The sequence below is a fragment of the Halomonas sp. SpR1 genome (genome assembly GCF_031010175.1).
In the GTDB taxonomy this organism is placed as follows: Bacteria; Pseudomonadota; Gammaproteobacteria; order Pseudomonadales; family Halomonadaceae; genus Vreelandella.
Genome location: NZ_JAUAMB010000014.1, coordinates 57,672 through 115,342, shown reverse-complemented (window position 1 = coordinate 115,342; position 57,671 = coordinate 57,672). Strand labels below are relative to the sequence as shown.

Sequence of the window (57,671 nt, the reverse complement as noted above, 5' to 3'; positions counted from 1 at the left end):
AGATCATAAGCCCACAGCGAGGTATTGCGTGCACCAATGGCGGCACTGCCAACGGCCTTGATAAGAATTTCATCAAACGAGAAGGCGGCGCCAAAGATCGGCATATCAACGCCGGAGCTCTCCCACTGCTTCATAAACGAGATACCCATCCCACCGGGCAGGAAGAAGAAAAGACTGTCGGCATCGCTATCACGAATCTGGGCAATTTCAGCGGCGTAGTCGGTTTGGCCCATTTGGGTATAAAGTTCGCCAACGACCTCACCTTCATAAAGGTGCTTGAAACCCGCTAATGCATCGGTGCCTGCGGGGTAGTTGGGCGCCATGATAATCGGCCGCTCGTAGCCCTGTTCACGCATGTACGCGCCCATGGCGCCGTGCAGATTGTCGTTTTGATACGCCACGTTGAAGTAGTTTTCATGGCACATGCGCCCGGCCAAATCGGAAGGGCCTGCATTGGGTGAGAGATAGAAGGTGCCCTGGCGCGTAACGGAGGGCACCACTGCCATGGCCAGGTTAGACCAGATGATGCCGGTCAGGATGTCCACCTCATCGCGCTGCATAAACTCATTGGCCAGGCTGCGGGCCAGATCCGGGCGGTTGGCATCGTCTTGAATCAGCACCTCCACATCGTCGCGGCCCGACTGCTCAAGGGCGAGCATAAAGCCATCGCGAACGTCCACACCGAGGTGCGAACCACCCCCTGACAGCGTAGTGATCATGCCAATTTTGACCTCTTCAGCATGTGCCGTCAGCACGCTTGAAGAGAGCAGTAAACCAAGGCCTAAGCGAGTAATCTGTTTCATAGCAAGTTCCTCATTATTTAATCGTTTTATTGCTAAGAGGGTTGTACGTTTTTTGATGTGGCACCAGAGCAAGCAGAGCCAGCGCTGGGATAATGCTCCTGGCTCAGCCTAAAACGCTGAACTTTACCCGTGGTTGTTTTTGGTAGCGCCTCGATAAAACGTATGGAGCGAGGGTACTTATAGGGCGCGATCGTCTGTTTGACGAAGTCCTGCAACATTTGCTGACACTCTTCATCTTGCTGAAAACCATCGTTTAGAACAACAAAAGCCTCGACAATTTGCCCACGCTCTTCACTGGGCGCGCCAATCACCGCACACTCTTTAACGGCGGGGTGAGCCAGCAGTGCTGCTTCAACTTCAGGGCCGGCAATGTTATAGCCTGCCGAGACAATCATGTCGTCATTGCGAGCAGCGAAGTGGAAGTAACCCTCTTCGTCCTGATAAAACGCATCGCCGGTGATATTCCAGCCCGCCTTTACATACTTTTGCTGGCGCATATCGGCTAGGTAGCGGCAGCCGGTGGGGCCGCGCACGGCAAGCTTACCCACCGTGCCGTGAGGTACATCATTCATCTCGTCATCAACGATTCGTGCTTCGTAACCGGTCACCGGTTTGCCGGTGCAGCTGGGGCGATGATCCTCCAGACGGTTAGAGATAAAGATATGCAGCATTTCAGTCGCGCCGATACCGTCGATGATGGGCGTACCGGTTTGCTTGATCCAGTCGTGATAAATCGGTGCTGGCAACGTTTCGCCAGCGGAAACCGCCACGCGCAGGCTGCTTAAATCTTCATGACGCGTAGGCGCTGAGAGCATGGCGCGATATGCCGTTGGGGCGGTAAACACCACCGTGGCCTGATATTCGCGAATAATATCCATCATATTGGGCGGGGAGGCGTGTTCGAGCAGCACGGCAGTGGCGCCGAAGCGCAGCGGAAAGATCGCCAGCCCACCCAGGCCAAAGGTAAACGCCAGTGGGGGCGAACCGACGAATACATCTTCCGGGGTTACCTGAAGCACTTCCTTGGCGTAGCCATCGGCAATCACCAGCAGATCGCGGTGAAAATGCATGGTGGCTTTGGGCGAGCCGGTAGTACCCGAGGTAAAACCAAGCAGCGCCACATCGTCGGCGGCGGTATCCACGGCATCAAAGGTGGTGGGTTTGCTGAGTGCCAAGCGGTCAAGTTCCGCATCATGATTGGCGGTGCCGTCAAAGCCGACAATACGCTTGAGTAGCGGGTTCTGCTCCTGGCACTCGGCAAGCTCATCGAGCAGTCGGGTATCGCAGAGGGCGAGGCTAATTTCCGCTTTATCAATCACCTGACAAAGCTCTTTGCTGCGCAGCATCGGCATGGTGTTGACGACCACAGCGCCTGCCTTGGTGGCGGCCAGCCAGCAGGCCACCATGGCCGGATTGTTGGCCGAACGAATCAGCACTCGCTGGCCAGGAATGACGCCCAGGTCTTCCACCAGCACATGGGCGAGGCGGTTGGTCCACTCGGTAAGTTCTTGGTACGTTCGCCGTCGGCCGTTGCCCGCTAGGGCAATACGTTCACCATGGCCCTGGTCGAGCAGCCGGTCGCAAAGCTCAACGCCCGCGTTAAGTCGCTCAGGGTAATCGTAGCCTGAAAGCAGAAACTCAGGCTGACTATCAATGGGTGGCAGGTTATCCCGCGCAAAAGTATCAGCATGAGCCGACTGGATGTACATGACCAACCTCCGTATTTAGAGTCGTTGTTTATTCCTGCCCGATACGCATAGGAGTCAGGTCTTCCACAGATGGCGAACTGCACCTCTTTGGTTTCGAGAGCAGGTTTCCGCGAGGGCGCTGTGAACCCATCCTTGGGCGCTACTTTTGTCATCCCTGACAAAAGACCCTCGCTACAACCTGCTCTCTTCTCCCGTTAACGGAGGTTTTCAAAGAAGTCATTTCCAACTGTGTTAGCCCTGGGGCAGGGATACGGTGTCTGGCGTTGTGTTTTATTGTTTTGGATACTACGGTACGGCTTTTTGCTATTTACCCCTCCGCAAGCATGCTGCGGGCGATGACTACTTTCTGAACGTCTGACGCGCCTTCGTAAATGCGCAGCGCGCGGATTTCGCGGTAGAGGCTCTCGATAATATGGCCTTTGCGCACGCCGTCACCGCCGTGCAGCTGCACTGCCTGATCAATCACCTGCTGGGCCTGATCGGTGGCAAACAGTTTGGCCATCGCTGCCTCGCGAGTGACCCGTTCAGCGCCTTGATCTTTCGTCCAGGCGGCGCGATACACCAGCAGGGCGGCGGCATCCACATTCAACGCCATATCGGCTAAGTGACCCTGCACCATTTGCAGATCGGAAAGAGTGGCGCCAAACAGCTCACGAGAGCGGCTGCGAGACAGCGACTCCTCCAGCGCCCGGCGGGCGAAGCCAAGTGCCGCGGCGCCTACCGTGGAGCGGAAAACGTCTAACACGGACATGGCAATCCGAAAGCCCTGGCCCGGCTGGCCGATCAAGGCGCTGGCAGGTAGCACCATATCGTTAAAGCCCAGCCGTGCTAGCGGGTGGGGCGCCACCGACTCCAAGCGTTCGCGAATTTCCAGCCCCGGTGTATCAGCAGGAACCAAAAAGGCCGACAGTCCTTTGGCACCTGGGCCTTCGCCGGTGCGGGCGAAGACTGTATAGATGTCGGCAATGCCGCCGTTAGAGATCCAGGTTTTCTCGCCATTCAAACGGTAGCTATCGCCGTCACGCTCGGCGGTGGTATCCAGTTGGGCCACATCGGAGCCAGAGCGAGGCTCGCTGAGGGCAAACGCCGAAAGCGCTTCACCGCTGCGAGTTTTGTCCAGCCACTGTTTCTGCTCGTCACTGCCGTATAGGCTGATCGCGCCGGTGCCCAGCCCCTGCATGGCAAAGGCGAAATCGGCCAGGCCGTCATGGCGGGCAAGGGTTTCACGAATCAGGCACAGGCTGCGCACGTCGATATGCTCACCGGCCGTGCCTTGTAAAAAGCCTGCCTTACCCAGATCGCGCACAAGCTGAATACAGGTGGCATCCACATCGCTGTGATCGCGGGGTAGCTCTGCGCGGCACCACGCCTCAAGTTGCTCGGAAAGTTCGCGATGCTGGGCCTCAAAAAAGGGCCATGCTAGAAAACTCTTGTCGCTCATCAGTCCCCCTTAAACTCAGGTTTTTGTTTGGCTACAAAGGCGTGGTAGGCGCGTGCAAAATCATTGGTTTGCATACAGATCGCCTGGGCCTGGGCCTCTGATTCGATGGCCTGTTCCAGGCTCATCGACCACTCCTGGTTTAACTGGGTTTTGGTAATGCTGTGGGCAAAGGTGGGGCCGTTAGCCAACCGGGTGGCGTAGGCGATGGCATCTTCTTCCAGGGCTTCAGGTTCGACCACTCGGTTGTAAAAGCCCCACTGCAGACCTTCCTCGGCACTCATGCTGCGACCGCTGTAGAGCAGGTCGGCTGCACGGCCTTGGCCGATAATGCGCGGCAGCATTGCACAGGCGCCCATATCACAGCCCGCCAAGCCCACCCGGGTGAATAGAAACGCCGTGCTGGCGCGGGGGGTGGCAAAGCGAATATCCGAGGACATGGCGATAATCGCCCCTGCGCCTACGCAGATGCCGTCGACGGCAGCAATAATCGGCTTGCCGCAGTTGAGCATGGCCTTGACCAGGTCCCCGGTCATGCGGGTGAATTCGAGTAGGCCTTTCATATCCTTGCCCACCAAGGGGCCGATAATTTCATGCACATCGCCGCCGGAGCAGAAGTTCTCGCCGTTGGAGGTAAACACCACCGCATGCACATCCGAGGCATACACCAGATCACGGAAGGTGTCGCGCAGCTCAGCGTAGCTCTCGAAGGTCAGCGGGTTTTTGCGCTCCGGGCGATTGAGCCGAATAACGGCGACTCCGCCTCTCATCTCCCAGATAAAGTGCTCGGGGGTTAAGCCAGCCATACTCTTCATATTATTGTTCTCGCCTGTCGGTGATTAATTGGCATCGTTAGGAGTAGCGGGTAAGCGGTGGAGCAACTCGCCGATATGGTGGGCGTCCTCTTCGCTCACCCCCTCGAATAGCGCATTGATCCAGCGTTCATGCTCAACGGCCATGCCTCTAAAGGTGTCTCTGCCAGCCACGGTCAGGCAGACCCGCGTAGCGCGTCGGTCGCCCTCAATGGCAATACGCTCCACGGCGCCATCCTCCACCAGACGATCAATAATGCCGGTGACGTTGCCGTTGGAAACCCGCAGCCGCTTGGAGAGCTCGTTCATTTTCAGGCCCTCCTCAGCGGCATATAGCGCAGCCATGACATCAAATCGGGGCAGTGTAGAGTCGTGCTCCGTTCGCAGGCGTTCGCGTAGTTCGGCCTCAACCTGACGGGTAACCCGCAGCATGCGCAGCCATAAGCGCAGTCGCTCCTTGCTTAAGCTATTTTTTCCTAGGCCTTCGGCTGTCATACCTCTCCTCCTGAGATTGAGATCGCCTGTCCATTTATCGCGCCGCTGTTAGGGCCGCATAACCAGAGTGCGGTGGCGGTGACTTCCGCAGGAGTGACTAAGCGCCCGGTGGGGTTGGTGGATTCGAAGTGGGAAGTGGCCTGTTCGGCCGATTGACCCGTTTTAGCCACAATATTGTCGACGCTAGCAGCGAGTAGCGGTGTGTCGGTAAACCCAGGGCAGAGCGCATTGACGGTGATATTGCGTGTGGCTGTTTCAGCCGCCAGCGAACGCACCAAGCCCACCACGCCATGTTTTGCCGCGCAGTAAGCACCTACATAGGCGTAGCCTTTTAGGCCTGCGGTGGAGGCCACGGCAATTAGTCGCCCACCGTCGTTCAACTGCTTTAAGCCTTCGCGCAGGGTTAGAAACACGCCGCTTAGATTAACGTTGAGCATTCGCTGCCACTGTTCAAACGAGGTTTTGGCAAACGGCGCGCTCTCTGCCGCTCCGGCATTGGCGATGACGATATCGACCCTGCCAATTTTTTCGAATAGCGCCACCATGGCGACTTCATCGGTCACATCGACCACGGCGAAGTCAACGCGACGGTGTTGATCTGCAATCGCTTGAAGGGCAACCTCTCTGCGGCCGGTAATCGTGACCTCGGCGCCTGCTTCGGCAAAGGCCAGGGCCATATCGGCACCAATGCCGCTGCCACCGCCGGTAATCACCACGCGCTTGTCTGTGAGCTGCGTCATACCCACCCCTCGCCACGTTCGGCCAACCGCTGTAGCTGATCGGCACCTGCCCGGTAGGGCGCAGGCCACTCGACCTCGCTATCACCCAAGCCTGCGGCAACGTGCAGCAGCCAGTAAGGGTCAGCCAGATGGGGGCGGGCGATGCAGACTAAGTCGGCGCGCCCGGCTATCAGAATCGAGTTCACATGGTCAGCCTGATAGATATTGCCCACCGCCATGGTGGCAATCGAGGCTTCGTTACGGATCCGGTCAGAGAAGGGCGTTTGGAACATACGTCCATACACCGGTTTGGCCTGGGTGGAGGTTTGCCCGGCAGAGACATCCACAATATCCACCTCTGCTTCCCGCAGCCGCTTGGCGATCTCTACCGCATCGTCGGGGGTAATGCCTTCATCGCCGCACCAGTCGTTGGCGGAAATACGCACTGAAAGCGGTTTATGGGCAGGCCAAACGCTGCGCACGGCGTTGATAACTTCAAGCGGGTACCGCAAGCGGTTGTCCAGCGAGCCTCCATACTCATCGTCACGGTGATTGGTTAGGGGGGTAATGAAGGATGAGAGCAGGTAGCCGTGGGCGGCGTGAATCTCAATCATATCGAAGCCCGCACGGACGGCCATCTGCGCCGCGCGAACGAACTCGTCGCGCACCCGCTCCATATCATCGCGATCCATCGCCTTGGGTACCTGGTTGCGTGCAGACCAAGGTTGAGCAGAGGCTGATAGTATTGGCCAGTTGCCCTCGGCAAGGGGGGCGTCCATCTCTTGCCAACCTAGTTGAGTCGAGCCTTTGGGGCCGGAGTGGCCAAGTTGGGCGCATAGCTTGGCGTTGGTTTCTGTATGCACAAAATCGCATAACCGCTTCCACGCTGCTTCGTGCTCTGGGGCGTACAGCCCTGGGCAGCCGGGAGTGATTCGCCCGGTGGGGCTGACACAGGTCATTTCGGTATACACCAAGCCTGCGCCGCCTTTGGCCCGCTCGGCGTAGTGGCTAAAGTGCCAATCGGTAGGGCAGCCATCCACGGCTTTGTACTGCGCCATAGGGGAGACCACCACGCGATTTGCCAGCGTCATATCGCGCAGTTGGTAGGGCGCAAACATGGGTGCCCGGGCGCTACCAGGATTACCCGCCTGGGTTTGAAACCAGCGCTCGGCGCTCTCCAGCCACTCTGGGTCGCGCACTCGCAGGTTCTCATGGCTGATGCGCTGGGAGCGGGTCAATAACGAGTAGTTGAACTGCACCGGGTCAAGATCCAGGTAGCGCTCCACCTGCTCAAACCACTCGGTGGAGTTGCGCGCGGCTGACTGTAGGCGCAGCACTTCAAAGCGGCGGTCTTCTTCGTAGCGAGCGACGGCAGCTTCCATGCTGCCTTCACTGTGTAAATAGGTTGCCAGCGCAATGGCGCTTTCCAGGGCGAGCTTGGAGCCCGAGCCAATCGAGAAGTGGGCAGTCGCTGCGGCATCGCCCATCAGCACGACATTCTCATAGCTCCAGCGCTCGCAGAGTACCCGTGGGAAGTTGATCCACGCCGAACCACGTATATGGTTAGCGTTTGTCATCAGTGCATGGCCATCGAGATGCTTGGCAAAGATGCGCTCGCAAACTGCGATTGATTCCTGCTGGCTCATTTCGCCAAAGCCAAACGCCTGCCAGGTGGCCTCGCTGCACTCGACGATAAAGGTCGCCGTATCCTTATCAAATTGATACGCGTGGGCCCACACCCAGCCATGTTCGGTATGTTCGAAAATAAACGTAAAGGCATCATTAAAGGTCTGGTGCGTGCCAAGCCAAACGAACTTACACGCACGGACATCAATATCGGGTTTGAAGTGTTCAGCATAGGTCTGACGGGTGCGGGAGTTAAGGCCGTCGGCGGCCAGTACCAGGTCATATTCTTGCCGGTACTGCTCAATGGAGGCTTCCGTTATATCGGTTTCAAAACGCATTTCAACGCCCAGCTCGCGAGCACGCTCTTGGAGCAGGATCAGCAGTTGGCGACGGCCAATGCCGCAAAAACCGTGGCCGGTAGAGACCGTTTTTACGCCTTTATGAACGACTGCAATGTCATCCCAGTAAGCGAAATGTTCACGAATGCGCTCTGCACTGATCGGGTCATTCGCTGCGAGGTTGTCCAGCGTTTCGTCTGACAGCACCACGCCCCACCCGAAGGTATCGTCCGCACGGTTGCGTTCGATCACCACAATGTCATGGGAAGGATCCTGCAGTTTCATACTGATCGCGAAATAGAGGCCGGCAGGCCCTCCACCCAGGCAGGCAATTCTCATTCTTCTTCTCCTCCACAGGAAAGCAGGCTCTTTTCTGAAGATAGGAGAGGGATTAATAAAATTCAAGTATAAACTTTTTAAGCTTAAACTATTTTTCTGGCAAGATTTTCCACCCTGTTTTTTCTAATGTATGGGCAAGCGTGTAACGAGCTGCATGCTGCTGCGCTCGCAATGGTGCCCCTAAGATGAGAGCATAAAAGAGGTAAAAATACGGCGACATCAGCCGCTTGAGAACGCTGGTCACCAGGCATAGATGAAAGCGTTATGGGCAGTGAACTTTTAGTACCATGGAAACCGTACTCGCTGGGATTGACAGAGGTAGTGAGAGGCGCGACTCTAAGCCTGTTCTCTGTTTTGAGCGGTTGATAGTCGTTATTAATAGCAGTTAATGGTGAGTTTAAGGAGAAAACCCCATGCTCGAAGATTGCAAAAATGCCCTGGAGCGCTGGGGTGGCGTGCACACGTTGATCGACCGCTGGCTGGATCAACGTCGTCAGCTATTAGTTAGCTTTATCGAGCTAAAGGAAGCGTGCGATGCTGAGCTGGAAGCAGTGAGCAAAGCGCCTATCGATACCTTCAGTGAAAAGTTAATGGACTACATCAGCGCGGGCCACTTTGAGATTTATCCTCAGCTGTCGGAAGAGGCGAAAGCCTTTGAGGATGAAAGCGCGCTGGCGATCGCTGCTAAACTGTTTGAGCGTTTAGAAATGTCCACCGAGATGGTCTTGGAGTTTGATACCGATTTTGGCTCCACGCTCAGCTGTGAACAAAATATTGCCCGGCTGCCTGCCTGGATCGACCGCTTAGCCCGCGGCCTTACCGAACGTTTCGCGCTGGAAGACCAGTTGATTGCGCGTCTACACGCTGCCCACAGCCCGCAGCACACCAAAGCCCCCGCTTAAGACCTTATGAAACAGGCGCCGCCAGACGGCGCTTTTGCCCGCTGATGATTACCCAAACCCCGGCACCGCTGCGGGTGCGCCTTAGGCGTACCACGCGCTACAAAACCCACCGATCCAGCTTTGTGCCCATCCCGTAGCGCGTGGTAACGAGAACGCGAGTTCAGCGAGCATTTGAGGCACCCGCGGGAGGCGTCGGAACGACGCCCGATGGCACCGCAGCCACCCCCGGCACCGCTTCGCGCTGCTCCCGCGGGTGCGCCTTAGGCTTACCACGCGCTACTAAATCACGTGTGCACATAAAACGGGGACGCCCAATAATCGATTCACCCTTCACCCCCTGCGACGTAACTTCCCGCCTATCACCAACATACAAGGCGTAAGCAGCAGCGTTAGTGCGGTGGCGAAGGTGAGCCCGCCGGCGATGGCGCTCGACATCTGTGTCCACCACTGGGCGGAGGGGGCATTAAAGCCAAGGGCAGGGGTGAACAGGTCAACATTGATTCCCAGTACCATCGGCATTAGCCCCAACACCGTGGTAATCGCTGTTAACAGCACCGGGCGAAGGCGCAAGCAGCCAGCTTCAAGCGCTGCTTCGCCGGGTGACATACCCTGGCCGCGCAGCTCGTTGTAGGTATCGATCAAAACAATATTGTTATTGACTACAATACCCGCCAGAGCAATCACGCCCATCCCCACCATCACAATGCCGAAAGCCTGACCGGTAATCAGTAGCCCCATCAAAACCCCCGCGGTGGAAAACACAATCGCGGAGAGCACCAGGCCCGCCTGATAGAAGCTATTAAACTGAGTGACCAGAATCAGCGCCATCAAGCCGATAGCAATCAAGAACGCACTGGCCAGGAACTGCATCGACTCCTGTTGATCCTCCTGCTCGCCCGCCACATTGACCATTAGCCCGTCAGGCAGGCTATCTTTGCTCGCATTCAGCAGGGCGCCCAGGCGCTCATCGGCGAGGTAGCCGGGGGCAAGGTCTGCATCAATGGTAATCGCCCGACGACCATCAATGCGGTTCAGCGTGCCCACTTTAGGGGCGGGTTCAAGCGTCACAAAATGGGAGATGGGCACCTGACCTCGCTGGGTATTGATGGTCAGCCGCTCAAGCTGATCCAGCGAGCGCCAGTTCTGCGGCAGGCGCACCCGGATATCCACTTCATCGCTTACTTCCGGCGGGCGATAGCTCGCCACCTGAAGCCCGGTGGTCAACAACTGCACCGCGCTACCAATGGTGGTGACATCCGTACCCATGCGCGCAGCGGCCTCACGATCCACGTTAACTCGCCACTCCACGCCCGGCAGGCTACGGTTATCCTGAATATCGGTAAAGCCGCCCAGCTCGCGCATTAATTGACTTAGCTGGTTAACCCCGGCATCGGCGACCTCGGGGTTGGTAGCGCTCACTTCAAGCACGATTGGTTTGCCGCCACCGGGGCCCATCTCCTGCTCCTGAAACTCCAGCGTAATACCGGGAATATCCCCGGCACGTTCGGCCATATCGTCCAGAATAGCCTGGGCAGGACGGCGCTCGTGCCAGTCGATAAACTGGAACTGCAGCATGCCAATCACATCGTTGCCCATCTGCTCGTTGGGCACCGCAAAGGAGCGCGCATACAGTGCTCGCACTTCGCTCATGCCGGACAGTTTGGCTTCTACTCGCTGCACGATGGCATCCGTTTCCACAGCGGAGAAATCGCCCCGGGCACGCACCAATACTTGAGCGCTATCGGGCTCCACGTTAGGGAAGAAGTCGACGCCGTGATTGAAACGGGCATAGCCGGTATACAGCAGTGCCATTAGCAGCACCGTCACCAGCAGTACCCAAGCCGGGTGCATAAGTAGCCTTGCCAGCAGATGGCGATAGCCGCGACCAAAGGCGGTCGTGGCGTCCTCATGACGGGCATTTGATTGTTTGGCATCGCTGCGGGTAAACAAGCGCCCCAGCGTGGGCAAAAACACCAGCGCCATGGCAAGCGATGCCAGCAGGCACAAAATGACCGTGGCAGGCAGGTACTTCATAAACTGGCCGACCACGCCGGGCCAGAACAGCAGAGGAATAAATACTGCCAGTGTAGTGGCTGTCGAGGCAATTACTGGCCAGCTCATGCGCGAAGCAGCGTTGAGCCACGCTTCGTGAGACGTTTGACCATCCCGTAAGTGACGATCGGCAAGTTCACTGACCACGATGGCGCCGTCAACCAGCATTCCTGCCACCAGAATCAGCGCGAACAACACCACAATATTGAGCGTAAAGCCAAATGCCCACACCAGCAGGATACCGGTTAAAAAGGCCCCAGGAATGGTGAGTCCCACCAGCAGCGCCATGCGCCAGCCCATCACTGCAACCACCACAATCAGCACCAGCACCACAGCGGTCAGTACGTTGTTGAGTAGCTCAGAGAGCATATTCTCAACGGTGGTCGACTCATCCAGAATGGTAGTGAAGCTGAGCTGCTCGGGAAGTAAATCATCTGCTTCGGCTAAACGGTCGCGGACGGCGCCAATGGTGGCGATGATATTGGCCCCGGCACGCTTTGAAACTTCCAGCACCACCGCTGGCTCGTCATCAATGCGGGCAAAGCCTTCCGGCTCTTTATAGGTGGGGTGAATCCACGCCACATCGCCGAAGGTGACCACGCGATCCTCATCGACCTTGACCGGCATATTCATGACGTCCTCAAGGGACTCAATTATGCCGGGGACTTTTAACGCCAGGCGCCCGGCGCCTGTATCCAGGCTGCCCGCTGCCACCAAGCGGTTATTGCGCGATACCTGATTAAACAAGGCGTCAAAATCGACCCCATAGCTCTCCAGCACCAGCGGATCAACGACAATCTCCAGCAGGTCTTCCCGCTCACCGGCAATGTCGACTTCCAGCACATCGGCGATGCCTTCGATCTCCTCCTGCAAGCGCCGGGCAATGGTCATGCGTTCGCGGGTATCCAATTGACCGGAGAGGCCAATCGTTAACACCGGAAATTCCGACACATTGACTTCAAAGACCCTCGGTTCATCGGCCTCGGAAGGCAGCTCGCTGCGGGCAATATCCACCCGGTCACGCACATCAGTCAGTGCGGTGTCGGGGTTAAAACCGGGATCGAACTCCAGCGTGATCGAGCCATGCCCCTCGCTGGATTGGGCGGTAAATTTACGTAGCCCCTCAATACCACGCAGCTCCTGCTCCATGGGGCGTATCAACAGCCGCTCGCCATCCTCGGGGCTTACCCCTTCCAACGACAGTGAGACATAAATCATCGGGATGGTGACGTCGGGGTTGGCCTCTTTTGGAATCATTTGCCAGGCAGCGATGCCTGCCAGTAAGAGACTCACCAACAGCAGTAACGTCGTACGGGTATGGGCTAGCGCCGCATTAATCAACTGGCGCATGAACGCTATCCTGTTCCGCCGGCTGCGAAATGATGGCTTCCTCAACAGGTACCGGTGTGACCGTTTCGCCGGTGTCTACCATGCCGGCACCCAGCGTAATCAAACGCAGCGGATCAGGCAGGCCAGTGACATAGGCGCGTTGGATATCGGCGCTGACGAGCTCAACAGCAGTCTGCTGTACCTGATCGTTGTCATCCAGATGCTTGACCGCCAGTTGGCCCTCGCTATTCAAGCTCAGCAGCGCGGGTGAAAGGGTGTGCACCTGGCGGGGCGGCAAGGTAATGGTCAATTCAGCGCTGCCGCCTGCCAAGCGTTTACCGTCTGGGTTATCCAGCGTAGCTTCTATATAGAAGCTACGCGTTGCCTCTTCGGCGCGGTGGCTGATAAAGGTCAGCTCACCCTCTAAATGATCGCCATTAAGTAGCCGGGCGGTCACCGGCAAACCCACGCTTAAATCGCCCACCTGTTGCTGAGAGACCCAGGCGGCACCTTTCAAACGTCGGTCATCCACCAACTGGCCCCACTCTTCGCCGGGCTGCAGCAGATCGCCTAGCTCCACCTGAACGCGGTTTAGTACGCCCTCAAATGGCGCGGTGGGGCGGCTGTCGTTCAGTTGCTTCTGCAGTCGTGCCACCGAAGCGGCGCTGGCGCTTAGCGCACTCTGCAAGCGCAGTAGCTCCGGCTGGGAGATCAGTTCCCGCTGGCGCAGATTGCGTGCCCCGGCATACTCCGCCTCGGCCACAGCCAGCTCATCGCGGGCCTGCTGCAACTGCTCGGGTAGGGCGTCGTTATCCAGTACCAGCAGCGTATCGCCAGCATCCACACGGCTGCCTTGGGCGACGGGTTTCTCTGCCACAAAGCCCGCTACGTTGGCGCGCAGGGTGGTTTCGCGTTCTGCCGTCAGTTGGCCCTGGACAATTTGCTGAGGAATAAACGGGGTGCTCTGCTGTACGACAATTTCTACCCGCGAACCCGCTTCGCTACGTGGCGGGGCGTCTGGGGGCGTCGTTTGAAAACGCTGAAAATTGCCAAAAGCGAGCCATATCACCAGCGCCAGCACCAGTAGGCTAGCCAAGGCATAAGAGAAAGGAATTTTTCGCATGGAGCGTCCATGTCCTTAGCAAAACAAAAAAAGGAGGGCATAAAACCGAAGATACCATAGCGCAACTCAGCCTTTTCAGCGAGTAGCAAGCCGATGCATCAATGTCCAGTAGGCTAAATGGGTACTAGTCGCATGTCTGATTGAGTTTTTGCCTGACTGGGCATACCATCTTTGCGTCTTGAGTTCTGTTAAACCACTCCTCAGGCGAGAACCATCCCTAGGCGAACCAATCAAGGAGCAATGATGAAAGATCCAGTACGTATTGCGATTACCGGCGGCGCCGGTCAGATCAGCTACTCTCTTATTTTCCGTATCGCCGCTGGCGACATGCTGGGGCCGGATCAACCTGTCATTCTCCAGTTGCTGGAAATTCCCCAGGCAATGGACGCCCTGAACGGCGTGGTGATGGAAGTTAACGACTGTGCCTTCCCGCTGGTACAAGAGATCGTTGCCACCGACGACCCGAACACTGCGTTCAAAGACGCTGATTACGCCCTGTTGGTCGGTGCGCGTCCGCGTGGCCCAGGTATGGAGCGTAAAGACCTGCTGGAAGCCAACGCAGCGATCTTCTCTGTACAAGGTAAGGCGCTGAACGATCATGCTAGCCGTGATGTGAAAGTGCTGGTGGTCGGTAACCCGGCTAACACCAACGCGCTGATTGCTTCCTGCAACGCGCCGGATCTGGACGCAGGTCAGTTCACTGCCATGACGCGTTTGGATCACAACCGCGCCTTGACACAGCTGGCTCAGAAAACCGGCAAGCACGTCACTGACGTTGAAAACATGATCATCTGGGGCAACCACAGTGCTACCCAGTATCCTGATCTGGCCCAGTGCAAAGTCGACGGCAAAGCAGCCTTTGATCTGGTTGAGCGCGACTGGTACGAAAACGACTTCATCCCCACCGTGCAGCAGCGCGGCGCGGCGATCATCAAAGCACGTGGCGCCTCTTCTGCCGCCTCTGCTGCCTCTTCCGCCATCGACCACATGCGCGATTGGGCGCTGGGTTCCAAAGGCATCGTCAGCATGGCGATTCCGTCAGACGGCAGCTACGGCATTGAAGAAGGCATCATCTACTCCTACCCGGTACGCTGCCAGGGTGGCAAGTATGAAATCGTTCAAGGTTTTGAGCTTGACGAATTCAGCCAAGAGAAGATGAAAGCTACCGAGAAAGAGCTGCGCGAAGAGCGTGCTGCAGTCGAGCACCTGCTCGGCTAAACGCGCCCACTGACGCTTTTAGATAAGCGCCAGCCAACGCCAAACCCCGCAAGTGATGCTTGCGGGGTTTTTTATTGCCCAGATTAGCTTGGGGCTTTGCAAGTGACGGTATGGCTGGGGGTTGCTATGCTTCTAGTCTCACAGGCAGAGGTAATTGAAGTGCCAACCTTGCTGAATGAAAAAGGCTTCAAGTTCTTTTTTTATGCCAATGAACACCCTCCACCCCATGTGCATGTGATGAAGTCAGATGGCTGGGCTAAAGTCGAGATTGAGACTGAAGTGGTGGTTTATTCATCATTAAAGAAGCAGGAGCTCAAGGAGTGCCTTGAGTTGATTAACTTGCATAAACAACAATTTTTGGAGACTTGGAATGACTGGTTTAGCAGGTAAAGAAGTTCATTTTGATGACCATTACCTCCATGTCGAACTGAGCGATGGTCGGCGTATTTCAACGCCTATGAACTGGTATCCCGAGCTTGAGCAGGCCTCTGTTAAGGTGCTGCGGCATTACCAGTTTATTTGTGACGCCACAGGCATAGAGTGGCCAGATATTGATTACCATTTGAGTATTGCCGCAATGTTGGAAACACGTGCACAAAAAGTAGCTTAAGCACGCAGTGTTGCCGGGGTTGGTGAGGTGCCACCGGGCGTCGTTCCGACGCCTCCCGCGGGTGCCTCAACCGCTCGCTGAACTCGCGTTCTCGTTACCACGCGTTACGGGATGTGCACGTAGTTGAATCGGTGGGTTTCGTAGCGCGTGGTAAGCGAAGCGCACCCGCGGAAGCAGCGCGAAGCGGTGCCGGGGTTGGTGCGGTGCCACCGGGCGTCGTTCCGACGCCTCCCGCGGGTGCCTCAAACGCTCGCTGAACTCGCGTTCTCGTTACCACGCGCTACAAGGTATGCACGTAGTTGAATCGGTGGGTTTCGTAGCGCGTGGTAAGCGAAGCGCACCCGCGGAAGCAGCGCGAAGCGGTGCCGGGTTTTGGCTGAGGTGCCACTGGGCGTCGTTCCGACGCCTCCCGCGGGTGCCTACAAAATGTGAATTGTAAATGGTGAATCGTTTCGTACTCTGCGTGATTCACGATTCACGATTCACGATTCACGATTCACGATTCACGATTCACCACAACCTAATCCCGCAAACTCATTATCCGCCACCGACGCTCTTCAGCGACTTGGCGCAGGGTGTCGTCGGGGTCGACGGCGACGGGGTTCTCGACTATTTCTAACAGCGGCAAATCATTGTGCGAGTCGCTGTAAAACCACGCGCCTTCCATAGTCAGGTCTTGATCTTCCAACCACTTTTCCAAACGAGTGACCTTGCCTTCGCGGTAGCTGGGAATGCCCGACACGCGCCCCGTATAGCGGCCATTTTTGACCTCCGGGTTCACCGCGATTAAATGATCCACCCCCAAGCGCTCGGCAATCGGTGCGGTAATAAAGCGGTTGGTGGCGGTAATAATCAGCAGTGTGTCGCCTTTGGTGCGGTGTCGCGCCAGTAGCTCTTCCGCCTTAGGGAGTATATTGGGCTCGATTTTGCTGACCATAAACTGCTGATGCCACGCAGAAAGCTGCTCAGGGGAGTTGTCGGCCAGTGGCTTAAGCGCCATTTCCAAAAAGGCGGCCATATCCAGGGTGCCCGCGTTGTAATCGGCCATAAAGCGCTCATTGGCTTCCCGGTAAGCGACCGGGTCGACGGCCCCTTGTTCGAGTAAAAACTCGCCCCAGGCATGATCGCTGTCGATGGATAGCAGCGTATTATCCAAATCGAAAATGGCCAGACTCACGGCGCTCCCCTTTTTTAGTCAGTGGTTAGTAGTGGTGTATCCGTCATGCGATAAAAGACGCTAGTAAGGCAAATAGCGGACGCGGATTATCGCAGAGTCGCCCGGCCATTCCCACCAGCACTCAGGCTAATACCAAGTAACCATTCATGACTTAGCGTTATATTGTATTGATACGCTTGTCACCCTTGTGGAAAAATGGGGACAACTGAAAATTTATAAGGTGAAGTCCGTGATCGACGCTGACGGCTTTCGCCCCAATGTTGGCATCATCATTGCCAATAGCCAGGGGCAACTGCTTTGGGCACGTCGGGTAGGACAAAATGCGTGGCAATTTCCCCAGGGGGGCATCAATGCAAGCGAGACGCCACAACAAGCACTTTTTCGTGAGCTTTACGAAGAGATCGGCCTGACCGCCGACGATGTTGATATTGTTGCCTGCACCCGGGGCTGGCTACGCTACCGTCTGCCACGACGTATGATTCGCACACATTCGCGTCCGGTCTGTATAGGCCAGAAGCAAAAGTGGTTTTTACTTAAAATCCGTTGCCAGGAAAGCCAAATCTGTATGACGGCAACCCCAACCCCCGAATTTGATGGGTGGCGGTGGGTGAGCTACTGGTACCCGCTAGGGCAGGTAGTGCCTTTCAAGCGAGAGGTCTATCGGCGCGCGCTGCGAGAGCTGTCTCCCCGCGTTCAGCGCCTGGCACAGGATGAAGATTAGGGCAACGCGCCGCTGTCCAACATAGGGCGGCGGCAGTTTGCCAGGAAATTCCTCAGCGAGGCAAATAATAGTGAAAAGTAAAACGTCCATGCTTGAGGTGCTGCGCCGGGTGATTCAGGAAGTGAATGGCGCGCGCAACCTCGACGCCGCGCTGGCCACGATGGTACGCCGAATTCGTAAAGCGATGCAGACCGATGTGTGCTCCTTCTACCTTTACGACAAGGAGCTTGAGTCGCTGGTGTTGATGGAGACCATTGGCCTGCGCACTCAAGCAGTAGGGCGCGTCGTACTGCCGTTAGGCGAAGGCCTGGTAGGCTTGGTGGCCAAGCGCAGCGAGCCGCTTAACCTCGAGGACGCCCAGACCCATCCGCAGTTCCGCTATTTTGAAGCGACCGGAGAAGAGCGCTACTCCAGTTTTCTGGGTGTGCCGATTATTCACCAGCGCCACATGCTGGGGGTATTGGTTGTTCAGCAAGCAGAAAAACGCCAGTACGACGACGAAGATGAAGCCTTCCTGGTTACTATGGCCGCACAGCTAGCAGGCGTCTTAGCCCACGCGTTAGCGACAGGCAACCTGCTGCGCCCGGCGCTTGCCGGTGGGCAAGCAATGTTTAAAGGCGTTGCTGCCTCGCCAGGTATGGCCATGGGGGAGGCGGTGGTGATTACCCCTCCCTCCGACCTTAATAGCGTGCCTGACCTCATTCCAAGCGATCAAGACTACGAGGTGGCGCGTTTAAAGGAGGCCATTGGAAAAACCCGCAGCGAAATTCGTGCGGCGGCCGAGCGCTTGGCAAGCCGTATCTCCGCCCAGGAGCTGGCGCTGTTTGATGTCTACCAGCAGATGCTTGGCGAAGCGGCGCTTGCCGATGAGGTGGAAAAACGTATTCGCGAAGGCCAGTGGGCGCCAGGCGCCTTGGCCGACGTAGTGCGTCGACACGTCCAATACTTAGAGCGGGTGGACGATAACTACCTGCGCGAGCGGGCGGCGGATATTCGCGATCTCGGCCGTCGGGTACTCGCGCATCTGCAGGAAGATACGCCATCAACGCCGGAAACCTATCCCGATAACGCCATTTTGGTCGGTGATGAAATCAGCGTGGCCATGTTGGGCGAAGTGCCCCGCGACAAGCTCAAAGGGCTAGTCTCGGTACGCGGCTCCAGCACCTCTCACGTGGCAATCGTCGCCCGCGCCATGGGTATTCCTACCGTACTGGGCATGGTCGATTTACCGCTGCCCCGCCTGGGTGGCGCGCCGGTGGTGCTGGATGGTCACCGTGGCCGCCTGTTTGTACGCCCGGCGCCTGAACTTACGGCACGTTATGAAAGTCTGATCGCCGAAGAAGAGGCGCTTAGCGAACTGCTTGAGCATGAGCAGGATCTGCCCAGCGCCACGCCTGACGGCCACACCATGCCGCTTATGGTCAATACCGGCTTAGCGGTAGATGCCACCGCGCTGCTGAAAAGCCGCATCGGTGGGGTGGGGCTCTACCGTACCGAAGTGCCGTTTATGATTACCGAACGCTTCCCCGGCGAAAAAGAGCAAACCAAGCTCTATCGTGACCAGCTCGAAGGCTTTGCTCCGTTGCCAGTGGTGATGCGCACGCTGGATATCGGCGGCGACAAAGATCTGCCCTACTTCCCCATTGAAGAGGCTAATCCGTTCCTTGGTTGGCGCGGGATGCGCGTCACTCTCGATCACCCGGAAGTACTGATGGTGCAACTGCGCGCCATGCTCAAAGCCTCCATTGACCTGGATAACCTCTACGTCCTCTTCCCGATGATCACCAACGTCGAAGAGGTCGATGAAGCACTGCGCCTGCTGGATCGTGCGATTCTAGAGCTGGGCGAAGAGGGCATTACTGTCATTAGGCCCCAAGTGGGCGTGATGATCGAAGTGCCCGCCACTATTTACCAGATGGACGCGCTAGCGAAGCGAGTCGACTTCTTCTCCGTGGGCAGCAACGACCTAACCCAGTACTTACTGGCAGTGGATCGCAACAACCCTCGGGTATCCAGCCTCTACGATGCCATGCACCCGGCGCTGTTAGGTGCGCTGCTGGAACTGGCTAACGATGCCTCACGGCTTAATAAACCCATTTCACTGTGCGGGGAGCTAGCCGGGGACCCGGCCGGGGCGCTGCTGCTTATGGCCATGGGCTTTACCAGCCTCTCTATGAACGCGCCAAGTCTGCCCAAAGTGCGTGCGGCTATTCGCCGAGTACCGTTTAGCGATGCCGAGCGACTGCTGAAAGAAGTGATGGCGCTGGATACACCTGCCCAGGTGCATACCCATCTAGAGAAACGTATGGATGAGTGGCAGCTGTCGCATCTAATGCCGCCCCGTGACTAGGTTTTTCATACGGATCTTAGGGCGTTGCCTAGGACGTAGATGCAAGCGAGTCGCTGGGTAGCGCCAGAGTGGTCTCACCATCAAAGCGCCCCAGCGGCCCAAAGCGCTGCTCGGTAATTTCAATCTGCCCGTGGCTATCCATCGTAAGCCATGAGGTGGCGCGGGTGCCGTAGTGCTCGCCGACGATAAACGCCGCCGAGAGCTGGCGCTCCAGTTCAAGCCCCACACCGGTATCCGGCAACTCCTCGTCAGCCGCTTGTTGCGGATTTTGCATTGCGCACTGAACGGCGCTGGGCCAGGCCTTCAAGGTGCCTACAGGTAATAAGCTCTGCTCAAGCGCATCGCGAACGTATAAAAGTTTTGGCCAAGGTGAGTTGAGATCAGCGTTGGACAGGCCATGCACGCCTGGAGCCACCTCACTGAGAGTCAAACGGTCTCGGCCCCGGTGGAGGTGCCAAAGCCGCTGCGGCGTCGCGACTAGTAAATTAAACCCGGCATAGCGCAGTGCCTCGCCCTCATTGAGCGCGGTTAGCCAACCTTCAATATCACCACTCTGCAAGGCATTGGCGACCAGTTCACCCCGGCTTGGGGCGCCGGCAGGCATGCTAAGTTGCAGGTCACGTACGTTGGTTAAGGCGGCCACGACACCGCCACGCTTGGCGGCCAGCCACGAGCCGCCGGCCTCTAAGTCACGCCCGCCGATAACGTCGGGTCGGTCTTGCCACTCACCCAGCGGCGCGGTGGGGCGCGCATAAAACTCATCACGGTTACCCATCAGTCGCAAAGGTGTGGGTGTGCCGGGTTGCCAAGCAAACGATATTAAGCACATAACAAACTCGAAGGCGGAAAGGGGAGGAAACGTTCAACGCAAGAGCAGCATGACAGTAACGAAGCGTAGACGTACACTTACATCAGTATCATGTTTGTAGCATAAAACACCACAAGGTTGAGTGTGAGTACTGGCAGGCAGTCCAGGGTTTAAACAGCGGTCACGTTATCAGCGGCCATATGGCCAATAGGAAGGCGAGATCATGCAACGCTATGAAAGGGAACACTTTTGGAACGCCATTGTTTGGCCTCTGCTGTGGCCCCTCCTGCTTGTACAAGCTGCATTAGTCATACTCTGTTTGGTGGTTGGCGCCATGATGTGGTGGATGTCGCCAGGCAACGCCTCCTGGAGTACCATCCTGTGGTTGATGGCAGCCCTGCTCATTGGCAGTAGCTTGAACGTCAGTGTCTTCCTCATGCTAGTCAAAACGCGCGCTCGGCATAAAGACGCGCGGTTTATGCAAGAACTCACCGAACTGGAACGGCATAGCCAAGCACTCTGCACCACCGCGGCGCGTGCACTACCCGAGCATAAATGCGCTCCGCCGGATGCCGCCGACGAATCTCATCTACCTCTCCAGCGGTTGGCCAGCGTTAACGAAGTGCTGGCCGGTCTTGAACGCTGCATGCATTGCTCCCAAGTAGCCAATGCCGCCACCAAGAACACCCGACAGGAGCATGAGCAAACCCTGCTGGATGACCTTCAGCACCAACAGCGCCAGCTCAAGCATTTGATGGCGGGCCGGGAAAGGGCGCGGGAAGAGTCACGTTTGAAGTCAGGCTATCTAACCCTGCTGCAACATGAAACCGACAACTTGTTAGCCCATTTAGATACCATGGCGAATAAAGAGATTACCGATAAATGTCGGCAAAATGTCATGGAAGTATACGAACACGTATCGGATATACGCGCACTATTGACCAATCTCATTCAACAGGACTCTGATTGGCAAAGCCCGGGGCAAGGTTCTGGAAATCGTTTTGGAAATAATAGTAGTGGGATGGCGGAGGTGGGACGTGATGGCGCGCCCGCCGCCTTGCAGCGCAATTTGCGGGTATTAGTTGTCGACGATGGGCCTGTTAATTTGATGCTAGCCCGGCAGATGCTGGAAACTCAAGGCCTGCAGGTAGAGGGCGTTAGTAGTGGTGAGCAGGCGCTTGAGCGCCAAAAAAACGCCAGCTTCGATCTGGTGTTCATGGATATTTTTATGCCCACCCTGGACGGTCTTGAAACCACCCGACGCTGGCGCGAGTACGAGCGTAACCGTGGCAGCAATCAAAGCGTGCTGGTCGCGCTAACGGCCAACGCCGACAATGCCGGGCGTGATGCCTGCCTAGCCGCCGGCATGGACGACTTGCTCGCCAAGCCGTATCAGCCCGAAACCCTGCTTAATATGATTACCCACTGGTTTCCTGGTGCGATTAAAGCAATGCCGCCTGAAAAACGATAAAGGTGGCTTTCTGAGTAAGCAGACTTATCATTGCACTCGTAACATTGGTGTACTGCTCGCGGCGGCGTACTGGCATGACGACAGTAGCATTGCTACACGCCAACTGCCGTGAGCAGGCGTCAATATTTTTTTGGTCAGCATTAGAGAGTGTAAATGATTAATTACCCGACGATTGACCCAGTGGCTATCTCCTTGGGGCCCCTGCAAGTTCATTGGTATGGCCTGATGTACGTAGTGGGATTTGTTGCAGCTTGGTGGCTTGGCTGTCGACGTGCATCACGGATTGGCCTCAATAATGACGACATCGGTGATTTACTCTTCTATTGTGCAATCGGTGTCGTCGCCGGTGGGCGGCTAGGGTATGCGCTGTTTTACGGGCTAGGGCAGTGGATGTCTGATCCACTCTGGATTTTCCGCGTATGGGATGGCGGCATGAGCTTCCATGGCGGTCTACTCGGCGTATTGCTTGCCGCCTGGATATTCGCCCGGCGTAAAGAACTGGCATTTTTAACCCTCACTGATTTTATCGCCCCATTAGTGCCAATTGGCTTAGGTGCCGGGCGAATCGGCAACTTTATTAATCATGAGCTACCGGGTCGCTTGACCTCGCTACCCTGGGGCATGCCGTTTCCTGGCATGGGGCCTGAACCACGTCACCCGTCAGCGCTTTATGAAGCTTTGTTAGAAGGTGTCGTGTTGTTCGCCATTCTCTGGTGGGTATCGGCCAAACCGACATCACGAGGCTTTATATCCGGGCTATTCTTAGTCTGCTACGGCGTGTTCCGCTTTATGGTCGAATTCGTCCGCATGCCCGATGCCCACATTGGTTTCATCGCCTTCGGTTGGGTCACCATGGGCATGCTGCTAACGCTTCCCATGATCGCGCTGGGCCTCATCATTATTGCCTGGTCACGCTCCCAGCCTGTTGATGTAAAAATCGCAACCTAAGATTAAACGCCGTAAACAAAGGTTTTCGTAGCGCGTGGTAAGCGAAGCGCACCCGCGGGAGCAGCGCGAAGCGGTGCCGGGGTTGGCTGCGGTGCCACTGGGCGTCGTTCCGACGCCTCCCGCGGGTGCCTCAACCGCTCGCTGAACTCGCGTTCTCGTTACCACACGCTACAGGATGTGCACTCACTCGCTTTCGGTGGTGTGGTTACATGCACACTCTCTTGGGATTCCCATTTTTATGTGCACGCGAGATTGAGTAGCGCGTGGTAAGCCTAAGGCGCACCCGCGGGAGCAGCGCGAAGCGGTGCCGGGGTTGGCTGCGGTGCCACTGGGCGTCGTTCCGACGCCTCCCACGGGTGCCTCAATCGCTCGCTGAACTCGCGTTCTCGTTACCACGCGCTACAGGATGTGCACCCACTCGCTTTCGGTGGTGTGGTTACATGCACACTCTCTTGGGATCCCCATTTTCATGTGCACGCGAGATTGAGTAGCGCGTGGTAAGCCTCAGGCGCACCCGCGGGAGCAGCGCGAAGCGGTGCCGGGGTTGGCTGCGGCGCCACTGGGCGTCGTTCCGACGCCTCCCGCGGGTGCCTCAACCACTCGCTGAACTCGCGCTCTCGTTACCACGCGCTACGGGTATGTGCACTCACTCGCTTTCGGTGGACATGCACACTCCCTTGGAATCCCCATGCTTCATGTGCATGCGAGATTGAGTAGCGCGTGGTAAGCCTCAGGCGCACCCGCGGGAGCAGCGCGAAGCGGTGCCGGGGTTAACTGGATAACGCTAACAGGTCGGCACCGCTAGACCGGCAAGCTATGGGCGCCTAGAATAAACCGCACATCGCCTGTTAATTTGGAAATTCTGTGACTGCACCAACGCCTGCGCTTGAGCAACCCTATTTAGACTTAATGCAAACCGTTTTGGAGCATGGCGTTGACCGCCATGACCGCACAGGTGTGGGCACACGCTCCGTGTTTGGCCATCAAATGCGCTTCGACTTATCGCGTGGTTTTCCGCTGCTGACCACCAAAAAACTCCACCTGCGCTCTATCATTCACGAACTCCTGTGGTTCCTGAAAGGCGACACCAATATCGCCTATTTAAAAGAGAACGGCGTGCGTATCTGGGACGAGTGGGCGGATGAAAACGGCGATCTGGGCCCCGTTTACGGCTACCAATGGCGTAGCTGGCCCGACCCTAAAGGGGGCAGCGTTGACCAAATTGCCAAGGTGCTTGACCAAATTCGCACCTCGCCCCAGTCGCGCCGCCTGATTGTCTCTGCCTGGAATCCGGCCCAGGTCGATGACATGCAGCTCCCGCCTTGCCACTGCCTGTTCCAGTTCTACGTCGCCAATGGAAAACTGTCGTGCCAGCTATATCAGCGCAGTGCCGATATTTTCTTAGGTGTGCCATTCAATATCGCCAGCTACGCCTTGCTGCTAACCATGGTCGCCCAGGTGACAGGATTGCAGCCGGGCGAATTTATCCACACCCTAGGCGATGCACACCTGTACAGTAATCACCTTGACCAGGCCAAAGAGCAGTTGTCGCGCACGCCCAAGGCTGCGCCTAAGCTGGTGCTTAACCCAGAAATAGATGACCTGTTCGAATTCCGTTTTGAAGACATTCACATTGACGCTTACGAGGCGCACCCGCACATCAAAGCCGAGGTAGCGGTATGAGCCAGCGTAAAGATACCTTCGACTCCCTGGTGCCAGTGGCCATGATCGTTGCCATGGCTAAAAATCGAGTGATTGGTGTAGACGGCAAGCTACCCTGGTACCTGCCCGAAGATTTAAAGTTCTTTAAGCGTATTACCCAGGCAAAACCGCTGGTGATGGGGCGTAAAACCTACGCCTCCATTGGCAAGCCGCTGCCCAATCGGCTTAATGTCGTGGTCACCCGCAACGCCGAGTTTTCCCACGAAGGCGTACGCGTGTGCCACGACCTGCCTGCAGCGCTAGAATTGGCCGACCAGCACGCCACCATAGAGGCAGCAGAAGAGATCATGGTAATGGGAGGCGGGGAAATTTACCGCCAGGCGTTACCCTATGCCCAACGGTTGTACATAACGGAAGTGGACATTGACGTAGAAGGCGACGCAACGTTTCCTGACTTCGACCCCAAGGAGTGGCAGGAAGTGCAGCGCGTAGCGGGGCAGCCAGCAGAAGGGCAGCCAAACTATGATTTCGTGGTCTACGAGCGCATCGCCGACTGAAAAGGGCAAAGGAGAAAGCTATGGCCGCCAGCTTAATTAACATGTTAGATGATTTAGAAGCGCGTCTGGAACGCACACAAGCTGAGCTACAAGCCCTGCGTGAAGAAAACCAGCGGCTAAAGCAGCAATTAGCGCAGAAAGACGCCCAAGAGCAAAGCGTGCCAAGCTCGGAACCCACGACTGTAGTAGAAGCTGATACACCCAGCGAAGCAGCTTTCGACAAAAAGGCACTCGACACAAAAACTCTCGACGCCAAGGCGCCTGAAAAGAGTGCATCTGCCGAAGTGGCTCCTGTGAAAACAGATCCTGCTGCAATAGCAACAGAAGAAAAAGCTGAATCATCGGCTACCAATGAAGCGGTCAAGACACCTTCTCCGCATGCCCTGCTTAATCAATGGTACGAGCGGTACCCCAAAGCTTTCTTCAAGGGGCATACCAAACCGCTAAAAGTAGGTATCCACCAAGAGCTTGCAGAGCGTGAAGAGTGGCCCAATAAGCTAATTCGTCGCGCTTTAGCCAACTACGTGAACCTGCCACGCTATATAAAAGCAGTGCGAGAGGGCGCCGAACGGGTAGATCTGGATGGCCAGCCCGCTGGCAAAGTCGATAAAGAAGCGGCGCTCCATGCGTCACAAAAACGCGGTGATCAAAAAGTAGCTGGGCAGCCAAAGAAAGTGCAATCTAACTCGTCGCCTGCCGCCAAAAAGCCCCGTGTAGGGGGGCCTAAGCCGCCTGAGGTAGAGCCTAAAGTAGAAAAAGCTGAGCCGCGTAAGCCGCTTAGCATGGAAGACAAATTGTTAGACCTGCAGCAGAAATTTAAGGGCCGCTGAGACCAACCCTGTAGGCAGGGGTTCCATAAAAAAGCACAAATAGTAAGAAAACACTGTTTTTTTCTATTGCGTTCCCTGGAGTCCCGGTATAGAGTTTGTTCTGCGAGCATTGGACTATAACAAGGCTTAGTTGAGGACATGCCGCATACCACCGGGAAAAAACCGGCGGATGGCAAAAGAGCATGGCCCGCAAAAGCCAACTGCCAGCTTATTAAGAGCTGAGCAGCAACGATCGAAACAGTATACGAGTTAAGGAACTTACATCATGAAAAAGACACTTTTAGCGACTGCTATCGTTGGCGCCCTGGGTGCCTCTGCTGCAGCCCAAGCAGCAACTGTTTATGATCAGGACGGCACCAAGCTTGACGTCTATGGCCGCATCGCCATGGGTATCGCTGGTGGTGGCCCTGAGTACAACGGCAGCGGCGAAAAAATCGACAATGACGCTGAATTCGTAGACGTTTACTCACGTCTTGGTCTGCGCATGAGCCACGAAGTTTCTCGCGACCTGACTGCTTTCGGTCGTGTTGAGTGGCGTTTCGACGGTGACGAGCGTACCGGTCCTAGCGGTAACGGCAACACTGGCTTCAAAGAAGTTCGTCAGAGCTACATCGGTCTGCAAAGCGACCAGTTCGGTACTTTCCAAGCTGGTAACTTCGACAGCTTCTATAACCAGTTCGTTTCTCTGCCGTTCGATGTTTACATCGACCGTGGTCTAGAATTCGCTGGTCACCCGAAGCAGTCACGTGGCGACTCTATCGGTTACTACACACCTGACCTGAGCGGTTTCACTGCATTCTTGCAGCTGAAACACTACAGCGAGCGTGGCCTGACTGAAACTGAGCAGACCTCTGAAGGCGATGTAATCGCACCGCAAGGTGGTGTTCGTTACGCACAAGGCCCTGTGACCCTTGGTCTGGGTTTTGTTGAAGACGTAGCACGTGGCGGCGGTAACGCTGAAATGCTGTACGGCTTGATCGGTTCTTACGACATTACTGATCAGTTCTCTGCGCGTCTGGGTTACGAAACTCGTGACGACAACGACACTCGTGGTGGCGGTTTTGACACTTGGGGCTTAGGTGGTACTTTCACCACTGGTCCTTGGGCTTTTGCTGCTGACATCTACGACGTAAGTCCTGACAATGCCGACAGCCGCACTGCTTGGGCCCTGGGTTCTTACTACAAAGTTTCCAGCAACTTTGACGTATTCCTAGAGCTTCAGCAAGCTGACCAGCAGTCCATCAGCGTAAACGTATTCGACAACGACGAAATCGTTGGTGTTGATACTGCCGATGGCGACGACATGTACTGGCTGACAGGCGCTCGTTACCACTTCTAAGCCTGGTTTAAACACCATGCTTAAAGGGTAACTGCCTAGCAGAACCAAATAGAACCGGCCTCTAAGAGGCCGGTTTTTTTTGGCTTACGGTTTTCCTTTTAATGCCCAATACAAATAAGAACGTTTTCTCTTTAATAATAGCTTGATATTGTATAACATTATCTGGCTGTGCGGCTTAGTAGCTAAAGCAGCCAATAATATTAGCGTATCAAGGGATTATTTCTAATGCAGAAGAAGCAGTTGGCGGTAGCGGTAGTTGGCCTTTTGAGTATCTCCTCGGTTCAAGCCACAACGTTATATGATCAGGACGGCACAAAGCTGGATATTTATGGGCGTATTTCCATGGGTATTGCGGGCGGGGGCCCTGAGTTTAATAGCGCTGGCAATAAAATCGATGACGGCGCGGAATTTGTTGATGTCTACTCCCGCCTAGGGTTTCGAATGAGCCATGCCATTACATCTGATTTAAACGCCTTTGGTCGCTTAGAGTGGCGATTTACCGGCGATGAGCGTAATACTGACCAAGGCTTTAATGAGATCCGTCAGAGCTATATCGGCTTGGCGAGCAAACAGTACGGCACACTGCAAGCAGGTAACTTCGATAGCCTCTACTACCAATTTGTATCGGCGCCCTTTGATGTCTATCTCGACCGTGGTCTGCTCTTCAACTCAACCGGGCTACAGTCACGCGGTGATTCAATTGGCTACTACACCCCTGAGTTGGGTGGTTTCACCTCTTTCCTTCAGGTTAAACACTATAGTGAGCGCGGATTAACGGCTGCAGAGCAGAGCAGTGAAGGCGATGTAACCGCTGCCCAGGGCGGCGTTCAGTACCAGCAGGGGGCGTTTAAAGTCGGGTTTGGCGCGGTTGAAAACGTCGTACGCGGGGGCGGTAACGGCGAAATACTGTATGGCCTTATCGGCGCGTACTCGCTATCTGATCAGCTAACAATGCGCTTAGGTGTTGAAACCCAAGACAACAGCGATACCTATGGCGGTGGTTTCGAAACGGTCGGTCTGGGTGGCACCTATGCCACTGGGCCCTGGGCGTTTACCGCAGATTACTACAACGTAGACCGTGACAGTGGCGAAGAGAGCAATGCATGGGCCGCGGGCGCTTATTACAAGATTTCCAGTGCGTTTGATGTGTTCGTAGAGCTAGCGGATGGCGATGCGCCAAGCGTGCGAAAAGAGAGCACCGCAGACAGGACATATTGGCTGACTGGCGCACGCTATCACTTCTAATGTTGCTCTAATACATTAAAAATCATTTGTTTATATTGCAGCGGCCTCATTAATGAGGCCGTTTTTATTGGATTATCAACGACAGTTATCTTTACACGAAGAATGAATAAGCTGTACAGGTGTTGTCAATGTAGAGCCGCTGGCGGTATTCCCCTACAATGGGGCGCTGGCAAAAGTGCTTCGCGCTTGTGCCAACCACTTTCATCCACCCAGAGAAGTAGGGCAAGGGAATACGCCCGATATAATCCCTGGGCGGTAGCGTGCCTTTTATTTGGAAATAACTATGTCGATATCTCAACGTTCAGTGGTCTCTCCAGCACGCATGCTGCTGGCAGCGCTGAGCCTAGTCGTGGTCAGTGGTTGTGCCTCGTACCCCGCCAGCTCAGCTCAGCAAGAAGCACAATATGTATTGAATAACGACCCAGCCACCTTGCTGCAAGACGACAATCTCAATGGCTTTTTAACCCAGGCACCCGCAGGTGCTGTGATGAATGTACCCGAAAGCCCATGGGGTAATAATGTCGAGGTTGTGGCTGATGCCGCTTACCTTGCCGCGAGTGGTCGTGAGTGTCGCAAACTAACAGTGGTAGCGGTTGATTCGAACAATGCGCGTCCGGCACTCGTCTGTAAAACACCTAATGGTTGGGTTAACCAACGCGTTGTGGCACAAACAACACAGGGGCGCAATTAATGAAAGTGACCACACTGCTTGACCGCGCTACGTTAAATCGCTCGTTAGCCGTCGCTTCCATCGCGCTTGCCAGCGTGTTTGCGGTGCCCAGCACATGGGCGCAAGCGCTAAGCCTTTCCGACAGCATTCTACCTGAGCAGGCTAACCAACAAGGCAACCTACCGCAGCAAGAAGTCAATGACACGCCCCGAGCCAACTGGAATAGCGGCACCTATGGCCCGGTTTCGGCTTCACCGCAAGATCCAGATGCGTTACCCCCGTTTGGTGCCAACCTGTTTAGCGGTGGATTTCGCGGCGCGATGGGGGATGGCCTCAATCCTGATTACCGTATCAAGCCCGGCGACCAAGTCACCGTCCGCGCCTGGGGGGCATTTGAGCTTGACCGTGTGCTGCCAGTCGATGCCCAAGGTAATATTTTTATTCCCGGTTCAGGGCCGCTCAACGTAGAAGGGCAGAGCAGTCAACAAGCTGATGCCAGTGTGCGTCAAGCCATAACCTCGGTATACCCAGATAACGTCCAGGTCTATACCAATCTGCAAGGTGTACAGCCCGTAGCCGTCTACGTGACAGGCTACGTTGAAAACCCTGGCCGTTACGCAGGTACGCCCAACGACTCACTGCTCTACTTTCTGGATCAGTCCGGTGGCATAGATCAAGACCTGGGCAGCTATCGGCAAATTCGTGTCATGCGCGACGGTCGCAATGTGGCAACCGTCGACCTCTATGATTTCTTGATCAACGGCAATATACCCCGCCCGCAATTTCAAGATGGCGATACCATCGTAGTTGAAGAGCGTGGTCCAGCCATTGCCGTAGGTGGGGATGTTCACCGTGAATACCGCTATGAAATGACAGGTAGCAGCCTAAGTGGCGCAGAACTTGTCAATCTAGCCCGGTTAAGAAGTGGCGTTTCCCACGTTTTGCTGCGTGGTGATCGTGAAGACGGGCCTATTGCTCAATACTTCCCCATTGATCTGTTTGCTGGTCAGACGATCCGCAGCGGCGACGAAGTGCTATTCAGTTCCGATAAGCGCAGCGAAACCATCGTCGTTGAAGTGGAAGGCAGTTATTACGGCCCCTCACGGTATGCATTGCCGCGAGATGCCCGGTTAAGCGAGTTGCTGGACGCCATCGCCGTGCCAGAAAACATGACCGCTGTGGAAAGCATTTCAATACAGCGTGAAAGTGTCAAAAAGCAGCAGGCACAGTCCCTTGAAGACAGCCTACGCCGTTTGGAGACAACCTATCTGGGCGCCCCCTCCAGCACCAACGAAGAAGCGCAAATTCGTGTTCAAGAAGCAGAGTTGATTCAGGACTTTATCTCCCGGGCGAGCGAGCTAGAGCCGAGTGGCCGTTTAGTGGTGGCCTATGATGGGCGCATTTCGGACATTCGTCTGCAGGATGGGGATGTGGTCACTATTCCGGAAGTAAGTGACTCCATGCTAATCAGTGGTGAAGTACTCGTGCCACAAGCCGCTGTTTACCGCCCAGGTATGAGCGTGATCGACTACATTGAAGGTGCAGGCGGCTTCACTGACCGCGCAGATGACGACCATATTCTTGTAGTACGCCAGAACGGTGCGGTTGAAAACGCCCGCAACGTAAACCTGCGCCCCGGCGACGAAATCCTCGTCATGCCCGCTGCACCCACGCATAACCTGCAGCTAGCCTCAACGCTCACGCAAATCCTCTACCAGATTGCCGTAGCCACCAAAGTAGCGGTTGATTTGTAATAGTGGTGAGTGGTGAGTGGTGAGTGGTGAAGAGAAGAGTAAATCGACGTTTTTGTAGCGCGGCGTAAGCGTTAGCGCACCCGCGACCCGGCGGAAATGGTGGTGTATCCACTATTTCCGCCGTCACACAATGCGCAGGAACACACTTTGTATTTCTCTGAAGAAGTAGCGCTATGGATAACGTAAACGGCGGCCCACGGCGGAGCGCTCGAACACCGTGGCAAGTCACTCGCAGTGTTTGGTACGCCATGTTCATGCGCGAAGCCATTTCGCGCACCATGTCAGACCGCATGGGCTGGTTCTGGATGATCTTCGAGCCAGTCGCCTTTGTCGTCATCATGGTAGGTATTCGTAGCTTTATTAGTGGCGATCGACTGGTAGTGAATGCCGAATTCATCCCTTGGATGATTACGGGCTTAATGGGCTTTTTCTTGGTGCGGGAAGGCATGATGCGAGGGATGGGCGCCATTAATGGCAACAAAGCCCTGTTTGCATATCGTCAAGTGCTGCCCGTAGACCCTGTGCTAGTGCGCAACTTCCTAGAAGGCATGCTGCGCAGCTTTATCTTCCTGCTTTTTATAGGCGGTGGATTAATGCTGGGGTTAGATCTCTACCCAGATAATGTCATTAGAGTGGTGGCTGCCTGGCTTTCCCTTTGGAGTCTAGGGCTTGGATTAGGGCTGCTAACTTCAGTTGCGGCCACCTTGGTGCCTGAGCTTGGGCGAGTGATAACCATGCTCTCTTTACCGCTGTTAATCATCTCTGGGGTGATTTTGCCGCTGAATGCCCTACCTCACTGGTTGCTGGAATACTTGATGCTTAATCCTATTCCCCACGGCCTTGAAACGCTGCGCCTGGGCTTTTTTGACAAGTACCAAGTCGTACAGGGCACCAGCATGCTCTATCTCTGGCTATTCACATTCACCTTAATCGCCCTGGGGCTGTTGATGCACCTGCGCTTTATTGATCGTTTGAAGGCACAATAAACTATGCAACGTTCTTTTCGTCGTTTTGTTAAAACATCGCCACACTGGGCCGTGGCGATAGTCGCGATTGCTCTGGTTTCGTTTTATTGGTTTGTATGGGCGGAAGATCGCTATGTTTCCCGTGCAACCGTGGTGCTAGAAAGCCCCCAGGTAGCAACACCGGAGTTTAGCCTGTCGTCAATTATGGGCAGCGGTGGCGGCGGTAATACCCACGACTTGCTACTGCTGCGTGAGCACTTACTCTCTGTCGATATGCTACGTCTCCTAGATGAACAGCTAAACCTGCGCGAACACTATTCCGAAAACGGGGATATCTTCGCCAAGTTGCATAACCGCGATGCCCCTATTGAAGACCTGCACAAATACTACCTGCGCCGTGTTGAGGTAGAACTGGACGAGTATGCTGGCGTGCTAAACATTCATGTACAGGCATATACGCCTGAGTTTGCCCATGAAGTGGCATCGCTGTTGCTTGAAGCAGGTGAAGACCACATGAACGAAATGGGTCATCGCCTAGCGGATGAGCAAGTAAAGTTTTTAGAACAGCAAATGGTACGCCTTGAAGAACGCTTCGAAGAGACGCGAGCCAAGCTGCTTGAATTTCAAAACCAATATGGTTTGGTTTCACCTACCGCAACGGTTGAAAATATTAACCAAGTGGTAGCCACCCTAGAGGCTGACTTAGCCCGCCTGCAAGCGCAACGCAGCGCATTAGCCAGCTTTCAAAGCTCCCAATCTTCGGAGTTGCGCCAAGTTGAGCGGAATATCTCAGCTTTACGAGACCAGATTATTGAACAGCGCGACCGGATAGCCCAAGCATCCGGCGACTCGCTAAACAGTGTTTCAGCACAATATGAAACATTAGAATTGCAGGCACAGTTTGCTCAGGAAACCTATTCCAGCGCACTCGCCGCACTAGAAAATACCCGTTTAGAAGCCGCCCGCCAGCTCAAACAGGTAAGCGTGCTACAAAGCCCGCTGTTCCCCGAATACCCCACAGAGCCCAACCGGCTCTACAACAGCAGCGTCTTCGCCATCATCACCATCTTCCTCGCCTTTATCTTCAGCATGCTGATGATGATCATCAAGGATCACCGGGATTAAGGTTGGGGTGAATAGTGAATGGTGAATGGTGAATGGTGAAGGTACGAAACGATTCACCATTTACCAATTACAATTCACACTTTGTAGCGCGCGGTAACGAATCTCGCGAGGCACGAGCGAATGAGGCACCCGCGGAAGGCGTCGGAACGACGCCCAGTGGCACAGAATCCAACCCCGGCACCGCTCCGCGCTGCTCCCGCGGGTGCGCTTGAGGCTTACCACGCGCTACGAAATCACGCATGCACAGAACAAAGTGGAAGCAAACCCGTAGCGCGCGGTAACGAAGAGCGCGAGTTCAGCGAGCGTTCGTAGGCACCCGCGGAAGGCGTCGGAACGACGCCCAATGGCACAAAGCCAAAACCCCGGCACCGCTTCGCGCTGCTCCCGCGGGTGCGCCTGGGGCTTACCACGCGCTACTACATCACGCACGCACAGAACACAGTGGAAGCAAACCCGTAGCGCGCGGTAACGAGAAAGCGAGTTCAGCGAGCGTTCGTAGGCACCCGCGGAAGGCGTCGGAACGACGCCCAATGGCACAAAGCCCAACCCCGGCACCGCTCCGCGCTGCTCCCGCGAGACAAACTGGTAGTCAAAACCGTCATGCATCACTTTGAGTGGGAGGATAAGTAATGCGAACTACCTACGATGAAGCAGATGACATCCTAGTTCTGCATCTATCGGAAAAGCCTACCGTTAAGGAGGTTTCTCAAGATTGGAACACACATATCAGCTACGCAGAGGATGGCACGATCAACGAAATCGTCATCCTTGAAGCCTCAAAGCAAGGCGCATGGCCACTCTTAAAGAGCCAAGCCGCGTAATTCAAACCCCGGCGCTGCTCCCGCGGGTGCGCCTGGGGCTTACCACGCGCTACTAAATCACGCATGCACATAACACAGTGGAAGCAAACCCGTAGCGCGCGGTAACGAGAAAGCGAGTTCAGCGAGCGTTCGAGGCACCCGCGGAAGGCGTCGGAACGACGCCCAGTGGCACCGAACCAAACCCCGGCACCAACCCGCGCTGACGCCAAACGACTTACACCTCACAATTCACGACTCACAGCTGTCCAATGCTCGAAATAATCCACCACGGCGGAGCCACTGGCGTTACCGGCAGCTGCCACCAATTGATTCTCAACCAAAAGGAATCCCTACTGGTGGATTGCGGGCTCTTCCAAGGCGAAGACGCCGCGGAAGACAGTTTCGAGCAGCTACAAATTGAATTCGATATCAGCACCGTTATGGCGCTCGTCATTACCCACGTCCATATTGACCACGTGGGTAGGCTGCCTTACTTACTGGCCGCAGGTTTCACAGGCCCGATTATCTGCTCGATCCCCACGGCCAAGCTGCTACCCCTGGTGATTGAAGACGCGCTAAAAATCGGCTTTACCCGCAACGCCCAACTGATTGAGCGCTTTCAAGCTCAGCTCGAAAAGCAAATCGTGAGCGTGCCCTACGGCAAATGGCACAGCATAAGTAGCGTAAGCGAGGTAAGCGGTCACAACGGCGCAAGCACAGGCACCACGCGAGTAAAACTCAAACGGGCAGGGCACATTCTCGGTTCCAGCTACGTAGAGGTGAGTTACCAGGATACGAAGACCGGTGAAAAAGAGCGCGTCGTATTCTCCGGCGACTTAGGCGCCCCTTACGCACCGTTACTTCCCGCGCCAAAGTCGCCCTACGGCTGCGACCAGCTGGTACTCGAAAGTACCTACGGCAACCGCCAACACCCAGACCGCCGCCAGCGCCGCGCCACCTTAAAAGCCGCCGTAGAGCAAGCACTCGCTAACGGCGGCACGGTGATGGTGCCTGCGTTCAGCATTGGCCGCACACAAGAACTGCTCTACGAACTTGAAACCATTATCCACCAAGCGCGTTCACCGCAGTGGCAGTCACTGGAAATCATAGTCGATTCACCGCTAGCGGCCCGCTTTACCAAGGTTTACCGCGAGCTAAAGCCCTACTGGGATAAAGAAGCCCAAGGCCGCCTGCGCAGTGGCCGCCACCCGCTCAACTTTGCCAATCTCTATACCGTGAATAGCCACGCAGAGCACGAACAAACCGTTGAGTACCTGGCCAAAACAGGTCGCCCAGCGATAGTTATTGCCGCTAGCGGGATGTGCGCAGGCGGGCGGATCATGAACTACCTCAAAGCCATGCTCGGCGACGAACGTCATCAAGTACTGTTCGTAGGCTACCAAGGCGCAGGCACCCCAGGGCGGGATATTCAGCAATACGGCCCCCAGGGCGGCTGGGTAGCCATCGACGGTGAACGGTTTGATATAAAAGCAGGAGTGACCACCATCAGCGGCTACTCCGCCCACGCCGACCAAAAAGACCTACTCAACTTCGTAAAACGCATGCGCCGCTGGCCCCACACCATCCGCCTGGTACACGGCGAACAAACCGCCCGCGCAGCGCTCAAAGCTGAACTCGAAACTCTTTACCATCGAAAAGGCAAGCAGGTGAGAGTGGTGAGTAGTGAGTAGTGAGTAGTGAGTAGTGAGTAGTGAATTGTGAGGGGTGAGTTGGAAATGGTAAGTGGTGAGGGGCGGTAATGAGGAAGCATCAGGAGTTGCGTGTATGGCAACAAGCTATGGATATGGTAGAACAAATTTATCAAATCTCAGCAGCATTTCCTGATGAGGAGAAATATGGACTTACTAGTCAGATGAGACGGTCAGCAGTATCCGTACCCAGTAATATCGCTGAAGGTGCAGCAAGAGGTAGTTCAAAGGACTATATTCGCTTTTTGTATATTGCACGAGGTTCTTTAAGTGAACTCGAAACACAGCTGCTCATTGGGCAGCGCCTTAGCTATGTAAATGATGTAACTCCTACTATCGAGTTAATTCACCAAGTTTCTGGCTTACTCGGTGGTTTAATACGTTACTTACAAAATCGATAATTACTCACGACTCACGACTCACGACTCACGACTCACGACTCACGACTCACGACTCACGACTCACCATTCACCACTCACAATTCACAATTCACAAACCAAAAATGATCGAAATCAAAAACCTCTACAAACGCTACCACAACCACCACGGCAGTGATTGGGTGCTTAAAGACATCAACCTCACGATCCCCAAAGGGGTGAGTGTCGGGTTGATTGGTGCCAATGGTGCGGGTAAATCCACGCTGCTGCGCTTGATTGCAGGTATGGATACGCCAGAACGCGGCGAAGTAATTCGTCACACACGCGTTTCCTGGCCCGTGGGGCTATCGGGTGGCATGCAGAGCAACATGACCGGGCGGCAAAACGTCAAATTCGTCGCTCGCGTGCAGGGCAGTAGTGCGGAAGAAGTAGCGCGGATAATCCAGTTTGTAGAAGACTTCGCTGAAATAGGCGAAGCTTTTGACGAACCAATTCGTACCTACTCTTCAGGTATGCGCTCGCGTATTTCATTTGGTCTCTCTTTAGCCTTCGATTTTGACGTCTATATCTCCGATGAAGCCACCGCCGTTGGCGACAGGTCGTTCAAAGCCAAAGCCAAAGAGCTGTTTGAATCGAAAGTAGGTCAATCCTCTCTGATCATGGTGTCTCACTCAGAGGGTATTTTGAAAGACTTATGCCAGGCCGGTGTTTACTTGAAACACGGCTCTGCGCACTGGTATGACGACGTAAACGAAGCCATCGCTGCCTACCATATTGATGTAGATGCCAAAAATGACGGCACTGCACTGCCTACCGATGTGCCCAGTGCCAGAAAGCACCTGCAAGAGTGCCATCAGGTGCTCAAAGCCGCACAGGAAAACCTAGCGGATTATCAAGAGCGCCAAGCGCCACAGCAAGACATTGCCATTGCCCAGCAAGAAGTTCAAAAAGCGGTAAAAGCGTCAAAAATAGCGCGTGAACACCTCGAAATGTTGGAAGAGCAGCAGCGCAAGGCAAAGCGCAAGTCTGCCTAGTTTTTATAGATACTGGGCCACAGCGAAAGCCCATCAACATCGGCTATTAAGAGAACTATGAACTCCAAAACCTTTTTAATTACCGGTGGCGCAGGCTTTATCGGTTCTGCAGTAGTGCGTGAACTTATTCAAAACACTGCCCATAAGGTGGTGAACGTAGACAAACTCACCTACGCAGGCAATTTAGAATCCCTGGCAAGCGTTGAAGCCAGTGAGCGCTACACCTTTGTTCAGGCGGATATTTGCGATGCAGCCGCCATGCAGCAACTGTTCGCACAGCACCAGCCAGATGTAGTCATGCACCTGGCAGCAGAGAGCCACGTAGACCGCTCCATCGACGGCCCCGCAGAGTTTATTCAAACCAATGTGGTTGGCACCGCCGTACTGCTAGAAGCCGCCCGTAGTTACTGGAAAAAGCTGCAAGAGCAAGATACCGCTAAAGCCGAATCGTTTCGTTTCCACCATATCTCCACTGATGAAGTGTATGGTGATTTAGAAGGCACGGATGGTTTGTTTACCGAAGAAACATCCTACGCGCCCAGCTCGCCCTATTCGGCGAGTAAAGCCAGTTCTGATCACTTAGTGCGCGCCTGGCAGCGTACTTATGGCCTGCCCACGCTGGTGACCAACTGCTCCAATAACTACGGCCCGTTCCACTTTCCGGAAAAGCTCATACCGTTGATGATTCTCAACGCGTTAGCCGGGAAACCGCTCCCGGTGTACGGTGATGGTCAGCAGATCCGCGACTGGCTGTATGTAGAAGACCATGCACGCGCATTGATTAAAGTCGCCACAGAAGGGCAAGTAGGTGAGACCTACAACATCGGCGGGCACAACGAGAAGGCCAACCTCACTGTTGTTGAAACGCTGTGTGACCTGCTTCAAGATCTAGTGCCCAAAGAAACCTCATACCGTGATTTGATTACTTTCGTGACCGATCGCCCCGGCCATGACGTCCGCTACGCCATCGATGCTAGCAAAATCGAACGCGAGCTAGGTTGGGTTCCAGAAGAAACCTTCGAAACCGGCCTACGCAAAACCGTGCAGTGGTACCTCGCCAACGAAACCTGGTGGAAACGCGTCCAAGACGGCAGCTACCAAGGCCAACGGCTAGGCACCAACTCGTAGCGCGTGGTAAGCGAAGCGCACCCGCGGAAGCAGCGCGAAGCGGTGCCATATGCATTAGCTTTCTGCATGCATGAAAAGGATTCCTCCAATGAATATCTTCATCACTGGATCAAACGGGCAAGTCGGCTTTGAGCTCCAGCGTCAGTTTGCCCTGTTCGGCAATGTGGTAGCACCTACACGGCATGAACTTGATTTAACAGATGCCCAAGCAGTGGATGCCTATTTGGCTGAACACCAGCCAGCACTAATCCTCAACGCCGCCGCCTATACGGCAGTAGACAAAGCCGAGAGCGAACCAGAGCAAGCCAAACGCCTCAATACCGAGCTACCAGCACAGCTAGCCGAGTACGCCGCCAAGCACGCTATTACGCTGGTGCACTACTCAACTGACTACGTCTACCCAGGTGATGGTGAAACTCCCTGGCAGGAAGACAGCCCCACGGCGCCGCACAGCGTATATGGCCAAACCAAGCTGGAAGGTGACCAAGCGGTTACCCAAAGCGGTTGCCAGCACCTGATTTTTCGTACCAGCTGGGTATATGCCGCCCGTGGCAGCAACTTTATGAAAACCATGCTGCGCCTGGGCCGCGAGCGCGAAACACTCAGCATCGTCAACGACCAAATAGGCGCGCCCACCCCAGCACGCCTAATCGCCCAGGCCACCGCACTAGCGTTCACCACTCACGATTCACCACTCACCACTCACCACTCACTACTCACCATTCACCATTCACCACTCACCATTCACATCCCTTCAGGCATCTACCACCTGGCACCAAGAGGGGAAACCAGCTGGCATGGCTTCGCCAGCGAGATTTTCAAGCAAGCACAGGCACTTGGCGAAGAGCTAGCGATCCAATCCGGCACCGTGAATGGCATACCCACTGCAGAATTTCCTACGCCAGCCCAGCGCCCGCTCAACTCACGTATGAGCCTGACTAAACTTGAAGCCGCGCTTGGTGTCACATTACCGGTTTGGCAACACCAGCTAGCGCTAACGCTTACTGAATACTGTGAGGAGTGAGGGGGAAATAGTGAGGAGTACAACCTCACACCTCATACCTCACGGCTAATATTTGTATATTCACGGATGATCGACCATGACCACCTCACACCTCACATCTAACCCTTCACAAAGAAAGGGCATTATTCTAGCCGGTGGCTCCGGCACTCGGCTGCATCCCATTACCCGCGGTGTATCCAAGCAGCTCCTGCCCATCTACGACAAACCGATGATCTACTATCCCATCTCGGTGCTCATGCTAGCGGGTATACGTGAAATACTGATTATTTCTACGCCAGAAGACCTTCCCCAATACCAGAACCTACTCGGCAACGGTGAAGATTTCGGTATCAGCCTGCAGTACGCCGAACAGCCAAACCCGGATGGCCTGGCCCAAGCATTTATTATCGGAGAAGCGTTTCTTGGCGAAAGCCCCGTGTGCTTGGTACTCGGCGACAACATCTTCCATGGCCAACACTTTTCCGACCAGCTAAAGCGCGCCAGCCAGCAGGCCAGCGGTGCCACCGTATTTGGCTACCTGGTAAAAGACCCAGAGCGCTTTGGCGTAGTGGAGTTCGACGAAAACGGCAATGCCATCTCCATCGAAGAAAAGCCGCAAAAACCCAAATCGGCATATGCCGTTACCGGCCTTTACTTCTACGATAATGATGTCGTGGACATTGCCAAAGCCGTAGAGCCTTCCGAGCGTGGCGAGCTGGAAATCACCAGCGTCAATAACGCCTATTTAGAGCGTGGTGACCTGCGCGTAGAGCGTTTAGGCCGCGGGTTCGCCTGGCTAGACACCGGCACCCACGACAGCCTGCTGGAAGCCAGCCAATACGTGCAAACCATTGAGCACCGCCAAGGCCTCAAAATCGCTTGCCTGGAAGAGATAGCCTGGCAACAAGGCTGGATTGATGACGAACGCCTGGCAATACTCGCCAAGCCCCTCGCCAAAACCCAGTACGGCCTATATCTCCAACGCCTACTCAAGCAGAAGCCTCAAAAGTAAAAGTTTGCCACGGAAGACACCGATGCATGCCACCGACTCTCACGGAAAGCACGGATAAAAACAAGATTTAGATTTTGACCTTATCCGTGTTTTCAGTGAGTGTCCGTGGCTAAGAGGAAAAGACCATGCACTACGAAAAACTCGCCATTCCCGATTTAGTTCTGCTCACCCCCAAAGTATTTGGCGACGAGCGCGGTTTCTTCATGGAAACCTTTCGCCAAAGCGAATTTGAGCAGCACTGCGGCAATTATCAGTTCGTTCAGGACAACCACAGCAAGTCCGTTCAAGGTATTTTGCGGGGCCTGCACTACCAGTATAAGCAGCCCCAAGGAAAGCTAGTGCGCGTTACCCAAGGCGAAGTATTCGATGTGGCTGTTGATATGAGAAAAAGCTCGCCGACCTTTGGCCACTGGGTAGGGGTGACCTTAAGCGAAGAGAATAAGCAACTGCTATGGGTGCCGCCAGGGTTTGCCCATGGCTTTTATGTGACCAGCGAAAAAGCTGAGTTTCAATATAAGTGTACCGATTACTACGCCCCAGGCGACGAAGTGAGTATTCGCTGGGATGAACCTCAGCTCGCCATTGAGTGGCCATTAATAGATGGCAAAGCGCCCCAGGTATCAGATAAAGATGCTGATGGTGTAGCGCTTAATGAAGCACCCCAATTCACATCAGTAGGAGCCAATACACGATGCCACGGGTAATCTATCTTGGCCTTTTTGCGTTGCCAGAACACACGCCAATGACGCTCTCTGCGTTGCAACAAGCGGATGAAGAGAGTGTGGCTATCGCAGTGGAGAGCCCGTCCGACAGCCAGTTCGACATTCTCAGCAACTGGTTGCAGGATGAGAGCAAGCCCGAAGCATTAGTGATATGGCCCAAACCGACGGCTTTTATTGCCGATTGCCTAGCGAGAGATGAAGCGATCGACGACTCTCTTATCGAGTGGAAAAATATGGCTGGGCGGTTACTAAAGCTATTTCGCCGCCATCGCAGTCAACTGACGCTATTAGGGATTGCACCAGGAGAAGTGCCCAGCCCTTCCAACGAACTGCCTACCCAAATCGCTGAGGTCATTACTCAAGTCGAAGAGACCGCAAAGCGCTTGCCTCAAGCCAAACCGCTTTACCTTTTGGCAGCGGCACAGCTGGCTGTTGAAGATTCTGAGCTCCAAGAAATGCTGTCTTTCCTCACTGCAAGCAGTCAGGTCTGCGGTACGCCCATAGAGCAAACAAACGAAACCGTGCGTTTGGCTCTGCAAAGTGCGAACGAGAGCCTCAATGCTGAGCAGCAGCTTAAAATTCTAACTCAAGAACGTGATAGCGCCGCGGAAGAAAACAAGCTATTACTCACTCAACTGGCTGATGTCCAGAATGCATTAGAAACAGCCGAGCAAAAATCGCAGCAGCTTAAAAAAATCACTGAGGAACGCGATAGCGCCCAAGAAGAAAATGAGCTGCTACTGACACAGTTGCATATTGTTCAAGAAGCACTTGAAAAGGCCTATTTAAAAAACTCATCAAGTAATGTTGAGGCAGAAAGCAAAGATCAGGAAAGGTTAAAGTCTCTGATAACTTGGCTGCGCGCTCATGCTCGCCGCCAAGCTAGAGCTGCTTACAGCAATGCCGAGAGTAAGACTTTGCAAGATCAAATCAAGCTATTAGAGAAAAGTGAGTTATTCGATGCAGATTGGTACCTTGAGCAATATAAAGATGTAGCAAAAGCAAACATTAATCCGGCTGAACACTTCATCAAGTTCGGCGCGATTGAAGGGCGTAACCCAAGCCCTCGTTTCAATACTGAGTTCTATGTGTTGAACTATCCTGACATAACCTCCTCGGGTCTCCATCCTCTGTTACATTATTTGCGTGACGGGATTAAAGAACAGCGTAAAACCCAGGAGTCGACTACATGAACGCTCCAGTAAAACCGCACCTTATACACATTGGGCCGATGCGTCAGGAGAGTGAATCTCTTCTTAAGCATATTGCACTTCCTTCGCTAGTTATCGCGCCCATGCCAGGGCGTCTAACGTTCAAAGGCATGCAGGATACTTTGAAACATATAAGCGCAGTGATTGCCCCTCAGGGCGGGGAAGCTACATGCTATCGCTACAACATGCCGGGATTTGATAGCTTAGCTCCCGCTACAGGGCTTAAATCGCTTTATCCTGGAGTTGCCGAAACACAGCGCAAACCAGTGGAAACACAGCTGCTAAATGAACTTGTAAGTGAGTATTGCCCACCGGGTGCGTTAATGGCTCACTTGGTTCTGGAGCAACCTGAGCAGGCCTTGTCATTGCTGCAAGCGTGGCAAGAAGAAGGTTTGATGGATAACCTCGAAGGGCTCTTTGTGCGCACCAGCCCGATCAGCCTGTATGAAGGTATGCCAACCCAGGCAGAGATAATCGCTTGGTGCCAGAAGTATGGTTTTGATACGAGCTCTGAAAAGATAGATCCTGACAGCAATGAAGACCCGGAATTTATACTGCTTGAATTCAAACGTAACGTGCTACATGTGCCATTAAAAGCCGCTCAAGAAAAGGCGGAAATGCTTAAGCAAGAATGTGACAGCCTCAAAAAGAAACTTTCTGAATACGAAGAGCTTTTAAAAAAGAATGCCAATCAACTTAGTGAAGCCGCAGCTGCATTGCGTGAGACAGATGCTCACCTCAAAGAGCGCACGAAGCAGCACGATGAGAAATCATTACAGGTGGAAAACGCCAGCAACGAGTGTGCCACGCTCAAACAACAGTTGAGCGAGAAAGAAAGCACTATCACTCAGCTCCGTAAGGAGTTGACTTCTCAGCAGCAAAATCAGGAAGCTATCCAAAGCCGTTTTGAAGCGCTGGAAAGTAAATTGGAAGGCAAGTTGGAGTCACTACTAGAAGAACAGCGTAGTTATATACAGCAAACCAGTAATGCTCTTGGGCAACATGTGACACGAGTAGCCCACAAGCAGCGCGATGAACGGGCGCTAACCCACTATTTTCAACATGGTCAGAAACCAGTAAGCACAGAGCTAGATCCTGGATACGCTCTAGCTTTATTAGAAAAGTATCATTCAAAAAGCTACGATGTAGTGGTAGTGTTTGGTAGTGCGGCTACCACTGAGTTACTTGCAAAGGCGGAGGTAAGTACTCATGAAAACCAATCCCAGCTCATGCTGGAGGACCAGCCTAACGATGCGGTAACGCCATCTGAAAATGATCTTCCAACCTCTATTATCAGCATTGAACATCTAAGGTCGCAGTGCGCAGCTATTATCAAATCCTTAGAAGCAAACAACTGTCGTCAAGCCGTCAACGTCGTTCACGCACCTTGGATAGAGTGTAAATACCAGGATAAAACTACGCTTTTTTATAGTTCTGAAGCTACACTGAAGCGACTCGGACAATGGTTGCCAGATGGGGCTAAAATATTGGTAGTAATTGGGCCTCCACTCTTGAAAGTTAACAGTGGCATCCATGATGGCCTTTCGGAGTTGTTACAGTATCTACCTACACAGGAGCTAGATATAGTGATGGAAGGGTTAAGTAACTCGCTAGAAAACGAATTAAAGACTGATTGGAGCTCCCTTCTTGCTAATCGACAGCGTCAAGCGGAATGGCACCATCTATCATGCTCATTAGAATTGAGGGTTTTTGGTTAATATATAATGCGTTGGATTCGACGCTAACTTCGAGTAAGTTCAAGCATGCTGAAAAATTAACTATTTTTAATTTAGTTGTTTCTTTAGAAAGAAATCAGTATTTGGCTATATAGAGGGAGAGATAGAATTTGTAAGTGTTTTTATTTGTGAGTATAGCTTTAAAGAATTGTTTGTAGTTTTTTTCGAAAAGCTATGGAGTTATTGGATTAAGCCAAAGTGCGTATGTTTTATATTGCTACGCTGTAGCTAATATTTTATTAAACAGAATTTAAATGTGAGTGATATGGAAATTAAAGATTTAAAGTTGGCAGAGAGCTTTATAGGAAGTGGAAAGTATAAAGAATCATTTGATTTGAGCATGAGGTCGTTAAAGTCAGATCCGAGTGATTGCTCTGCATTGGCTGTGATGCTACGATCGTTAGGTAAAGACGGTAAGCTTGTTAAATATGAAGATTTAAAATTAGTGCTGAATGGTTTCATTAACTCTAGAGTAAAGAAAGGATTAGATACGTTATCAGCTTGGCCGTTAATAAGTACATTGAATAAATATATAATGAAGGCACACTATGAGGAAAATAATGATTTTCTTAAGTTTCTAAGAAACAAAAAAAATATAAAAAGGAAAAAAGTTAAGCTATTAATGTTAACTTGTGTTTGGCAGCGTCATGATTTAACTAAAGTATTTTATGATTATTATAAAAAGATAAAGAATGATATTCATGATGACATAGAGTTGGAAGTGCTTGCAGTAGGTTCAGAGGGTAGTGTTTCTAAAAACATGTGCGAGGAATACGGTTTTAATTATATTGAACATCCGAATCAACCATTGAGCGACAAATGGCAAGCTGGAGCTAGTCACGCTAAAAATTTTGATTTTGATGCAATGATAATAATGGGGTCTGATGATTTCGTCAGCAAAGATGTATTTTATCTTTATAAAAATCTTGTTGAAAGTGGGATTCAGTTTTTTGGTTTTCAAGATTTATACTTATATAATGTGAAGTCTCAGGCATTAGGTTATTGGAAGGGCTACGGTTCTGCCCCTAAAGGTAAGGTTCAGCCAGCTAGAGTAGGAGAAACTATTGGCTTAGGAAGATTTTTATCATCAGATTTAATTGAATTTTTGAATTTTAATTTATGGGCAGATGAGCATGTAAATAAAAGTTTAGATAACTTGATGCAAAAAAGAATAATAAGAAAAACAGGTATGCTTCCTGTTAGGGAAGAAAATTTATTTAAGTACTATAACAATGATACAGTTTATTCTCTGGGACTAGCATCGAAAAGTTTTTTAGAAGAAAAACTACTGGTATTAGATGTTAAGCACACTGAAAATGTAACAAACTTTGAACAATATAATGTGTCTAAGGAATGCTATAAATCTTTAGATTCAGAAGTTATAAAAAAATACGAGGTTTACAAAAAATTAGCACTACTAGGTTCTGCAAGACAAAGTGATACCAGTGCAGTCGAAATGGTAGACAAAGAACAGTCTTCTTTTTATATAAATAATGGGGAGGTGGCTTTAGCTCAGGGTAAATATATAAAGGCTGTAATTTATTTTGCACAATCTATAATAGAAGATGCAGGAAACTATGAGGGTAAGCGATTATTTCTCAAAACAAGAGAGCTTTTGAAAAAAAATAATGAGATCGAAACATTAATTATTATACCTGTTTTTAATAAGTCTAAAACAATTGAAAGGTCTATTGATTCGGCTCTTGAGCAAAGTTCAGGTAAGAAATTCGTAATAGCGGTTGATGATTGTAGCCAAGATGATTCTATCGATCTGTTGAATAAATATGATGCTGCTGATAATTTTGGTTTTCTCTCATTACACAAAAACTCTGGGCCATACTATGCTTCGAACGCAGCCTTGTATGTGCTTAAAGAATTAAATTATAAATACTTTCTGGTGCATGGTGCTGACGATATCATGCTGAAAGATAAACTTAAAAAACAAATAAAAACAATAACAGGAGATGCACTGATATCAGTTTCAGGGTATAGGAGGGTGGACTTTAATAGTGGTGCTACAATCAGTGAGAATAGGCGCGGTCACTCAATGGCTATTTATCATAAGCATATATTTGATAAGCTCGGTTTTTTTTATGATACGAGGTTTGGTGGTGACTCTGAATACATACATAGAGCAGTACATTGTTATGGAGAAAGCATTCAGAAAAATTTACCTGAAATACTGACAACAGCCTACTATGGTTACAATAATATAACTAATGCCAATCCTGATAATTCTAACATGCGTCTTAAATTTGTAGAAGAGTACAAAAAAAGACATGATGTTATGAAAGAATGCGATGACTACTATATTGATTTTGACCTATTTGGTTTTGATGAAAGCTTAGCCACTAAGAAAAGAAAAAAAATAGTTGCAGGCGTTGCAGTGATTGAGAGCCGTTGGAGTAGCTTTGAAAAAACTGTAAAAAGTGTTATAGATCAGGTTGATAAGCTCTATGTTTATCAAAATGGCTTTAAGCGTATAGATGAGTTTCTCTTAGATCCAAAGATAGAGGTTATTAGCTCTGTAGATACAAATATTGATCGTGGTGATGCCGGGAAGTTTTACATGCTTGGCGAAATCAAGAATAGCTATTATTTTTCAATAGATGATGACTTGTTGTATCCTGAAGATTATGTTTGCACTACTTTGAAATATCTTTCTGCGTTGCAAGATAAGTGTGTGGTTTCTTATCATGGGCGGGTTTTAAAAGAAAGTGCTAGTTGCTACTACTCTGATATTGAAGAAAACTATCGTTGTTTAGATGACGTAACTCATTTAGAACAAGTCGAGTTTGCTGGTACGGGAGTTATGGCCTTTGATGTCGAAAATATAAAAATTGGGTTTGATTTTTTTGAACAAGAGAATATGGCTGACATTTGGATGGGAATATATTGCAATAAAAATGATATACCTATGTATGTATTGCCACATCAAAGTGGTTGGATTAAGCACAATGAAATTGATTTTAAAGATACTATATTTAACAAGTATAAGAAAAATAAAAGCCATCCCAATAATGTGTTGAAAGAAAGATATTGGTCAAAAAATTTTAAGTGGAAGAAAAAGGGTAGTTGTATAACTGTTAACAATTGATCGGGTTTTTATAGTGATGCTTCTAGTGTAATCTTGTGAACGTCATTTAATATTTTTTTATGAGTGTTAAGCTAAAACTTAAGGGGTTAAAGGCATGAAAGATTCAAAGATTGCTGTAATTGGGCTCGGTTATGTAGGCCTTCCATTAGCCGTAGAGTTTGGTAAAAGTCATAGCGTTGTAGGTTTTGATATATATGAAAAAAGAGTGAAAGAGCTTAAAAGTGGATATGATTTTACGCTGGAAGTTTCAGAAGCTGAATTAAGAGAGGCTTCACAGTTGCTTTTTTCGAGCAATGTAAAAGAAATTGAAGATTGTAACGTCTATATCGTTACGGTGCCTACCCCTATTGATGATAACAATGCTCCCGACCTTACACCGTTGCGTAAAGCATCAGCTATGCTCGCAACCGTGATCAAGCAGGGTGATGTGGTTATTTACGAATCAACGGTTTACCCTGGTGCTACAGAAGAAGTGTGTATCCCCGTGATAGAAAAAGGGTCAGGTCTGAAATTCAATGAAGATTTTTATGCTGGTTATAGCCCCGAACGTATTAATCCAGGTGATAAAGTCAATACACTAACAAAAATTAAAAAAATCACGTCGGGCTCTACGCCTGAAATAGCTAAGTTTGTTGATGATCTCTATTCCTCAATTATTACTGCAGGCACACACCTTGCGAGCTCCATTAAGGTGGCTGAAGCCGCGAAAGTGATTGAAAATACGCAGCGTGATTTGAACATTGCCATTATTAATGAATTTGCCAAAATATTTAATATTTTAGGTATTGATAGTCAAGAGGTGCTGGAGGCTGCTGGAACCAAATGGAATTTCTTACCCTTTAAACCTGGTTTGGTTGGAGGGCATTGTATTAGTGTTGATCCTTATTACCTAACCTATAAAGCGAAAGAGGTTGGTTATCAACCTGAGGTGATTCTAGCTGGACGGCGTATCAACGATGGTATGGGTCAATATACGGCTACTCAATTAGTTAAAGCTGTTAGCCGCAAGAAAATTCATATTGATGAAGCACGTGTATTGGTGTTGGGCTTTACTTTCAAAGGTGACTGCCCGGATGTACGTAATACCAAGATTGTTGATATGGTTAAAGAGTTAGAAAGCTTTAATATGCATGTTGATATTTATGACTCCTGGGCCAATTCGGAAGAAGTTCAAGAAGAGTATGGTCTTAAACTTGAAACCGATTTAATCGAAGGTGTTTATGACGCCATTGTCCTGGCAGTTGACCACTCTGAATTTAAGGAATGGGGTGCCGGGAAAATACGTTCTTTTGGTAAAGAAAAACATGTTCTTTATGATGTGAAACATGTTCTTACTAAAAATGAATCAGATTTACGCTTATAACGGAGTATGTGACTAATATGAAAAATTTTGCTTTAATCGGTGCTGCTGGCTATATCGCACCTCGCCATATGAAAGCGATCAAAGAGCTGGGTCATAATTTAAGTATCGGCTACGATACTAATGATTCCGTAGGTATCATTGACAGTATTTCCCCTGATAGTGAATTCTTTACTGAGTTCGAGCGATTTCAAGAACATGCCTATCGTTTGAAACGCCACTCATCAACTGCATTGGACTATGTGGCTATTTGTTCTCCCAACTATTTGCACCATTCACATATTGCAGCTGGTCTTAGGTTGGGGAGCGATGTTATTTGCGAAAAGCCATTGGTGCCGACACCTGAATTACTGGATGAACTAGCTTTAGTGGAGAAAGAAACCGGTCAACGTGTTTACAACATTTTACAATTACGCCATCATGAAGCGATATTGAAGCTTAAAGAAAAGGTGGCAAATGAGAATCGCAGTGAGAAATATCAAGTAGATTTAACGTATATTACCTCGCGTGGAAAATGGTACATGGAAAGCTGGAAAGGCGATCCGCGTAAGTCGTTCGGTGTGGCTACTAATATTGGTGTTCATTTTTTTGATATGCTGCATTTTATTTTTGGTAAGTTAGAAAAAAATGTTCTGCATTACGCTAACGACTATAAAGCATGTGGCTATTTAGAATATGAAAAAGCACGAGTTCCTTGGTTTTTATCAATAGACGCTAATGACCTTCCTGAAGAAGTAAAAGGTAAACAAACTACATTCCGTAATATTAGCTGTGAAGGCGATCAGATCGAATTTTCTGCCGGGTTTACGGATCTTCATACGATTAGCTATCAGGAAATTCTTGCTGGACGCGGTTATGGTATTGAAGATGCAAGGCACTGCGTTGAGACCGTACACCATATTCGAACAGCTCAGCCCGAGGTTCCTGAAGCAAACGAGGCACATGCTTTCCTGAAAAAACTGATATAGGAGCGCCGCATGGATTATCAAGTACATCAATCTGCAATCGTAGACGAAGGCGCCCAGATAGGCGAAGGCTCCCGAGTTTGGCACTTCGTACATGTGTGTGCTGGCGCTAGAATCGGTAGAGGGGTTTCCCTTGGTCAAAATGCTTTTGTTGGTAATAAGGTCACAGTGGGTGATAATTGCAAAATTCAGAATAACGTTTCAGTTTATGACAACGTTCACCTTGAAGAAGGTGTTTTCTGTGGTCCGAGCATGGTGTTTACCAATGTTTATAACCCTCGCTCATTGATTGAACGTAAAAGCGAATATCGTAATACTTTGGTAAAGAAAGGGGCCACTTTGGGTGCCAACTGCACCATCGTGTGTGGTGTTACCATAGGCGAGTATTCGTTTATTGGTGCTGGCGCTGTCATTAATAAGGATGTCCCGGCTTATGCATTAATGGTAGGCGTACCTGCGCGGCAAATTGGCTGGATGAGTGAGTATGGTGAGCAATTGGATTTGCCACTGGAAGGTCAAGCAGAAGTCGCCTGCCCTCATACTGGTAAGGTTTATTATCTTAATGGCAAAACTTTAACTAAAAGTGATTGATTATCATGCAATTTATTGACTTAGCTACCCAGCAAGAGCGCATCAAAAATAAAATAGATGCCAATATCCAGAAAGTTCTTGCGCATGGTAATTATATCCTTGGCCCTGAAGTCTCTGAACTTGAGGATAAATTGGCTGAATTTACTGGTGCCAAGTATTGCATAACATGTGCTAATGGTACCGATGCGCTACAAATTGCGCAGATGGCATTAGGTATAGGCCCTGGTGATGAAGTAATCACTCCTGGTTTTACTTATATTGCAACAGCAGAAACGGTTGTCTTATTAGGCGCTAAGCCAGTCTATGTGGATATTGATCCAAAAACCTACAACCTTGATCCCGCTCAATTGGAGGCGGCAATTACGCCGCGTACTAAAGCTATTATACCGGTATCACTGTATGGGCAGTGTGCGGACTTTGATGCGATCAATGCAATTGCTGAAAAACATGGCATTCCTGTAATCGAAGATGCTGCTCAGAGCTTTGGTGCTAGCTATAATGGGAAAAAATCATGCAATCTCAGCACGATAGCCTGCACGAGTTTTTTTCCTAGCAAACCTTTAGGCTGTTACGGCGATGGCGGTGCTATCTTCACGAATGATGAAGGCTTAGCGAAACTGCTTCGTCAGATAGCGCGCCATGGCCAGGACAAGCGCTATCATCATGTACGTGTTGGTGTAAATAGTCGCTTGGATACACTACAGGCGGCCATACTGCTACCTAAGCTTGAAATATTTGCTGATGAGATTGTAAAGCGCAATCAAGTTGCGACTTCCTATACACGTTTACTGAACGATGTAGGTATTGTCAGCACACCTTATGTTGATGAAAGGTGTGTTTCAGCCTGGGCACAATATACTATACTTGTCAAAGATCGTGATGAAACCTTAGGAAAATTGAAAGAAGCGGGTATCCCGACTGCGGTTCATTATCCGATACCTTTAAACCAGCAACCCGCTGTGAAGGATGATACGGTAAATCTGCCAATTGGTGATGAAATAGCTAAAAAGGTAATGAGTTTGCCGATGCATCCTTACTTATCTACTCAAGATCAAATAAGAGTCATCGAAGCTTTCTAATTTCTTTACTCCTTAAAGAGTGTGTATGCAGAATAATGAGAAAAAGATGAAAGAAATTGATGCTGTTTCCTTAGAAAAAAAAGCTAGAAGCTATAATGATAAGGAAGAGTATTTAAAGGCAATTGAAATTTACCATTGCTTATTAGGTGATCAGAGTAAAACAATAGACTTGATTGTTGCTAAAGCTCAAGCGTTAAGAAATCAGCATCGTTTGCATGAGGCTGTTGCTTTGCTAGAACAGTCTGTGCAAGTTGGTGTTTTTAATAGTAAAACATTACATGTTTTGGCCGCTTTTTATCGAGATAAAAAATGTTGGGGGCAAGCCGAGAGATGTATTTGGGATATTATTAAATTTGACCAGAAGTATTCTGAGTTAATAGGTTTCGCCAGTTTTGCTTCCGATATATTGCGCAAACAAGGATATGTTAATACAGCTTACAGTTTTCTTGCTTCTTCTATTTTTTTCACTAAATCTCAAGGGAAAAACATACCTTTAACAGCTTTGGCTATTCAGAAAGAGCTGGAATACGAATCTTCTTCTGAATATTCGATCGAAGTTTCTTATCGATTTTATGATGCTGTTTATGAGAATTCAGATAAATATGCATCAAGTTCTGATAATTCTATCTATGTTCCTGCTTGGAATGCAGTGCTTCAATATTTTCAAGACAATGAATTTTTAAGTGTTGTGGATATTGGTTGTGGGCCTGGCCAATTTGCTGAGTTTGCAATTAAACGCTTGCCATCTCTTAATTACACTGGATTTGACTATAGTTCTGTTGCTATTTCTCAGGCGAAAAATAGGACAAAGGGTGCTGAATTTATAGAAGGCAATGCCTTTTCTTCCCCCTTATTAACTGAAAATGCAGCTGATGTTTATATATTACTTGAGGTGCTGGAGCACATAGAGAAAGATTTGGATCTTTTAGGCAGTATGCCAAGTAGAGCGTCTGTGGTCTTCTCAGTTCCTAATTTTGACTCTTTTGGTCATGTGCGTTTCTTTTTAGACGAAAACGAAGTTTACGATAGATATAACCATCTATTCTCTAGCTTAGAAGTGAAGGGCGTTATTCTCAAAGGATACTCTACTATTTACCTCGCATTTGGTCAGTTGAAGTGAAAATCCATGTCTAATAGGTTGGCTATAAATAATGCAATTTGATATTGTTTCTGCTAATCAAGCAGAAATGGCGCTTGAAAGTGAAGATTTTTTTCGCAGTTTTGATATATGTAGAAGCTGTCTTAAAAAAACACCTGGAGATGCGCTGCTTTATATTATTATGGCAAGAACGATTTGTCGCTCACCTACGGTAGTTGACTCCTGGAAAGAAATAACTGAAATCACAGCTTCTTTTCAAGACTTCAATCGCCAAAACCATGTTCAGACTTTCTCCGTTTGGCAAGCTCTTAGTTTTATTAACTCCTGTTTGATTACTAACCATTTTTCTCAAAATAGTGATCCTTTGGTTGAGTTTTTGAAGCAAACTGGTCGAAGGATAACTGAGGGTAAAGTTAAGCTTTTAATCTTGACTTGTGTCTGGAAAAGGCATGAGTTGAGCCGTTTGTTTTTTTCTTACTATAATAGGTTGAGAAGAAAGCTTAGCGCCGTTATCGATATTCAAATAATTGCTGTGGGTTCGGAAGGGAAAATTAGTCAAAGTATTTGTGAGGAGCACGACGCTCATTATATAGAGTATCCTAATCAGCCTTTATCTGATAAATGGCAAGCTGGTCTTGACTATGCTCGTTCCTTTGATTTTGACGCGTTAGTGGTTTTGGGTTCTGATGATTTTATATGTGAAAATACTTTTAGATTTTATTCTAAGGAAATATCTAACGGTGCCCTTTTTTTAGGTTTTCAAGATTGTTATTTGCATGATTTTTCTACCCAAAAAACAATTTACTGGAAAGGCTATGGCGCTTCTAATGAACAGCAAAGTCAACCACATAGAGTGGGTGAGGCAATTGGTTTGGGGCGCGTGCTTAGAAGAGAACTCCTAGAGTTTATGGATTTTGATTTATGGCGGGGAATGGATGCAAATAAATCCTTAGATGGAATCATGAAAAATAAAATTATTAAAAAAACAGGGTTTCTCCCAGTCAAGCCTGCTCATGGTTTTGATTTGAGGTTGAACGATGGAAATTATGTATTGGGTATGTTGTCTTTCCGATTGAAAGATCTGGGGCTATTCGGTATTGATGTTAAGGTGAGCGATAATGTTACTGCTTTTGAAAAATATATGACATCTACTAGCGTTTATGATGATGTGACTTTGGAATGCGCTAATAATGGTCGTCTTGATTTCTTGAATGATTTATAATGTGAGTTTTTATGACTAGTGAAGTTAATAATGAAAATGAAGTCAATGCACTTAAAAAGAGTTTGGAGGAATTATATAATATCCAAGCAAATGAGAGGGCCGAACTGGCAGCGAAAATTAGCAAGCTTCTAAAAGAAAATGATGATCTAAAACACCAAGTGCGTGAGTTAGAAATGAAATGTAAATCTTATCTTGGTGCTTCAAATGTAAAGGTTAAATCACCAGAAAATGAATTTGGTTTGGATTTTTCTTTACCAGAAGAGCGCAAGTGATTCGTGCTTAAAATTTTGGATGTCGTGTCGTGCTATAGTCATGTGTGAAGTGTTTCATCGTTAGAGTTGACTTTTTATGTGCTCTTCTTCTATCTGAAATGAGCTGATTTCTTCTGCTTTAGCAATTGTTCATCAATAATGGTAGGAATATTTATGTGCGGAATTGTTGGCGCGGTTGGCGCAAAGGATAGCACCGCCTTTCTTTTGGAAGGCTTATCTACATTGGAGTATCGCGGCTACGATTCAGCAGGTTTGGCCCTGCTATCGGGTGAGCAGAGCAGTGGTTTGAAGCGAGCCCGTTCCAAAGGGCGAGTAGCTGAATTGGCTGCTTTGGTGAAGGAGCAGGCGCTCAGCGGTAATGTAGGCATTGCCCATACCCGCTGGGCGACCCACGGCGTACCGGCTGAACGTAATGCCCACCCGCATATTTCCGGCGGGTTGGCGGTAGTGCATAACGGCATTATCGAAAACTACGAAGCGCTGCGTATTCAACTGCAGGGCTTGGGTTATGAGTTCACTTCAGATACCGACACCGAAACCATTGCCCACCTGATTCAAGCCTGCTTCAAGGGCGAGATTGGCGAACCTGCTGAAAACCTCTTTTCTGCCGTGCAATGCGCCGTGGCTCATCTCAAGGGTGCTTTTGCGCTAGCGGTAATCAGCGAAGAAGAGCCGGACTGCCTAGTAGTTGCCCGTGAAGGCTCGCCTTTAATGCTGGGCGTTGCGGATGAAGGCTATTACGCTGCGTCTGATGCTTCTGCGCTGCTCTCTGTCACTAAGCGCATGATGTATTTGGAAAACGGCGATGTGGCACGATTAAGCCGCGAAGCGGTGGTTGTGGTCGATGGCATTGGGCAGCCGGTTGAGCGGGAAGTCATTACGTCCAGCCTGAGTGCTAATGCTGTTGAGCTGGGTGATTTTAGCCATTTCATGCAGAAGGAAATCTTCGAGCAGCCTCAGGCGCTTAGTAATACGTTGGAAATGATTAGTGGAGCAGGGCAGCTACAGCCGGGGATTTTTGGTGCAGAAGCCGCTGATATTTTCGACCAGATAGAGGCCGTGCTGATCCTGGCCTGCGGTACCTCCAGCTATGCAGGCATGACCGCTAAGTACTGGATTGAGCAGGTGGCGGGCATCCCTTGTAACGTCGAAATCGCCAGCGAGTACCGTTATCGCCAAAGTGTTGCCAATCCTAAACAACTGGTGGTCGTAATCTCCCAGTCGGGGGAAACGGCGGATACACTGGCGGCGCTTCATCACGCGAAATCGTTGGGGCATGTACATACGTTGGCTATTTGCAACGTACCGGAATCCGCCATTGTGCGTGAAACTGCGCTGCGTTTTATTACCCGTGCCGGGCCGGAAATTGGGGTCGCCTCTACCAAGGCGTTTACCACCCAGCTTAGCGCGCTGTTCCTGCTTACTCTGTTGCTTGCCAAAGCTAACCAGCGGTTATCCGATGCGGATGAAAAAGCCTATCTGGATGAGCTGCGCCATTTGCCCATTGCGGTAGATAAAGTGCTGGCACTGGAGCCGAGCATTGAAACGTGGTCAAAGCAGTTTGCCGACAAGCAACACGCACTGTTTCTGGGCCGTGGTCGCCACTACCCCATTGCATTGGAAGGCGCGCTGAAGCTTAAAGAGATCTCCTACATTCATGCCGAAGCTTACCCGGCGGGTGAGTTGAAGCACGGCCCCTTGGCGTTGGTCGATGCGAATATGCCAGTAGTTGTGGTCGCTCCTAACGATGAGATGTTGGAGAAGTTAAAAGCCAATATGCAGGAAGTCAGCGCCCGTGGTGGCCAACTGTATGTGTTTGCCGATGGCGACAGCGCGGTTAAGTCCAGCGAAGGCGTAAACGTACTAATGATGCCGGAGCATTACGGCCTGCTTTCGCCGGTATTGCACGTGGTAGCGCTTCAGTTGCTTTCGTATCACGTGGCACTGGTGAAAGGCACGGATGTGGATAAGCCACGCAATCTTGCTAAGAGTGTAACGGTAGAGTAGTGCCATTGGGCGTCGTTCCGACGCCTCCCGCGGGTGCCTCATTCGCTCGTACCTCGCGAGATTCGTTACCACGCGCTACGGGTTATTCGCCATATTCAAGGTAAGTACATGTCGTGGTGCGTTAAGCGAAGCGCCCCCGTGGGAGCAAAGTGTAGCGGTGCTTGATTGACTGGTTGCCAGTGGGCATCGGTGCGTCAAGCTGATCATTTTTATCAGCAGTAGCTCGCATAGCAGAATCAGCAGCCCGTGGCACAATGGCAACAAGTTCGCCACGGCCAAGGCGAGCACGGCTGTAAAAAGCTGTCAGGTGGCGGGAAGGTTGGCCGCTACTTGGCAGCTTTTTTTGTGCTATGCCTTGGACTTATGGAAGGGTTATATCTGTTGAAGGAATATAGAATATGTCGCTTATTGATCAAGCTCTGATGGATGCCGTTGAATGCGTCGCGCGTGAAGCTGGCGAGGCTATTATGAGCGTTTATGCCCGCGAGTTCAGCGTGGAGAAGAAGGAGGATGAAAGTCCGTTAACCGAGGCTGATATGGCGGCACATAACATTATTGTGCGCGGTCTGCAGGCGTTGCCGGTGCAGATTCCCATTCTTTCTGAAGAGGATATTGAAGGTTTTGCCGGTGCCGATGCTGAGGGTCGTTATTGGTTGGTCGACCCGCTGGATGGCACCAAAGAGTTCATTAAGCGTAACGGTGAGTTCACCGTCAATATTGCTCTGATTGAAAACGGTAAGCCGGTGCTCGGCGTGGTGACCGCGCCTGCGCTGGATGTGGGTTACGTTGCCGCGCGGGGGCTGGGCGCGTTTAAGGTTGAAGCCGATGGAAGTCGCAAGGCTATTTCTGTAGCAGGCAAGCCGAAAGCGGGCGTTACCTGGCGGGTAGTGGGAAGCCGCTCGCACCCTAGCCCTGATTTGGCCGCCTGGCTGGAACAGCTGGGTGAGCACACCATGCTGCCCATGGGGAGCTCGCTGAAACTTTGCATCATTGCCGAAGGTTTTGCCGATGCCTACCCGCGCTTGGGCCCCACTTGTTTGTGGGATACCGGCGCCGCCCACGCGGTAGTGCTCGAAGCAGGCGGCCGGGTAGAAACCCTGGAAGGCACGCCGCTTAGCTACGCTAACCCCAGTGAAAAGCTCAATCCCTATTTTGTGGTGTGGGGGCATTAAGCCAAGGCGTCATTTATCTTTGTTTTGCCAGCCTTCTATATGCAAAACGTGCACATCCCCTTGGAATCCCCACCTTCAAGTGCATGCGTGATTGAGTAGCGCGTGGTAAGCCTACGGCGCACCCGCGAAAGCAGCGCTAAGCGGTGCCGGGGTTGGCCTGTGTAGGCGGTGATGGTTCGGTGCCCTTGGGCGTCGTTCCGCCGCTTTTCGTGCCGGGCTGCCGCTGCAGGTGCCTCATACGCTCGTACCTCGCGAGATTCGTTACCACGCGCTACGGTACGTGCAAAAGATTGATTTTGTTGGTTTTGTGGCGCGTGGTAAGCCTAAGGCGCACTCGCGGGAGCAGCGCGAAGCGGTGCCGGGGTTGGCTTGTGTGGGCATTGTTGGTTGGTTGCCATTGGGTGTCGTTCCGCCGCTTTTCGTGCCGGGCTGCCGCTGCAGGTGCCTCATACGCTCGTACCTCGCGAGATTCGTTACCACGCGCTACGGTACGTGCAAGAGATTGATTTAGTTGTTTTTGTAGCGCGTGGTGAGCCTCAGGCGCACCCGCGGGAGCAGCGCGAAGCGGTGCCGGGGTTGGCCCGTGAAGGCATTGTTGGTTGGTTGCCACTGGGCGTCGTTCCGCCGCCTCCCGCGGGTGCCTCATACGCTCGTACCTCGCGAGATTCGTTACCACGCGCTACGGTATGTGTACCCAATTGAATTGGTGGTTTTTCGAATCGCGGCGTAACTCCTCCGACCTGTGATTGAGGGCCACACCCGAGGATGTATCTTATATTCGCTCTCCTCATATACTCGTTACCTTGCTCTGCAAGGCTTATACTCCTGACGATTCACGATTCACGATTCACGATTCACGATTCACGATTCACGATTCACGATTCACGATTCACGATTCACGATTCACGATTCATGATTCACGATTCACGATTCATGATTC

50 protein-coding genes (1 of these 50 only partly in view) are annotated in these 57,671 nt (G+C 51.7%); 38 read left to right on the top strand and 12 right to left on the bottom strand.

Annotation, left to right across the window (positions count from 1 at the left end; genetic code table 11):
- From QT231_RS12065 to QT231_RS12035, 7 genes are all read right to left on the bottom strand, one after another.
- Window positions 1-803, bottom strand: the 5' portion of a protein-coding gene (locus tag QT231_RS12065; protein WP_308337103.1) for an ABC transporter substrate-binding protein. Its footprint begins 340 nt before the window's first position; only the first 803 of its 1,143 coding nucleotides appear in the window; the start codon lies at window positions 801-803; its stop codon lies beyond the left edge, outside the window.
- A gap of 32 nt (window positions 804-835) precedes the next feature.
- Window positions 836-2,512, bottom strand: coding sequence for a benzoate-CoA ligase family protein (locus QT231_RS12060; protein ID WP_308337102.1), 1,677 nt, complete (start codon window positions 2,510-2,512; stop codon window positions 836-838).
- Between the two features lie 307 nt (window positions 2,513-2,819).
- Complete coding sequence (locus tag QT231_RS12055) at window positions 2,820-3,953, bottom strand: acyl-CoA dehydrogenase family protein (RefSeq protein ID WP_308337101.1); 1,134 nt, start codon at window positions 3,951-3,953, stop codon at window positions 2,820-2,822.
- The gene (locus QT231_RS12050; RefSeq protein ID WP_064236333.1) at window positions 3,953-4,765 is read right to left on the bottom strand and encodes an enoyl-CoA hydratase family protein; all 813 of its coding nucleotides are present in this window, start codon (window positions 4,763-4,765) and stop codon (window positions 3,953-3,955) included. The genes QT231_RS12055 and QT231_RS12050 overlap by 1 nt, the downstream gene beginning before the upstream one ends.
- A 24-nt stretch (window positions 4,766-4,789) precedes the next feature.
- Window positions 4,790-5,257, bottom strand: a complete 468-nt coding sequence (locus tag QT231_RS12045; RefSeq protein ID WP_064236334.1) for a MarR family winged helix-turn-helix transcriptional regulator — start codon at window positions 5,255-5,257, stop codon at window positions 4,790-4,792.
- Window positions 5,254-5,997 (bottom strand): SDR family NAD(P)-dependent oxidoreductase, encoded by a 744-nt coding sequence (locus QT231_RS12040; protein ID WP_308337100.1) that lies wholly within the window; start codon window positions 5,995-5,997, stop codon window positions 5,254-5,256. Before QT231_RS12040 ends, QT231_RS12045 begins: the two co-directional genes overlap by 4 nt.
- Complete coding sequence (locus QT231_RS12035) at window positions 5,994-8,279, bottom strand: bifunctional salicylyl-CoA 5-hydroxylase/oxidoreductase (RefSeq protein WP_308337099.1); 2,286 nt, start codon at window positions 8,277-8,279, stop codon at window positions 5,994-5,996. Before QT231_RS12035 ends, QT231_RS12040 begins: the two co-directional genes overlap by 4 nt.
- 413 nt (window positions 8,280-8,692) lie before the next feature.
- Here QT231_RS12035 and rsd point away from each other — a divergent pair, with 413 nt between their 5' ends.
- On the top strand, window positions 8,693-9,181 hold the full coding sequence (gene rsd / locus QT231_RS12030; protein ID WP_308337098.1) for a sigma D regulator: 489 nt from the start codon (window positions 8,693-8,695) through the stop codon (window positions 9,179-9,181).
- Between the two features lie 330 nt (window positions 9,182-9,511).
- On the opposite strand, the gene QT231_RS12025 is transcribed toward rsd, so the two are convergent.
- Together QT231_RS12025 and QT231_RS12020 are read right to left on the bottom strand one after the other, a co-directional pair.
- Window positions 9,512-12,583: an efflux RND transporter permease subunit gene (locus QT231_RS12025; protein WP_308337097.1), complete on the bottom strand. Its 3,072-nt coding sequence runs from the start codon at window positions 12,581-12,583 to the stop codon at window positions 9,512-9,514.
- Window positions 12,567-13,685, bottom strand: a complete 1,119-nt coding sequence (locus tag QT231_RS12020) for an efflux RND transporter periplasmic adaptor subunit (protein ID WP_308337096.1) — start codon at window positions 13,683-13,685, stop codon at window positions 12,567-12,569. Before QT231_RS12020 ends, QT231_RS12025 begins: the two co-directional genes overlap by 17 nt.
- A gap of 243 nt (window positions 13,686-13,928) precedes the next feature.
- Here QT231_RS12020 and QT231_RS12015 point away from each other — a divergent pair, with 243 nt between their 5' ends.
- The 3 genes from QT231_RS12015 to QT231_RS12005 all read left to right on the top strand — a co-directional run bounded on the left by QT231_RS12015 (window position 13,929) and on the right by QT231_RS12005 (window position 15,513).
- Window positions 13,929-14,903, top strand: a complete 975-nt coding sequence (locus QT231_RS12015) for a malate dehydrogenase (RefSeq protein ID WP_064236344.1) — start codon at window positions 13,929-13,931, stop codon at window positions 14,901-14,903.
- 102 nt (window positions 14,904-15,005) lie between these two features.
- Entirely contained in the window at window positions 15,006-15,293 is a 288-nt protein-coding gene (locus QT231_RS12010) for a DUF4160 domain-containing protein (RefSeq protein WP_308337095.1), read from the top strand.
- Window positions 15,274-15,513: a DUF2442 domain-containing protein gene (locus QT231_RS12005; RefSeq protein ID WP_035577917.1), complete on the top strand. Its 240-nt coding sequence runs from the start codon at window positions 15,274-15,276 to the stop codon at window positions 15,511-15,513. Before QT231_RS12010 ends, QT231_RS12005 begins: the two co-directional genes overlap by 20 nt.
- A gap of 520 nt (window positions 15,514-16,033) precedes the next feature.
- Here QT231_RS12005 and QT231_RS12000 read toward each other — a convergent pair.
- Entirely contained in the window at window positions 16,034-16,690 is a 657-nt protein-coding gene (locus QT231_RS12000; protein ID WP_308337094.1) for an HAD family hydrolase, read from the bottom strand.
- Between the two features lie 229 nt (window positions 16,691-16,919).
- On the opposite strand from QT231_RS12000, the gene rppH reads away from it, so the two are divergent.
- Both rppH and ptsP read left to right on the top strand, forming a co-directional pair.
- Window positions 16,920-17,411, top strand: coding sequence for an RNA pyrophosphohydrolase (gene rppH / locus QT231_RS11995; protein ID WP_088701249.1), 492 nt, complete (start codon window positions 16,920-16,922; stop codon window positions 17,409-17,411).
- Window positions 17,412-17,499: 88 nt separating this feature from the next.
- A complete protein-coding gene (gene ptsP / locus QT231_RS11990; protein WP_308337110.1) occupies window positions 17,500-19,761 on the top strand; it encodes a phosphoenolpyruvate--protein phosphotransferase in 2,262 nt (753 codons plus the stop codon).
- Window positions 19,762-19,789: 28 nt separating this feature from the next.
- On the opposite strand, the gene QT231_RS11985 is transcribed toward ptsP, so the two are convergent.
- Window positions 19,790-20,590, bottom strand: coding sequence for an NRDE family protein (locus QT231_RS11985; RefSeq protein ID WP_308337093.1), 801 nt, complete (start codon window positions 20,588-20,590; stop codon window positions 19,790-19,792).
- A gap of 202 nt (window positions 20,591-20,792) precedes the next feature.
- On the opposite strand from QT231_RS11985, the gene QT231_RS11980 reads away from it, so the two are divergent.
- From QT231_RS11980 to QT231_RS11930, 11 genes are all read left to right on the top strand, one after another.
- Complete coding sequence (locus QT231_RS11980) at window positions 20,793-22,040, top strand: response regulator (protein ID WP_308337092.1); 1,248 nt, start codon at window positions 20,793-20,795, stop codon at window positions 22,038-22,040.
- Window positions 22,041-22,193: 153 nt separating this feature from the next.
- Window positions 22,194-22,988 carry a prolipoprotein diacylglyceryl transferase gene (gene lgt, locus QT231_RS11975; protein WP_308337091.1) on the top strand — a complete coding sequence of 265 codons (795 nt, stop codon included), beginning with the start codon at window positions 22,194-22,196 and terminating at the stop codon, window positions 22,986-22,988.
- 909 nt (window positions 22,989-23,897) lie between these two features.
- Window positions 23,898-24,671 (top strand): thymidylate synthase, encoded by a 774-nt coding sequence (locus QT231_RS11970; RefSeq protein ID WP_374694389.1) that lies wholly within the window; start codon window positions 23,898-23,900, stop codon window positions 24,669-24,671.
- A complete protein-coding gene (locus tag QT231_RS11965) occupies window positions 24,668-25,207 on the top strand; it encodes a dihydrofolate reductase (protein ID WP_308337089.1) in 540 nt (179 codons plus the stop codon). Before QT231_RS11970 ends, QT231_RS11965 begins: the two co-directional genes overlap by 4 nt.
- Window positions 25,208-25,227: 20 nt before the next feature.
- Window positions 25,228-26,037: a ProQ/FINO family protein gene (locus tag QT231_RS11960; protein ID WP_308337088.1), complete on the top strand. Its 810-nt coding sequence runs from the start codon at window positions 25,228-25,230 to the stop codon at window positions 26,035-26,037.
- Window positions 26,038-26,302: 265 nt separating this feature from the next.
- Window positions 26,303-27,376: a porin gene (locus QT231_RS11955; RefSeq protein ID WP_308337087.1), complete on the top strand. Its 1,074-nt coding sequence runs from the start codon at window positions 26,303-26,305 to the stop codon at window positions 27,374-27,376.
- Window positions 27,377-27,601: 225 nt separating this feature from the next.
- Entirely contained in the window at window positions 27,602-28,621 is a 1,020-nt protein-coding gene (locus QT231_RS11950) for a porin (RefSeq protein ID WP_308337086.1), read from the top strand.
- A 283-nt stretch (window positions 28,622-28,904) separates the two neighbouring features.
- Window positions 28,905-29,312, top strand: a complete 408-nt coding sequence (locus QT231_RS11945; protein ID WP_308337085.1) for a DVU3141 family protein — start codon at window positions 28,905-28,907, stop codon at window positions 29,310-29,312.
- A complete protein-coding gene (locus QT231_RS11940) occupies window positions 29,312-31,045 on the top strand; it encodes a polysaccharide biosynthesis/export family protein (protein WP_308337084.1) in 1,734 nt (577 codons plus the stop codon). The genes QT231_RS11945 and QT231_RS11940 overlap by 1 nt, the downstream gene beginning before the upstream one ends.
- Window positions 31,046-31,218: 173 nt before the next feature.
- Complete coding sequence (locus QT231_RS11935) at window positions 31,219-32,031, top strand: ABC transporter permease (protein WP_308337083.1); 813 nt, start codon at window positions 31,219-31,221, stop codon at window positions 32,029-32,031.
- 3 nt (window positions 32,032-32,034) lie between these two features.
- Complete coding sequence (locus tag QT231_RS11930) at window positions 32,035-33,135, top strand: chain-length determining protein (RefSeq protein ID WP_308337081.1); 1,101 nt, start codon at window positions 32,035-32,037, stop codon at window positions 33,133-33,135.
- A 225-nt stretch (window positions 33,136-33,360) separates the two neighbouring features.
- Here the strand turns inward: QT231_RS11930 and QT231_RS11925 are convergent, their stop codons facing one another.
- On the bottom strand, window positions 33,361-33,741 hold the full coding sequence (locus QT231_RS11925; RefSeq protein ID WP_308337080.1) for a hypothetical protein: 381 nt from the start codon (window positions 33,739-33,741) through the stop codon (window positions 33,361-33,363).
- Window positions 33,742-33,764: 23 nt separating this feature from the next.
- Here QT231_RS11925 and QT231_RS11920 point away from each other — a divergent pair, with 23 nt between their 5' ends.
- From QT231_RS11920 to QT231_RS11820, 21 genes are all read left to right on the top strand, one after another.
- Window positions 33,765-33,956, top strand: a complete 192-nt coding sequence (locus QT231_RS11920) for a DUF2283 domain-containing protein (protein WP_308319698.1) — start codon at window positions 33,765-33,767, stop codon at window positions 33,954-33,956.
- A 248-nt stretch (window positions 33,957-34,204) separates the two neighbouring features.
- Window positions 34,205-35,626 (top strand): MBL fold metallo-hydrolase, encoded by a 1,422-nt coding sequence (locus QT231_RS11915; RefSeq protein ID WP_308337079.1) that lies wholly within the window; start codon window positions 34,205-34,207, stop codon window positions 35,624-35,626.
- 68 nt (window positions 35,627-35,694) lie between these two features.
- The gene (locus QT231_RS11910; protein ID WP_083868871.1) at window positions 35,695-36,045 is read left to right on the top strand and encodes a four helix bundle protein; all 351 of its coding nucleotides are present in this window, start codon (window positions 35,695-35,697) and stop codon (window positions 36,043-36,045) included.
- A 101-nt stretch (window positions 36,046-36,146) separates the two neighbouring features.
- Window positions 36,147-37,055, top strand: coding sequence for an ABC transporter ATP-binding protein (locus QT231_RS11905; protein ID WP_308337078.1), 909 nt, complete (start codon window positions 36,147-36,149; stop codon window positions 37,053-37,055).
- A gap of 57 nt (window positions 37,056-37,112) precedes the next feature.
- The gene (gene rfbB / locus QT231_RS11900) at window positions 37,113-38,183 is read left to right on the top strand and encodes a dTDP-glucose 4,6-dehydratase (RefSeq protein ID WP_308337077.1); all 1,071 of its coding nucleotides are present in this window, start codon (window positions 37,113-37,115) and stop codon (window positions 38,181-38,183) included.
- 88 nt (window positions 38,184-38,271) lie between these two features.
- Window positions 38,272-39,207: a dTDP-4-dehydrorhamnose reductase gene (gene rfbD, locus QT231_RS11895; protein WP_308337076.1), complete on the top strand. Its 936-nt coding sequence runs from the start codon at window positions 38,272-38,274 to the stop codon at window positions 39,205-39,207.
- Between the two features lie 76 nt (window positions 39,208-39,283).
- Complete coding sequence (gene rfbA / locus QT231_RS11890) at window positions 39,284-40,198, top strand: glucose-1-phosphate thymidylyltransferase RfbA (protein WP_308337075.1); 915 nt, start codon at window positions 39,284-39,286, stop codon at window positions 40,196-40,198.
- Between the two features lie 125 nt (window positions 40,199-40,323).
- Window positions 40,324-40,902 (top strand): dTDP-4-dehydrorhamnose 3,5-epimerase, encoded by a 579-nt coding sequence (gene rfbC, locus QT231_RS11885; protein ID WP_308337074.1) that lies wholly within the window; start codon window positions 40,324-40,326, stop codon window positions 40,900-40,902.
- Complete coding sequence (locus tag QT231_RS11880) at window positions 40,890-42,113, top strand: hypothetical protein (protein ID WP_308337073.1); 1,224 nt, start codon at window positions 40,890-40,892, stop codon at window positions 42,111-42,113. The genes rfbC and QT231_RS11880 overlap by 13 nt, the downstream gene beginning before the upstream one ends.
- Window positions 42,110-43,849 (top strand): hypothetical protein, encoded by a 1,740-nt coding sequence (locus tag QT231_RS11875; RefSeq protein WP_308337072.1) that lies wholly within the window; start codon window positions 42,110-42,112, stop codon window positions 43,847-43,849. Before QT231_RS11880 ends, QT231_RS11875 begins: the two co-directional genes overlap by 4 nt.
- Before the next feature lie 283 nt (window positions 43,850-44,132).
- Entirely contained in the window at window positions 44,133-46,964 is a 2,832-nt protein-coding gene (locus QT231_RS11870; protein ID WP_308337071.1) for a glycosyltransferase family A protein, read from the top strand.
- A 94-nt stretch (window positions 46,965-47,058) separates the two neighbouring features.
- Complete coding sequence (tviB, locus tag QT231_RS11865) at window positions 47,059-48,327, top strand: Vi polysaccharide biosynthesis UDP-N-acetylglucosamine C-6 dehydrogenase TviB (protein ID WP_308337070.1); 1,269 nt, start codon at window positions 47,059-47,061, stop codon at window positions 48,325-48,327.
- Between the two features lie 17 nt (window positions 48,328-48,344).
- Complete coding sequence (locus tag QT231_RS11860; protein ID WP_308337069.1) at window positions 48,345-49,292, top strand: Gfo/Idh/MocA family oxidoreductase; 948 nt, start codon at window positions 48,345-48,347, stop codon at window positions 49,290-49,292.
- Window positions 49,293-49,301: 9 nt separating this feature from the next.
- Window positions 49,302-49,880 carry a UDP-2-acetamido-3-amino-2,3-dideoxy-D-glucuronate N-acetyltransferase gene (wbpD, locus tag QT231_RS11855; protein WP_308337068.1) on the top strand — a complete coding sequence of 193 codons (579 nt, stop codon included), beginning with the start codon at window positions 49,302-49,304 and terminating at the stop codon, window positions 49,878-49,880.
- Window positions 49,881-49,885: 5 nt separating this feature from the next.
- Window positions 49,886-50,959: a DegT/DnrJ/EryC1/StrS family aminotransferase gene (locus QT231_RS11850; protein ID WP_308337067.1), complete on the top strand. Its 1,074-nt coding sequence runs from the start codon at window positions 49,886-49,888 to the stop codon at window positions 50,957-50,959.
- A gap of 25 nt (window positions 50,960-50,984) precedes the next feature.
- A complete protein-coding gene (locus QT231_RS11845) occupies window positions 50,985-52,079 on the top strand; it encodes a class I SAM-dependent methyltransferase (protein ID WP_308337066.1) in 1,095 nt (364 codons plus the stop codon).
- 31 nt (window positions 52,080-52,110) lie between these two features.
- The gene (locus QT231_RS11840) at window positions 52,111-53,280 is read left to right on the top strand and encodes a hypothetical protein (protein ID WP_308337065.1); all 1,170 of its coding nucleotides are present in this window, start codon (window positions 52,111-52,113) and stop codon (window positions 53,278-53,280) included.
- A gap of 11 nt (window positions 53,281-53,291) precedes the next feature.
- The gene (locus tag QT231_RS11835; RefSeq protein WP_308337064.1) at window positions 53,292-53,552 is read left to right on the top strand and encodes a hypothetical protein; all 261 of its coding nucleotides are present in this window, start codon (window positions 53,292-53,294) and stop codon (window positions 53,550-53,552) included.
- 153 nt (window positions 53,553-53,705) lie between these two features.
- On the top strand, window positions 53,706-55,559 hold the full coding sequence (gene glmS / locus QT231_RS11830) for a glutamine--fructose-6-phosphate transaminase (isomerizing) (protein ID WP_308337063.1): 1,854 nt from the start codon (window positions 53,706-53,708) through the stop codon (window positions 55,557-55,559).
- Between the two features lie 398 nt (window positions 55,560-55,957).
- Complete coding sequence (cysQ, locus tag QT231_RS11825) at window positions 55,958-56,731, top strand: 3'(2'),5'-bisphosphate nucleotidase CysQ (protein ID WP_308337062.1); 774 nt, start codon at window positions 55,958-55,960, stop codon at window positions 56,729-56,731.
- Window positions 56,732-57,223: 492 nt separating this feature from the next.
- Window positions 57,224-57,433 (top strand): hypothetical protein, encoded by a 210-nt coding sequence (locus QT231_RS11820; RefSeq protein WP_308337061.1) that lies wholly within the window; start codon window positions 57,224-57,226, stop codon window positions 57,431-57,433.
- Window positions 57,434-57,671: the final 238 nt, after the last annotated feature.

Bases quoted from the DNA above. Each gene is read 5' to 3' on its own strand.
- QT231_RS12035 (WP_308337099.1), bottom strand. From the start codon at position 8,279: ATGAGAATTGCCTGCCTGGGTGGAGGGCCTGCCGGCCTCTATTTCGCG.
- QT231_RS11880 (WP_308337073.1), top strand. From the start codon at position 40,890: ATGCCACGGGTAATCTATCTTGGCCTTTTTGCGTTGCCAGAACACACG.
- QT231_RS12060 (WP_308337102.1), bottom strand. From the start codon at position 2,512: ATGTACATCCAGTCGGCTCATGCTGATACTTTTGCGCGGGATAACCTG.
- QT231_RS11925 (WP_308337080.1), bottom strand. From the start codon at position 33,741: ATGCATGACGGTTTTGACTACCAGTTTGTCTCGCGGGAGCAGCGCGGA.
- QT231_RS12045 (WP_064236334.1), bottom strand. From the start codon at position 5,257: ATGACAGCCGAAGGCCTAGGAAAAAATAGCTTAAGCAAGGAGCGACTG.
- rfbB (WP_308337077.1), top strand. From the start codon at position 37,113: ATGAACTCCAAAACCTTTTTAATTACCGGTGGCGCAGGCTTTATCGGT.
- QT231_RS11960 (WP_308337088.1), top strand. From the start codon at position 25,228: ATGGCCGCCAGCTTAATTAACATGTTAGATGATTTAGAAGCGCGTCTG.
- QT231_RS11980 (WP_308337092.1), top strand. From the start codon at position 20,793: ATGCAACGCTATGAAAGGGAACACTTTTGGAACGCCATTGTTTGGCCT.
- QT231_RS11840 (WP_308337065.1), top strand. From the start codon at position 52,111: ATGCAATTTGATATTGTTTCTGCTAATCAAGCAGAAATGGCGCTTGAA.
- rfbA (WP_308337075.1), top strand. From the start codon at position 39,284: ATGACCACCTCACACCTCACATCTAACCCTTCACAAAGAAAGGGCATT.
- QT231_RS12015 (WP_064236344.1), top strand. From the start codon at position 13,929: ATGAAAGATCCAGTACGTATTGCGATTACCGGCGGCGCCGGTCAGATC.
- QT231_RS11950 (WP_308337086.1), top strand. From the start codon at position 27,602: ATGCAGAAGAAGCAGTTGGCGGTAGCGGTAGTTGGCCTTTTGAGTATC.
- glmS (WP_308337063.1), top strand. From the start codon at position 53,706: ATGTGCGGAATTGTTGGCGCGGTTGGCGCAAAGGATAGCACCGCCTTT.
- QT231_RS11850 (WP_308337067.1), top strand. From the start codon at position 49,886: ATGCAATTTATTGACTTAGCTACCCAGCAAGAGCGCATCAAAAATAAA.
- QT231_RS12055 (WP_308337101.1), bottom strand. From the start codon at position 3,953: ATGAGCGACAAGAGTTTTCTAGCATGGCCCTTTTTTGAGGCCCAGCAT.
- QT231_RS11965 (WP_308337089.1), top strand. From the start codon at position 24,668: ATGAGCCAGCGTAAAGATACCTTCGACTCCCTGGTGCCAGTGGCCATG.
- QT231_RS11935 (WP_308337083.1), top strand. From the start codon at position 31,219: ATGGATAACGTAAACGGCGGCCCACGGCGGAGCGCTCGAACACCGTGG.
- QT231_RS12050 (WP_064236333.1), bottom strand. From the start codon at position 4,765: ATGAAGAGTATGGCTGGCTTAACCCCCGAGCACTTTATCTGGGAGATG.
- QT231_RS11945 (WP_308337085.1), top strand. From the start codon at position 28,905: ATGTCGATATCTCAACGTTCAGTGGTCTCTCCAGCACGCATGCTGCTG.
- tviB (WP_308337070.1), top strand. From the start codon at position 47,059: ATGAAAGATTCAAAGATTGCTGTAATTGGGCTCGGTTATGTAGGCCTT.
- QT231_RS12020 (WP_308337096.1), bottom strand. From the start codon at position 13,685: ATGCGAAAAATTCCTTTCTCTTATGCCTTGGCTAGCCTACTGGTGCTG.
- QT231_RS11970 (WP_374694389.1), top strand. From the start codon at position 23,898: ATGCAAACCGTTTTGGAGCATGGCGTTGACCGCCATGACCGCACAGGT.
- ptsP (WP_308337110.1), top strand. From the start codon at position 17,500: ATGCTTGAGGTGCTGCGCCGGGTGATTCAGGAAGTGAATGGCGCGCGC.
- QT231_RS11930 (WP_308337081.1), top strand. From the start codon at position 32,035: ATGCAACGTTCTTTTCGTCGTTTTGTTAAAACATCGCCACACTGGGCC.
- QT231_RS11910 (WP_083868871.1), top strand. From the start codon at position 35,695: ATGAGGAAGCATCAGGAGTTGCGTGTATGGCAACAAGCTATGGATATG.
- rfbC (WP_308337074.1), top strand. From the start codon at position 40,324: ATGCACTACGAAAAACTCGCCATTCCCGATTTAGTTCTGCTCACCCCC.
- QT231_RS11940 (WP_308337084.1), top strand. From the start codon at position 29,312: ATGAAAGTGACCACACTGCTTGACCGCGCTACGTTAAATCGCTCGTTA.
- QT231_RS12005 (WP_035577917.1), top strand. From the start codon at position 15,274: ATGACTGGTTTAGCAGGTAAAGAAGTTCATTTTGATGACCATTACCTC.
- QT231_RS12025 (WP_308337097.1), bottom strand. From the start codon at position 12,583: ATGCGCCAGTTGATTAATGCGGCGCTAGCCCATACCCGTACGACGTTA.
- cysQ (WP_308337062.1), top strand. From the start codon at position 55,958: ATGTCGCTTATTGATCAAGCTCTGATGGATGCCGTTGAATGCGTCGCG.
- QT231_RS11845 (WP_308337066.1), top strand. From the start codon at position 50,985: ATGCAGAATAATGAGAAAAAGATGAAAGAAATTGATGCTGTTTCCTTA.
- lgt (WP_308337091.1), top strand. From the start codon at position 22,194: ATGATTAATTACCCGACGATTGACCCAGTGGCTATCTCCTTGGGGCCC.
- QT231_RS11870 (WP_308337071.1), top strand. From the start codon at position 44,133: ATGGAAATTAAAGATTTAAAGTTGGCAGAGAGCTTTATAGGAAGTGGA.
- QT231_RS11835 (WP_308337064.1), top strand. From the start codon at position 53,292: ATGACTAGTGAAGTTAATAATGAAAATGAAGTCAATGCACTTAAAAAG.
- QT231_RS11860 (WP_308337069.1), top strand. From the start codon at position 48,345: ATGAAAAATTTTGCTTTAATCGGTGCTGCTGGCTATATCGCACCTCGC.
- QT231_RS11920 (WP_308319698.1), top strand. From the start codon at position 33,765: ATGCGAACTACCTACGATGAAGCAGATGACATCCTAGTTCTGCATCTA.
- rsd (WP_308337098.1), top strand. From the start codon at position 8,693: ATGCTCGAAGATTGCAAAAATGCCCTGGAGCGCTGGGGTGGCGTGCAC.
- wbpD (WP_308337068.1), top strand. From the start codon at position 49,302: ATGGATTATCAAGTACATCAATCTGCAATCGTAGACGAAGGCGCCCAG.
- QT231_RS11955 (WP_308337087.1), top strand. From the start codon at position 26,303: ATGAAAAAGACACTTTTAGCGACTGCTATCGTTGGCGCCCTGGGTGCC.
- QT231_RS11875 (WP_308337072.1), top strand. From the start codon at position 42,110: ATGAACGCTCCAGTAAAACCGCACCTTATACACATTGGGCCGATGCGT.
- QT231_RS11985 (WP_308337093.1), bottom strand. From the start codon at position 20,590: ATGTGCTTAATATCGTTTGCTTGGCAACCCGGCACACCCACACCTTTG.
- QT231_RS11915 (WP_308337079.1), top strand. From the start codon at position 34,205: ATGCTCGAAATAATCCACCACGGCGGAGCCACTGGCGTTACCGGCAGC.
- QT231_RS11905 (WP_308337078.1), top strand. From the start codon at position 36,147: ATGATCGAAATCAAAAACCTCTACAAACGCTACCACAACCACCACGGC.
- rfbD (WP_308337076.1), top strand. From the start codon at position 38,272: ATGAATATCTTCATCACTGGATCAAACGGGCAAGTCGGCTTTGAGCTC.
- QT231_RS12040 (WP_308337100.1), bottom strand. From the start codon at position 5,997: ATGACGCAGCTCACAGACAAGCGCGTGGTGATTACCGGCGGTGGCAGC.